Source organism: Bradyrhizobium sp. HKCCYLRH3061, from assembly GCF_051168015.1.
Lineage (GTDB): Bacteria > Pseudomonadota > Alphaproteobacteria > Rhizobiales > Xanthobacteraceae > Bradyrhizobium.
The window spans coordinates 674,112-728,502 of sequence record NZ_JBNPUE010000001.1 but is presented as its reverse complement, the minus strand read 5'-3'; the positions used below and the strand labels follow the sequence as shown (position 1 = coordinate 728,502).

Here is a 54,391-nt window from a genome sequence, read left to right as displayed (position 1 = left end):
GCGAGCTCCTCGACCTTGGCGATCGGTGCGGCCTGGTCGAGCTTGTAGTGCGAGGCCTTGGCGACGTCGGCGGGCACGAGCTCCGGCACGCGCTTGATGTCGACGGCGGCGCCGGCTTCGCGGGCGCCTTCGGCGACGGCGTTGGCCATCGCTTCGATGTGGCCGTAGGCGGAATAGTAGAGAACGAGAACCTTGGTCATGGAAGTCTCCGTGGGAATGCGAGTGATCGGGGAGGGCGTCCCGGCCGGAGAGCCGACCGGGATCGCGAAACAGACTTAAGCGGCGTCGACCAGCACCAGTTCGGAATCTTCGAGCGCCGTGATCTTCAGCGTGGCCTCGTCGCGGATGGCGGCGCCGTCACGAGCGTTGACGCGGACGCCGTTCACTTCGACGCTTCCGGCGGCAGGCACGAGATAGATATGCCGGGCCTTGTCGGCATCGTACTCGGCGGTCTCGCCGGCCTTCAGTGTGGTGCCGAGTACGCGTGCCTTGGCGCGGATCGGCAACGCGTCGCCGTCATCTGCGAAGCCGCTCGCGAGCGTCACCAGCTTGCCGGAGCGATCGGACTTCGGGAACGGCTTGGCGCCCCAGGTCGGCTGGCCGCCGTCGGTGGTCGGCTCGATCCAGATCTGGAAGATCCGGGTCGTGGTCGGCTCGAGATTGTACTCGGAGTGGCGGATGCCGCTGCCCGCACTCATCACCTGGACGTCGCCGGCCTCGGTGCGGCCCTTGTTGCCGAGGCTGTCCTGATGGGTGATCGCGCCCTCGCGGACATAGGTGATGATCTCCATGTTGCGATGGGGATGCGCGGGGAAGCCGGTGTTCGGTGCGATCTCGTCATCGTTCCAGACGCGCAGGGCGCCGTGGCCCATGTTGCTGGGGTCGTAGTAGCTCGCGAACGAGAAATGGTGCTTGGCCTTGAGCCAGCCGTGGTCGGCGCCGCCCAGCGCCGCAAAGGGCTTCAGTTCGATCATGGGTCTGCTCCTGTGGTTGCAACGGTCGGCCGGTGCCGCCGTGCCGTTGGGCATTGGAATAAGGCGGCGACCGGAGTATAGAAATAGAAACTATTGAAACCTATTGTTTCCAAAAGAGAGATTTGAAGGAATGGCGCGACTTCCGGATTTCGAGGCGATGGCGATCTTCGCCAAGGTCGTCGAGCTGCGCTCCTTCGCCGGCGCCGCGCAGGAGCTGAGCCTCTCCAAGGCCTCCGTCTCCAAGGCGGTGAGCCGGCTGGAGGAGCGTCTAGGCACGCGGCTGTTCAACCGCACCTCGCGGCGCCTGGCGCTGACGGATGCCGGTCAGCGGCTGTCCGAGCGCGCCGCGCAGCTGCTCGCCGATGGCGAGGCGGCGGAGACCGAGGCGCTCGCGCAGTCGCTGACGCCGCGCGGCCTGGTGCGCTTCGCGGTGCCGATGACGTTCGGCGTAAAGAAGATCGCGCCGCTGCTGCCGGCGTTCCTGGAGCAATATCCGGAGGTCTCGATCGACCTCCACATGAGCGACGCCACCGTCGATCTCATCGGTGAGGGTTTTGATCTCGCGTTGCGGATCGCCCGGCTGCCGGACTCCTCGCTGCTCGCGCGCCGGCTCTGCGCCATGCCGCGCTACACGGTGGCGGCGCCGTCCTATCTGAAGCGCCACGGTCGGCCGACGCACCCGATGCATCTCGCCGAGCACAAATGCTTCGGCTACGCCTATCTCTCCACCGCTGGCGTTTGGCACTACACCAATGCGGCCGGCGAGCAGGCCAGCGTGCGGCCGGCGGGACAGCTGCGCGTCAACAATGGCGAGGCGCTGTTGCCGGCGGTGCTCGCCGGGCTCGGCATCGCAGACCTGCCGGATTTCATCGTGGGCGACGCGATCGCGTCGGGCGAGGTCGAGGTGGTGCTGAAGGGCTGGAGCCAGCCGGAAGGCGCGATGCACCTGGTGATGCCGCCCGGCGGCCCGCGCCCCGCGCGGGTCGAGGTGCTCTCGGAGTTTCTGGTGAAGGAGCTGGCGAAGGCGAAGAAGCGATGAGCGCGCCCGCCGATCTCAGCCGATCAGGACTGCACCTCGCAGACGTCGACCCATGCCGCTTCTGTCAGCTCGGCCATGCGTTCCGGCGTGATCTTCACCGCGCTGTGGGTCGAGCCCGCCGCGGGCACGACGATCTCGAAGGCCTTCAGTGACAGATCGCAATACACCGGCAGCGGCGACTTCAGCCCGAACGGGCAGACGCCGCCGACCTCGTGCCCCGTGATGTCGGCGACCTCGTCGAGACCCAGCATCTTCGGCTTGCCGCCGAACTGAGCCTTGACCTTCTTGTTGTCCATGCGGGCGTTCCCGGCAGCGACGATCAGGATGACGCGTTCACCGACGCGCAACGACAGCGTCTTGGCGATGCGGGCCGGCTCCACGCCATAGGCTTCCGCCGCGAGCGCCACGGTTGCGGAGCTCTGGCTGGAGACGAGGACGTCGATGTCGGGGGCTTTTTCAGCGAAGAAGGCGCGGACGGATTCAAGGCTCATGCGTGTTGACGATCTCAGGCAATTCGGAGAGCGCAGCAATACGATAATCGGGCGCAAAACCCAACTCGTCCATCTGGGTGCGCAGCGCCTTGAACATCGTGAGCGGGGACACGAGATCGGTCTTGATGCAGGCGGCCGCCATGGCTTCGGGAGTGACGCGCTCGATCCAGGCGACGTTGAGGCCGAAGGCCTTGGCGCCGCAGACGTCCCAGGGATTGGAGGACACGAACAGCACCTCGGCGGGTGCAAGTCCAAGTGTCTCCGCGATCAGCGTATACGCTTCGGGACTCGGCTTGAAGATATTGTGGGCATCGACGCTGATGACCGCATCGAGCATAGCATCGAAGCCGCTGGCCTTCACCAGGCCGTCGAGCATCGCGGGGCTGCCGTTGGAGAGGATCGCGAGCCGGCGGTCCTTCATCGCGGCGAGCGCGCCACGTGCATCAGGGTAGGGATCGAGATCGAGATATTTGGCGATGATGCGATCGCGTGTGATCGCATCGGCCTGCAGGCCGAGAACGCGCAGCGTATAGAGCAGCGACTCGCGGGTGACGACCGAAAAATCCTCGTAGCGCTGCATCAGCGAGCGCAGCCAGGTGTATTCGAGCTGCTTGATGCGCCAGATCTGGGTGATGATGTCGCCGTGGCCGGGAAAGGCCTGCTCGGTGACTGCCGCCACTGACTGGATATCGTACAGCGTGCCATAGGCGTCGAAGACGATGGCTTTGAACGGCATGGCGCTCACCTGACCACCTTGAACAGGCGCAATGACTGATGGGTCACCGCGCCTGCGTAGACTAGCACGATCCTTGCGGACCGGACGATGTCAGATCCCCAGCAGCCTGCGCGCGTTGGCCTTCAACACCTTCGGCCGGATCTCGTCGCGGATGTCGAGCTTGGCGAAATCGGCGAGCCAACGGTCAGGGGTGATCACCGGCCAGTCCGAGCCGAACAGCATCTTGTCCTGCAGGATCGAGTTGATGTAGCGGACGAGGATCGGCGGGAAGTATTTCGGCGACCAGCCCGAGAGATCGATATAGACGTTCGGCTTGTGGGTCGCGACCGACAGCGCCTCCTCCTGCCAGGGGAAGGAGGGGTGGGCGAGGATGATCTTGAGGTCGGGGAAGTCGGCCGCGACGTCGTCCATGTACATCGGGTTCGAGTACTTCAGCCGCATCCCCATGCCGCCCGGCATGCCCGAGCCGACGCCGGTCTGGCCGGTGTGGAACAGCGCGATCGCACCGCCGTCGTTGATCGCCTCGTACAGCGGATAGGCGAGGCGGTCGTTGGCGTAGAAGCCCTGCATGGTCGGGTGGAACTTGAAGCCGCGGACGCCATACTCCTCGATCAGCTTGCGCGCCTCGCGGACGCCGAGCTTGCCCTTGTGCGGATCGATGCTGACGAAGGGGATCAGCACATCGAGATGGTCGGAGGCGACCTCGAGCATCTCGTAATTGTTGTAGCGCCGGAAGCCGGTCTCGCGCTCGGCGTCGACCGGGAAGATCACCGCGGCGATGTTCTTGGAACGATAATAGGCGGCCGTCTCCGGCACCGTCGGCGGGTGCTTGTGCGGCGACTTGAAGTAGTCGGCCATCTGGGCCTGGAAATCGTCGTAGCCGTCATCTGCATGCATGCCGCAGGGCTCCTCGGCATGGGTATGGATGTCGATGGCGACGACGTCGTCGATCTTGGGCAGAGCGAGCTTGGGCATGGGCGTTCCCGGGGTTGGTTCTTGGCTTTGAGAAATTGATTATAGGATATAACGAATTTGGCAATCGCCAAGTTGGATCGAGGGGCGCGTGCTGGGCCGGTTCTGTTGAAGCGCGGCGCCGCCATGATTGACATCCGGCGGGCCGGTGGTTAGAAACCGGCCAATCCGGGCGGCTTGGTCGCTTGCGGAACTCCCTTTTTGTTTGCCACTTCCGGCCTGTCCAACACGGCCTTTCAACGTATCAGGATGTCCCATGAAGGTCCGTAACTCGCTGAAGTCGCTGCGTGGCCGCCACCGTGCCAACCGTCTGGTCCGCCGCAAGGGCCGCGTCTACGTGATCAACAAGGTCCAGCGCCGCTTCAAGGCCCGCCAGGGTTGATCGAACGAGGCTGATCCGGCCGCGGTCGCCAGTCCGCTCACAGGCGTTTGACGCGTGTGCTGCTTTGCAGGACGCGCGGACTGCGTCTACACTCGGCGCATGGCAAAGCGAACTTTCCAGGCGGTCCTGCTCGCCGCCGTCGTCATTTCCATACCGCACCTTGCGCAAGCGCAGGGCGAGCCGCGTGCGGCTCCCAAGCCGAAGCCGCCCGAGGCGCCCGCCAAGCTGCCCAAGGTCGGGGCCGACAAGACCAAGGGCCTCGATTTCCTGTTCGGCGCCCTGAAGGCCGCGCCGGACGATATCAGCGCCAAGCACGTCGAGGCGCGGATCTGGGCGATCTGGCTGCAGACCCCCAGCGATACCGTTGCCCTGCTCATGGCGCGGTCCAAGGCGGCGATGGACGCGAAGCAGAACGAAGTCGCACTCAAGCTGCTCGATTCGGTCATCAAGCTGCGGCCCGATTATGTCGAGGCCTGGAACCGTCGCGCGACGATCTATTACCTCCAGAACGATTACGGCCGCTCGCTGGCCGACATCCAGCAGGTCCTGCTCCGTGAGCCGCGGCACTTCGGCGCGCTCGCAGGTCTCGGCATGATCATGCAGGATCTCGGCGAGGAGAAGCGGGCGCTGGATGCGTTCCGCAAGGCGCTCGAGGTCAATCCGCATCTGGACAAGGTGCCGGAGCTGGTCAAGACGCTGACCGAAAAGGTCGAAGGCCGCGACATCTGACGCCGGACCTGCCGTTAACCATGTGCTGAGCGCCGCTCTTGCTGGCGGGACCGCGCAACCCCACGTGCCTCTTGATCGAGATTTGTCGGCAGGAGAGGCGCAATGACGCGTGCGGTGCTGGCGGCGGCGCTGGTGATGACGGCGGCCACGGCCGCGTGGGCCGAAGACATGTTCTGGGTGGTCGGCAACCGCGCAACCAATCGCTGCGAGATCGTGACCAGCAATCCGGTCGTCACCCCCACCATGGGCGATATCTGGTTCGCGTCCGGCCCCTTTAAGTCGCTGGACGACGCAAAGCTCGCGCGCTCCACGATCAACGCCTGCCCGAACAAGGACATCACAGCCGAGGACTGATCGTCGCCCGGTCGGATCGCTCAGTGGAACGCGGTGCTGCGGCGGTCCGGCAGGCCGTACTGGGCGGCCGCGGCATAAAGCTGCGCGATCTCGGCCTCGAGGTGCTCGTTGACCAGCAGCAGCGCCTTCAGCGCGCCACGGAGATCGCCATTGCAGCTCGCGACGATCTCGTCGATAGCCGTCTCGCTCGAACGAACACTCATCGGTAACCCCCTCCCAAAACACCAAACTAAACTCAGGGCCGGTCATCGTGCTCAAACCACGCAATGACCCGACCGGAAGTAATTCACGGCCATCAGCCGATTGCGAGGAAAAGTCCCGACCATGGTTATAAAATGGCCGACGACGCGGTGATGACAGGATTCCCGGGCGAAACGACGAGACAACGCGGCCGGATCTGCAACTCCCGCGGATCTGCACCGTAACTGTCACTGTGACAGGCAGAAAACTATCAATGATTTCAATGTTCTTGGTGGGCACTTTGGCGCTCCTGGCGGTGCTCACGCGCGCCGGTGTGGCGGTGCTCGAGCGCCGTTACCCGGCGCAAGGGCAGGCCATCAATGTCGAGGGTGCGACGATCAATCTTGTGGATATCGGGCCCCGCGACAGCGAAAAGCCGCCACTGTTGCTGCTCCACGGCGCCAGCTCGAACCTCGAGGCGATGCGCAGGCCGCTCGGCGACCTGCTCGCCCGGCGCCACCGGGTGCTGCTGGTCGACCGTCCCGGCCACGGCTGGAGCCCGCGTATCAGGCCCGAGGATTCCACGCCCGCCGCTCAGGCCCGCATGCTGGATGAGGCGCTGGCGCGGCTCGGGGTCGGCCAGGTCGTCCTGGTGGTGCATTCCTGGAGTGGCGCGCTCGGCCTGCGCATGGCGCTCGATTTCCCCGACCGGGTCGCGGGCCTCGTGATGCTGGCGCCGGTCGCGTATCCCTGGCGGGGCGGGGTCGGGCGCTACAACGAGGCCGTCACCACGCCGGTGGTCGGGCCATTGCTGGCGCATACGATCACGTTGCCGCTCGGTCTGGCGCTGATGGCGCCCGGCGCCCGCGGCGTGTTCGCGCCGCAGGCCATGCCGGACGATTTCGTCGACCGGACCGCGACGCCGCTGCTGCTGCGCCCGCGCGAGTTCATCGCCAATGCGCGCGATCTCGTCACCCTGAAGCAGGCCGTGATCGAGCAGGCGCCGCGCTATGGCGAGATCAAGGTCCCGGTCACGATCGTGGCGGGCGAGGCCGACCGGACGGTCTATACCGACATCCATGCCCGCCCGCTCGCCCAGGTCGTGCCGCACAGCCGGCTGATCGTGCTGCCCGAGCTCGGGCACATGGTCCAGAACGCGGTGCCGGAACTGGTGGCCGGCGAGGTCGACCGCATCGTCGCGGCCGTCGCCACGGCCGATGCCGTGGCGCCGTGATGCAAAAAAGCCCCGGCGGTCGGCCGGGGCTTTGCAGGCGAGCTGATGGGTCGGCCGGCGGCCGCTTACTGCTTCTGCTTGCCGTCCTTGTCGAACGACGACACATAGGCCCAGAGGTTGTTGATCTCGGTCTCGTTCTTGATGCCGGCGAAGGTCATCTTGGTGCCGGGAATCTTGGCCTTCGGATCCTTGATGTATTCCTTGAAGACCGCCTCGTTCCAGGTAATGCCCGAATTCTTGTTGGCTTCCGAATAGTTGTAGTCCGGCGCGCTGCCCGACTTGCGGCCGTCGAGGCCGTTCAGCTCCGGGCCGACCTTGTTCTTCGCGCCCTCGCCGATCGAATGGCAGGGCAGGCACTTGTTGAAGGACGTCTTGCCGGCGGCCGCATCCTGCGCCAGCGCGGCAGACGCCAGCGACGACGAGGCGAGGATGACGAGCGCGCTCAAAGTCATTTTCTTCATGGATCAGGCTCTGTGGGTTACGAGACGAGTTTGCGCGCAGGTTGTGGCATGGCCTCAGGCGAGGCACAAGCGGGGATGCGCTGAGGCAAATCAGCATAATGGCTGAGCTTGTTGCTCTGCCGCAAACGTCGATGCGGATCCGCTGCCTATCCAAACGGTTTCCGTTGTGATTGATAGGCCGGGGCAAAATCGAGGCCGGAGGAACGCGATGGCGATCATGATGCCGGAGGCAGATCAAGCGGTGCTGGCGCGCCGTGGCGAGATCGTTGCTGCACTGCGTGCAATCGTGCCGGGCGAAGGCGTCATCGACAGCGCCTCCGAGATGCTGCCCTACGAGTCCGACGGGCTGATGGCCTACCGCCAGCCGCCGATGGTCGTGGTGTTGCCGGAGACCACCGCGCAGGTGTCGCAGGTGCTGAAATATTGCCATGACCAAGGCATCAAGGTGGTCCCGCGCGGCTCCGGAACGTCGCTGTCCGGCGGTGCGCTGCCGCTGGCCGACGGCGTGCTGCTCGGCCTCGGCAAGTTCAAGCGCATCCGCGAGATCGATTTCGACAACCGCGTCGTCGTCACCGAGCCCGGGGTCACCAACCTCGCCATCAGCCAGGCGGTGGCGCATGCCGGCTTCTACTACGCGCCCGATCCGTCGTCGCAGATCGCCTGCTCGATCGGCGGCAATGTCGCGGAGAATTCCGGCGGCGTGCACTGCCTGAAATACGGCATGACCACCAACAACGTGCTCGGCTGCGAGATCGTGCTGATGACCGGCGAGGTGCTGCGTATCGGCGGCAAATGCGCCGAGAACGCGGGCTACGACCTGATGGGCCTGATCACCGGCTCGGAAGGCCTGCTCGGCGTCGTCACCGAGGTGACGGTGCGCATCCTGCAGAAGCCGGAGACGGCGCGCGCGCTGATGGTCGGGTTCGCCGAGGTCGAGGCCGCCGGCGAATGCGTCGCCCGCATCATCGGCGCCGGCATCATTCCCGGCGGCATGGAGATGATGGACAAGCCTGCGATCCACGCCGCCGAGGCCTTCGTCCACGCCGGCTATCCGCTGGATGTCGAGGCGCTGCTGATCATCGAGCTCGACGGCCCCGGCGTCGAGGTCGACGAGCTGATCGGCCGCGTCGAGGCGATCGCCAACGGCTGCGGCTCGACCACCTGCCGCATCTCGACCTCCGAGGCCGAGCGCAATCTGTTCTGGGCCGGCCGCAAGGCGGCTTTCCCCGCCGTCGGCCGCATCTCGCCGGACTACCTCTGCATGGACGGCACCATCCCGCGCGGCGCGCTGCCCAAGGCCCTGGCGCGCATCCGCGAGCTGTCGGAAAAATACCAGCTCGGCTGCGCCAACGTCTTCCACGCCGGCGACGGAAACCTGCATCCGCTGATCCTGTACGACGCCAACAAGCCCGGCGAGATGGAGCGCGCCGAGGCCTTCGGCGCCGACATCCTGCGCTGCTGTGTCGAGCTCGGCGGTGTCCTGACCGGCGAGCACGGCGTGGGAATCGAGAAACGCGACCTGATGCCGGAGATGTTTTCCGAGATCGACCTCAACCAGCAGCAGCGCGTGAAGTGCGCGTTCGACAGCCAGGGCCTGCTCAACCCGGGAAAAGTGTTTCCGACCCTGCATCGCTGCGCCGAGCTGGGACGGATGCATGTGCATGGCGGCAAGCTGGCGTTTCCGGACTTGCCGCGGTTTTGAGGCGGGCGCTGTCGAGCGGAGCTGCGTCATCTGATGCCCGTTCGCACTCGCGGCTTGCGAACGCTGGAGACCCTCATGGTGAGGAGGCGCGCGAGCGCCGTCTCGAACCATGAGGCCACCGTACGGGCCTCGCCCTTCGAGACGCCCGCCTAGCGGCGGGCTCCTCAGGGTGAGGGGCGCAAGTCGCTCCCTCGACATCAACCGTGCAGATCGAAGCCGGCACTCTCGCCCCCTTCCATAAGCAGGCTGCTCACGGTCCATGTGCATGCCGGTTCGAATCTCAACCCTCATGGTGAGGAGGCGCGCAGCGCCGTCTCGAACCATGAGGCCCCACAGCAGACACGACCTCGCGATCCCGCGGCGTTCTCTGCCCGAGTGATGCGATCGACACGCCCTCCAAACCAATCGAGAGGGCGCAGGGAATGCCGGGTGAAGGCCTCACCCATGGCCCGCCTGCGAAAAAAATGCAGGCGGCAGGTACCACAGGTGCAGCCGAACATCCGGCATTCCCTGCGCGGCGGTCTTAACGCTTATACGTGCTCGCCCCGGGGATCGGCGTTCTTGTCCCCGTCGCTGGCCCGCCCCGCAAGGGGCACGACCCGCTTGGCCTCAGCACCGGGAGGCCAGGCCCACACGACTTCACGTCCGCGTCGACATCGTTCGTCGGCATGACCGAAGCCACGCTGCGACCCGACACGGCCACCGCATCCCCACCCCACGTATCGTGACGACCGCGCGTACGCCCCTCTCGGAGGGATGGGATGGGGGAGTTATACACGATTTCTGTGAAAACGAAATGGGAAACTTTCGGCGCCTGGAGGAGGCCTGCCGCTTCGCACTGAAATAGCTCGCGAAATGGGGTTTTCCGCGCGAGCGATTTTGCTGCGGCCGGCGTTCTTGTGCAGTGAGATCGCGCAAGATCGGCAAAGCTGATTTGCCCGACGACTCAAAAAAGCCCTGCATCTCCGTCGGTTCGAAATTGTGGACGCTCAAGGGATCGACCCTGGACCGCTCCCGTGTGAAGGGTGCGGATCAATGTTCATTTCCGATGCAAATCAATGAGTTATGTAGTGGGGCGCGCCATTCGTGGACGGTTTATGCACGGTGAAAGAAGCGGACATGTGCAGTGCTCTTACCGATCGCTACGAGCACACGATGGCGAGCAAAGAAGCGCGGCCGGCGGATTTGTTGCCGGTGGCCCGAAAGATCAGTCCTCGCTCCTAGTTCGTTGAGCGACCATAGCAGACGCGGAGATTCCATCGTCATGGTCAAGCACGGGCCGTAACGCGCTTGGAAAGACGATATGGATCCCATTGCTTGTAGCCTTAGAGAGATCGACAGAGGGGCACTACATTCATCCCAGGGTGAGGAATGTGCCCTTACCATTCAGGCATTCGTCTCCGAACCGCTTGAATGGATGCTCGGCGTCCGAAGTATCACAGTCGCATATGTGAGGGATCGCAGGCCCGAAGGCCTCCGCTATGGCAATTCGGGCGTTTGCCTTGGCTCGATTGCGTGCGCTCTTTCCTTCCACAGTGATCCTCAAGGCAAAGTCGAGGTGAGCCTCCTGACCGTGCTCAACAGTGTTTGTAACGGTCAAGGTGTAATCAGGACCATTGAGGGGGATGGCGCCATATTTGGCGTTTCTAAAGCCACAGTAATATCGACGAGCCTTCGCGGTCTGGTTCTGGATGGCAGCAATGCCACAACCGATTTGATGCACCTGCTCGGCTTCCGGCACCAATCGTCTCAGTACGCCAGACTCGTGGCCACAGCCATCCTCGCCAGAGTTTTCGAAGCGCCAAAGCAGCTCGTCGAGATGGACCTGATCTTCGGAAAAGAAGCGCGGAAAGATAATGCACCGCGCGATGCTATCATCTTCTTCAAGGGCAACGGTCATTTTTAAGCCGGCGTGTGTCCCAACAATTTAAACTCGTGTATATTGATCGAGTCCCTTGCCGTCAGCAACTGACGATTGTCGCGAACGACGTAGCCGACTTCACCGTCTGTTATCGTAATGGCGCAACGCTTCATGCCCTCTGCCCAGAGCATGATTATAGCTTCGTGGTCTTGAGTCGCGATTTTCGGAGGTGGCAATCGAGCGATCTCGATTTGATTCAGAACCGCAATCGCGGTTTGCACGGCACCGCGCTCGACCGCTTCTTCGTCGTCTGCGTTTGCTAACGCATCCAAGCGCCTCTCGATCTCGTCGTATCGCTTTTTTACACTTGCTAAGGCGCTAGCGGCGGGGCCTTCATCGATCGTGGGCGACGATCGACCATAAATTCGTTTGTAGATCAGAGGCTCGTAGGTCTCGTTCGGGCTCACCTTCTGAAGCATGGAGAGGTGCACGGTGCTGTCTGCCGCGTATCGAACCAGGAGATCAGACGAAAGCGGTTCAGCTTTTTTCCTAGGCAGTGTAACATCGATCGAGTTAGGCTGCGGCGATTGCTGAAATCTAAGCATTGGAACCACTCGTTGTGTTTTCAATTCGCGCGATGGCTCGCGATGAGAGGCATCGAAAGACGCGGGCAACATCACCTCTTTGAAATGACTGATTTGGCGCGGTGTTGACGTCGATCTTGTGAACTATGCGCTGATCAGTTTTCACCGCAAAGGGAGTTGCTCCGCTAGAATCGAATCGAACGAGCTGCACGTTAGCTACCGACCAGGTTGATATCTGGTTCACCAGAAGCGGCGGGTCGCCATCCTCCGTCACCTGGATATTATACTGGATCGTTGGGTCAATCGAGTTGATCGGAAATCTTGCACCCGTTTTCGCTTCGATCATCTCCGTTGCAGACCCTTCGAACGGGAGAAGCTGGTTCAGTACAAAAGCGCCCCGCAACAGCGGGCAAGACTCTGGCAACAGCTCAGCCTTTTGAGCGAGTTCAGCTAAGATCTCTTCCGGGCTTTCAAGAAAGGGATGATCCTCCCCCGGAGCGTCAGGCACCGTATTGACCGTTACATCAATCCGACCAATCTGGCTGGCGATAGTGATTTGTTTTTGGGCGGCGGTGCCTGCCGCGACGGTTTGCTTTCCAGGAATATTTGGAATCCGCCGAAATTCATCCGGACCAGGCGCACCGTAAAACAACTCCCAAATCTTTCCAGCATCGAGCGGATCCGGCCTGGGAGCCGTGAAGTAAGCCATTTGGATGAAGTCGATGTTTTTCACTGCGATTTTCCGGTTGCCCAATAGTAAATGGCTCGGCCAGGGCATATCAAGAGACGGCGGGCCACAATGGAATTCTATCGTATACAACTGAAGACAACGGAAAGAGAGCGACGCTCAAATGGCGGTTCGGCTAAGGGCCAAAAAATCCTATCACTCCGAGTTCGATCCGCGCAACCGGAACGGGCCATTGGCGACACTTTGCAACTTAATCATTAGATCGCCCAAATTCTTTAGTAATGTCAACGACTTTCGTTCCCTTCACACGGTAGAGGCCCCAGGTTGATCCCATCTGGCGACGCCCATGGTGCCCTGTGATCTTTCGTTTCTTACCGGCTACGCCACTCGACGCACCTGCCAGCCTTCATAGGCGCCATCCCGGCCTCGCGCTCGGCCTTCTTCAGGATTTTCGCCCGGCGGCCGGTCAACGCGACTGGCGACTTCATCCAATCTGCCTCGAGCCAGTCCTGAATCGTCGGCATGACCGAAGTCACGCTGCGACCTGACACGGCCACCGCGTCCCCACCCACGTATCGTGACGACCGCGCGTACGCCCCTCTCGCTCGGCGAAATTATACACCATTTCTGGAAAAAAGAAAGAAGAAAATTCGGCATTCGGAGGCCTTGAACTACGGTGCGCAATTGCGCACCGTAGTTCAATCACCAACGCGCAGCCGCTTATCATCTTCGCATTCACGATTGTCCCGGAATGACCGTGAAAACGCGTCCGCTTGGCTCTCGCGGAACCTTGACGACGCTGCACGCGCGCCGCCAATCATCTGATAGAATAGCAACATGGTGGCGGCCGCGCGATGTTCGGGGCTGCGATCTGATCATTCGCACAGCGGGGTGAACCCTGACAAAGCCCAGTTACCAGTTACGGTGACAGTGCTGGACTGCACCCCTCAAGTGAGACACGATAATTTCAGTGACAGGCATTCGAGGATGACCTGTGGCAGTACGAGGAAAGATCCGTCAGTTTCCGACGGCTTACAAATTGAAGGCAATCAAGCGTGTTGAGCGGGGCGAAGGCGTTCTGCCCGTCGCCCGTGATCTCGGCATTGCGCGGAAGCTTCTGCACGAGTGGATCAAGGCCTGGAAGGCGGAGGGGCCGGAGGGGTTGAACCGCAAGCGCGGCCCCAAGCCTGGCCCCCGCAAGCTGAAGCCTGTGGCGACCTATGACGACAAGCGCTCGGCGCTAACGCAGGCGAAGGCGCGGATCGCCGAGCTGGAACGGCTGGTCGGCCGGCAACAGATGGACCTCGATTTTTTTCGGCAAGCCTTGCGCGCTCTGGAGCGGCCGGCCGCGCAAGGCAAACCCGCCCCCGCATCATCGAAGTCATCCAAAGCATGACAGCGGAGACTGCCGAATCGCACGCTCACGTGCAACACCTCTGCGCGCTCGCAGGCCTTCCTCGCGCGACGTACTATCGCTATCTCAACAGGCGCAGCCGCGAAGAGGCCGAGTGTGAGCTGCGTGACCAGCTCCAGCGCATTTGCCTCAAGCATCCTTTCTACGGCTATCGACGGGTAACGGCCATGCTTCGCCGTCGGGGGATGGTCGTCAATGCCAAGAAAGTCCTGCGATTCATGCGTCAGGACAATCTCCTCGCCCAGCGCAAGACGCCGTTCCTGAAGCCGCCGACAGAACGGCCGACGAGCGTGATCGTCGTGCCGAATCTGATCCGCGGCCTGGCGCCGTCCGCACCCGATCAGATCTGGGTCGCGGACATCACTTATGTCCACCTCGCCAGGACATTCGCCTATCTCGCCGTCATTCTCGACGGCTTCTCACGCAAGGCGGTCGGCTGGGCCTTTGAAAACACGCTCGACGCCTCGCTTGCCGTAGCCGCGCTAGACAACGCGCTCAAAGCCCGCAATCCGAAGCCCGGCAGTCTGATCCACCACTCCGACCGCGGCGTGCAATACGCCTCGATCGCCTATCGCCAGCGCCTTGCCGATCGCGAGATCAAGATCAGCATGAGCAGCCCCGGCAATCCCTACGACAACGCCAAGGCCGAAAGCTTCATGAAGACAATGAAAGCCGAGGAGATCAACGGCAAGACATTCGCCGACCTCAACGACGCTCGGCGGCGGATCAACAGCTTCATCGCCGAGATCTACAACAAAGAGCGGCTACACTCGGCGCTCGGCTATCGATCTCCCCTTGAGTTCGAAGCCGCCTTCACGCAAAACAACACGCGATGAACTTCACCCTCTGTCACTGAAATTATCGTGTCTCACTTGAGGGGTGCAGTCCAGGACTGTCACCGTAATGCCGAATGGTGCTGGTTGATCAACCGGCGATTGGCTGAATTGGCCGGGATGATGCAGCGCGTGAAACGGCGCGGCAAGGGGAGTAGACATTGCATAAATTAGTAGGTGTGGTCGTCATTGTCTTGGTGGCCTGCATTTCAGTCGCATCATTCTCCCTGAACATTGCATTGGCGAAGAGACGCGTGTCGGTCTGGAGGCGGGGCTCCACCAACATGTTCATTCGTTCCAATGGCATGGGCGGCATTCAGAGGAGAGCAAAAGAGATATGGATGAGCCGGCTTGGCTACGAGTGGTCGCAAGCGGTCATCATAGCAAAGCATCAGCAACTTGCAGGACTGATCGGGTTTGTTGGTTGCGGTCTCCTGTTTGGAGTTGCCGCTGCGGTCCTTCAATATCTTGACTCCAACTAGGGCCGTAGGGCGGATGAGCCGAAGGCGCAATCCGCCGCGTGGCCCGAACGGTCGGCGGGTTACGCTTCGCTAAACTAACCCGCCCTACGAACAAACGGACATAAGTCCCGACGATATTGCGACCCTCGGGCTGGAACGCAGGCCGCCGTTACTTGACCAGATGTAACCGGGCTCGGGATTACAGTGAGTGCATTTGACTAGAGCCCCTTTGGATTGACAACCCATCTACCGCGACGCGCCGCCGGAGGTCGGGACGTTGATCGCGCAGGGCCGATAGAGCGCTTGGAGCTCCTTGCCGCGAAGGAAGATCGGCTGTGCGGTCAGGCCGCCGTGGCGCGTGATCCATCGTTTGATCGGGGCCGGGTAGAGGTCAAACAACATCTGCGTTGCTTCCGGGTTCGGGACAGGACGGAGGAAGAGGCCCAGATTGTCAGTTTCCCTGAAGGTGAACACGGCTCTCGGGGTGATGCAGATTCTGTCGCGCGGAAGGGTCCCCAGCACGATCGTGCAGGCGCCCCCGCAGATCCCGTCGATGATGACGTGCTCGCCGGAGTCGCGCAGGAGTTTGTATTTGTCGACATAAGTCCCGATGCGTCCGCCCGGGTCGTCGGCAATGCGCACCGCCGCCCGGCCGGTTGCCATGCCGGCCAGGACGAGCGCGGCGACCAGTATCCCCATCACAAGCTTCATCTGCAGCCCGTCCAGTCGCATCAAATCCGATCATCTTGCGTGATCGGCAACGTCGCACCGTTCATCGTCGTCGCTGTTTTGTCCAGAGAGGCCGTGCGGCATGGACGGTGTCGTCCCGGCTCGTGCCCGGGAGGGACGCAAGACAAGCCCGTTATTCCGGGTTCAAGGCCTGAGGCCCTATCCCGGAATGCCGGGGATCGTGACGCAGCGGGTAGGGCGGATTAGCCGAAGGCGTAATCCGCCGCGCGTATCGAAAGGTCGGCGGGTTACGCGTCGCCGACTCCCACGACGGACTTTTTCTGCGGTCGATCTTGGTCCTTGTCCGGGTGTACCCTTTAAGATACAACATCCCATCATGGTCGAAATCCGGCAAACGGCCGAGTTCAACGCGTGGCTGCTCGGCCTGCGCGATCTGAAGGCGAAAGCCCGGATCGCCGCGCGGATCGAGCGGGCCGCGAATGGCAATCTCGGCGACAGCAAGCCGGTCGGCGAGGGGGTCTCCGAGATGCGGATCGATTACGGCCCGGGCTACCGGATCTACTATCTTCAGCGTGGAGACGTCCTGGTCATCCTGCTCTGCGGTGGCGACAAGAGCACGCAACGGTCGGACATCCGGCGTGCCCAGGTACTGGCGAAGAGAGAGGCATAGCGGATGGCAACGACACGCTTTGATGCGGCGGAATATCTGGCGGAGCCGGAGGCGCAGGCCGAGTTTCTGGCGGCGGCGCTCGAGGATGGCACCGCGGATGAGATCCGCGCCGCGATCAACACCATCGCCCGGGCACGCGGCATGTCGGACCTCGCGAAGGCGACCGGCATCCGTCGCGAGCAGCTTTATCGGGCGCTGGGCGAGGACGGGAATCCGGAGTTCGCCACCATCCTGACGGTGCTTCGCGCGCTCGGGGTGAAGCTGACGTCGGCGCCGTTCAAGGGGACGTCAAAGGTTGCCCCCAAGCGGAAGGTGGCGAAGAAGTCCGGGCGGCGCGCTGCGTAGCAGCCCGCAGCGGGTAGGGCGGATTAGCCGAAGGCGTAATCCGCCGAGTGGCGCGAAAGGTCGGCGGGTTACGCTGCGCTAACCCGCCCTACGGACTACAAGTGAACCACCCGTGCGGCTGCCCCTCACCCCGACCCTCTCCCCGTGAAGGACGGGGAGAGGGAGCACACTGCTCGTGGGGGGATGGCTCGTGTTACGACGGCAGCGGTCCTGGCGAGTCCGCGCTCCAAGACCTCGAACGTTCCGCCCGGCGTTTCCGTCGTTCCCTCTCATCTCCTTGTCCGCGCACGATCTTTTCGCCACACCGGGCTGCCCTTTTCGCCCATCATGCTCTAGAACGAGTCCAACGCTGATGGCCGCGCGTTGCGCTCGACCATCGTCATCATCAACCAGCAAGGCCAGCAGTGGTGGACGCCCTCAAAGTACGCAACGCAGCCGATGTGGAGGAGGTGGTTCGCGCCGCCATCGCCAGCGAGCAGCCGCTCGACGTGATCGGGCACGGCTCCAAGCGCCAGATCGGCCAGATCACGACCACCAACGCCGTGCTCGACCTGTCGGCGCTGAGCGCGGTCGTGTCCTACGAGCCGAACGAGCTGATCATCACGGCGCAGGCGGGGGCGCCGCTCGGCGATCTCCTGTCGCTGATCGATTCGAAGAGCCAGCAATTCGCGTTCGAGCCGATGGATACGGGGCCGCTGCTCGGCACCGCCGGCCGCGGCACGCTCGGCGGGATGATCGCGGCCGGGCTGGCCGGGCCGCGGCGGGTCCGGGCCGGCGGGGTGCGCGACCATCTGCTCGGGGCGCATGCCGTCTCCGGCTTCGGCGAGAGCTTCAAGACCGGCGGCAAGGTGGTGAAGAACGTCACCGGCTACGACCTCTGCAAGCTGCTGGCGGGCTCCTGGGGCACGCTTGCTGTGATGACCGAGGCGACCCTGAAGGTGATGCCGCGGCCGGAGGCCGAGCGCACGCTGGTGCTGCGCGGGCTCGATGACCTCAAGGCCAACCGCGCCATGACGGCGGCGCTCGGCTCGCCGTTCGACGTCTCCGGAGCCGCGCATCTGCCGGCCTCGACGCTGCGGCCGGAGGTCACGGGCTTGAGCCCGCTCGGCTCGCCGCGCGAGGCGGTCACGGTGATCCGGCTGGAGGGCATCACGGCCTCCGCGGCGCATCGGGCGGCGTCGCTCGCCCGCCAGCTCGCCACCTTCGGTCCGGCTGAGATCATTGCGGACGACGCCTCGGCCGATGTCTGGAGTGCCATCCGCGACGTGCTGCCGTTCGCCGCCCATGGGCCGCTCGGCGCCTGGACGGTGTGGCGGATCGTCTGTCCGCCGGTGTCGGGCGGCGCGATCGGGCAGGCCCTGACGCGCCAGACCGGCGGCGAGGTGATCTATGACTGGGGCGGGGGCCTGATCTGGGCCGCGCTGCCGCCGCAGCCCGATGCGTCGGCGGGGCTGGTGCGCAAGCATGTCGAGGCCGCCGGCGGCCACGCGACCCTGCTGCGCGCGTGGGACGAGATGCGGCTCGCGGTCGACGTGTTCCACCCGCAGCCGCCGGGTGTCGCCGCGCTGGAGGAGCGGGTGCGCGTCTCCTTCGATCCCAAGACCATTCTCAACCGCGGCCGTCTGCGTCGGAGCGTTGCTGCATGAAGACCGAGTTCACTTTGGCGCAGCTCGCCGATCCCGACATCGCGGTCGCCGACAAGATCCTGCGCGCCTGCGTGCATTGCGGCTTCTGCACCGCGACCTGTCCGACCTACGTGCTGCTCGGCGACGAGCTCGACAGCCCGCGCGGGCGGATCTACCTGATCAAGCAGATGCTGGAGAAGGACCAGGCGCCGACATCAGACGTGGTCAAGCATATCGACCGCTGCCTGTCGTGCCTGTCCTGCATGACGACCTGCCCGTCGGGCGTGCACTACATGCATCTGGTCGATCAGGCGCGGGTGCGAATCGAGCAGCGCTACGAGCGCCCGCTGACCGACCGGTGGCTCCGCGCCGTGCTCGCTTATGTGCTGCCGCGGCCGCGCGAGTTCCGGCTGGCGATGACCCTGGCGCGGCTCGGCCGGCCGTTCAAGGCGCTGCTGCCGGCATCCTCCGCCTCGCGCGCACCTGCGCCCAGCCTGCTGCGGCGCGTCAGGGCGATGCTCGATCTGGCGCCCGCCGCCGCGCTGCCGCCGCCGGGGCCGGCTGATGGCAGCGTGTTTGCCGCGCAGGGCGCGCGGCGCGGCCGCGTCGCGCTGCTGCAGGGCTGCGCACAGGCGGCGCTGGCGCCGCGCATCAACCAGGCTGCGATCAACGTCCTGACCCGGCACGGCATCGAGGTCGTCTTGGTCAAGGACGAGCAATGCTGCGGTGCGCTGACCCATCACATGGGGCAGGATTCCGACGCGCTGGCGCGGGCGCGCGGCAATGTCGACGCCTGGACCGCGGAGGCGAAGCGTGGCGGTCTCGACGCCATCCTGGTGACGACCTCGGGCTGCGGCACCGTCATCAAGGACTACGGACACATGCTGCGCGAAGACCCGCGATATGCAGCGCCCGCGGCCGCCGTGTCGGCGATCGCGAAGGACATCACCGAGTATCTCGCCGGTCTCGATCTGGCCCCTGCAACTCAGCATGACGACGTCGTCGTGGCCTATCACTCGGCCTGCTCGCTGCAACATGGGCAGAAAATCACGAGCATTCCGAAAGAATTGCTTTCCAAGTCCGGATTCGTGGTGAAAGATATACCGGAGAGTCATTTGTGTTGCGGTTCGGCGGGGACCTACAACATTCTCCAGCCTGACATCGCGATGAAGCTGCGCGATCGCAAGGTCGCCAACATCGCGACCGTCAAGCCGAATGTGATCGCGGCAGGCAATATCGGCTGCATGATGCAGATTGCCAGCGGCGCCTCCGTCCCCGTCGTGCACACCGTTGAGCTTCTCGACTGGGCGACGGGCGGTCCGCGACCAGGAATGATTTGACGGATGGGCGCGCGCTGATGGCCGGCCCGTCCCGCCGGACGAGCTGATCGAACGGCGGCAACTGGAGGGTTTCTGATGGCGAAGGACAAGAAGGCGAAGAAGGACAAAAAAGAAAAGAAGAAGCTGATGGCGCAGGCCAAGGCAGCGAAGAAGGCGACGAAGAAGTCCGCCAAGAAGGCTGCAAAGAAGTCTGCACCGAAGTCCGCGAAGAAGGCCGCCAAGAAGGCAGCCAAGGCGCCGGCCAAGAAGGCGAAGAAGACCGTGAAGGCCGCAGCGAAGAAGGCCGCCAAGGCTCCTGCGAAGAAGGCCCCTGCGAAGAAGGCTGCTGCCAAGAAGGCGGCTGCAAAGGCGCCCGCCGCGCCGAAGAAGAAGGCCGCCAAGAAGCGGGCTCCCAAGATGGCTCCGCTGGTCGAAACCCCCGAAATGCACGAGACCGAATCGGCCGCCGAGACCAGCTGGGCGATGCCGAGCGCGGCGCCCGAGGAGCACGAGGACGGCGAGGGCCCGGCGTCCGGCAACTGATCTTTCCGGACCGGATCGTTTTCACCACCGGACGAATTCACATCGGAAGGCCGCGGCGGCAGCGCTTGCGGCCTTTTCGTTTTTTGCCGGCTCGTTCGTTGCCGGCATCTGTTGTCTGCGTCCGCTGCCCTTGTTGTCGATGGATATGGTCGTCGGGAGCCGTCGCCCCGCAGATCTACGGCCGGGCGAATCCGACCTCGGTGCGCCCTGTGGTTTTGCTTGCGGCCCCACGATTCCAGCGCGCCCGTGCAACCGAATGTGCGTCCTAGCGTGCTTTGGGACACGGAAATTTGTTGTTCAAATGCAACAGCTGCCGACTACCTGCCGTAGAATTGTCAAATCGCCCAAAAAGGCGGCAGATGCCACGCTTTTTTGCTTCACCTGCGGCGAGACCCTGTCACAAATTGCGTCCGGATGACGCAGCCGGTCTTGTTTGTGCCCTGGGGGGCCAATGTGGGGCAGGCTCGTTCGGAAGAATTTAGGGTGATGGGGATCGTCATGAAAAAGTGGGCTTTGTTGGCAACGGCGCTGGCAATGGTTTCGGGATCGGCTTCGGCGGCGGACATGGCGGTCAAGGCCTATAAGGCTCCGCCTCCGGTCGCGTTCGAGCCGTGGGACATCGCGTTCGGCGCGGCGATCATGAACGACTACGTGTTCCGCGGCGTCACCCAGTCGAACCACAAGGCGTCGGTCGCCGCCTATTTCGAGCCGCGCTACAACGTCAACAAGGACCTGCAGCTCTACGTCGGCGTCGCCGGCGAGAGCATCTCGTTCGCGAACCGCGCTGCTGCCGAGATCGACATCTACGGCGGTATCCGCCCGACCTTCGGCGCGTTCGCCTTCGACATCGGCGTCTGGGGCTATCTGTATCCGGGCGGCACCTGCTACTACGGCGGCGGCGCCGTAACGGATTTCGCGGGTCAGGCGCTGAGCGCCGAGTGTCAGGCCAACACGCTGACCAACCTGAATGTGATGAAGAAGGACGTCTCGTTCTTCGAAGTCTACGGCAAGATGAACTACACCGTGAACGACATGTGGACGTTCGGCGTCACCGAGTTCTACTCGCCGAACTTCCTGAACACCGGCGCCTGGGGCAACTACGCCTCGGTCACCGGCAAGTTCACCGCCCCGAGCACGACCTTCGGCTCCAGCGGCGTCGGCATGTACGTGTCGGGTGAGTTCGGCCGTCAGTGGTTCGGCACGTCGGACTCCTTCTACGGCGTTCCCGCCTTCCCGAACGGCATCAAGTATGCCGACTACAACACCTGGAACATCGGCGTCGGCTTCACCTACAAGGTGTTCACGCTGGACCTGCGCTACTCCGACACCGACATGTCGAAGGGTGATTGCAACGCCTTCACCAGCGACTTCACCGCCAGCGGCACCACCAACGTCACGCCGATCAACCCGGCTGGCCTGGGCTCGAAGTGGTGCGGTGCGACCGGCATCGCCAAGCTCTCGGTCGACCTGACGGCGATGAGCAATCTGAAGTAATCACCCGCCAAGGCGGATCGGACTGATCACGAAGGGCGGCAGAGCAATCTGCCGCCCTTCTGCTTTTTGGTGACGGGGGCCGGCTGTCGCTCGGACGTCTTGCCGCCTTTCCTGGTCGCCTTGCGTGGGCACCGCGGCGCGCGCGCCTCAGCTGCCTCCACCCGCGGTCGCGTCGGCCGCCTGTCCGGCTTGCCGCAGCGAGAACCGGTCGCCGTCGCGAATCAGCTCGACCTTGCGGTCGTGGAAATCGTGCAGGGTCGAGCGGTGGCCGATCGAGACGACGGTGGTCTGCGGCAGCCGCTCGGCGATGACCCGATAGAGCCGGGCTTCGCTCGGCTCGTCCAATGAGGCCGTGGCCTCGTCGAGGAACAGATATTGCGGCGCATGCAGCAGCGCGCGGGCGATGCCGAGCCGCTGCTGCTCGCCGAGCGACAGCATCCGGTTCCAGTGCTGGTCCTCGTCCAGCCGGTCCGCCAGTTGCGGCAGGCCGACGGCCACCAGCGTCTCCTTGACCTGCTCGGCACTGAACGCATCGGCGGCCGCGGGATAGACGATCGCCGCCTTGAGCGCGCCGATCGGGAAGTAGGGCCGCTGCGGCAGCATCATCAGCTTGGCATGCGCGGGCACGCTGATCGCGCCGCTGCCGAACGGCCAGATCCCGGCGATGGCGCGGAACAGCGTCGACTTGCCGGCGCCGGACGGCCCGGTGAGCAGCGTGCGTTCGCTGCTCTCGAGGCTGAAGCCGTCGGCCGCGATCAGCGGCAGGCCGTTCGGCAGCTTCAGCAGCAACTGGGCGAGCTCGATGCTGTCGCCGGCATGGCTGGCGACATCGATCGTCTGCGGCTCGGCCGAGAGCTTGGCGGCGCTCTCGATGGACATGTCGAAGCCGTCGAGGCGGGCGACGGTCGAGCGCCAGTCGGCGAGCGTCCGATAGGTCGTCACGAAGAACGACAGCGCACCCTGCACCGTCGAGAAGGCGGACGCCGTCTGCATGATGCCGCCCATCTGGATCGACTTGGCGAAGTAGGCAGGCGCAACCAGCACATAGGGAAAGATCACGGCCGCCTGCGAATAGCCGGCCGTGAAGGCCGTCAGCCGCTTGGTCCGGCTCATGATCTGGTACCAGTTCTGGACGACCCGGCCGAAGCGGGTGCCGAGCTGACCTTGCTCGGCGCCTTCGCCGCGCAGCAGCGCGATCTGCTCGGAGCTTTCGCGCACCCGCACCAGGTTGAAGCGGAAGTCGGCCTCGTAGCGCTGCTGCTCGAAGTTGAGATTGACGAGCGGCGATCCGATCCAATGCGTCAGGAGGGTCCCGAAGATCGCATAGATCAGCGCGATCCAGACCAGGTAGCCGGGGATCGCGATGTTGGTGCCGAACAGCTGCAGCGGGGCATCGGTCGACAGCCCCCAGAGCACCACCATGAACGATGCGAGCGAGACGACCGAGCTGAGCAGGCCGATGGTGATGTTCAGTGTCTTGTCGACGAACAGCTGCACGTCGTCGGCAATGCGCTGGTCCGGGTTGTCGGCGATGTCGCCCTTGAGCTGCATGCGATAGTGCGTGGCGTTGTCCAGCCAGCGGCGCAGGTAGACGTCGGTCATCCACCGCCGCCAGCGGATCTGCAGCCATTGATTGAGATAGAGCTGGTAGACGGCCAGGATGATGAAGATGGTCGCCAGTACGGCGAACACGCCGATTTCCCAGATGAAGCTGTTCCAATCATACTGCTGCAGCGCGTTGAAGAACCTGTTCTGCCACTGGTTCACCAGCACCTGGATCGCAACCAGCGACAGCTCGATCGCAATGACGGCGGCGAGAAGGATGCGGCCGGCGACCTTGTCCTCGGAGCGGAAGTAGGGAATGGCGATCCGCCAGACGGTGGCGACGGTCGAGCGCAGATTGTTCACAGACGGGCTGCTCCTGAGAAAAGGTCTTAACAGGCTGACGAAAAACGAGAAAATCGCTGGTGCCGCCGCCTGCCTAGACTAAAGTCGTAATCTGGCGGGTGGCCGCCGGCTTGTCGGTCGCGTGTGACAAACCGTAGCATGGGGCAGGGGAGAGGGACTGCGACCGCCGCCAGATTTCGCGAGAATTTGAGCAGAGTTGGGCGTTGCCGGTTTTGTGATCGCCTTTTCCGACCTTTGCCAGGCTTGGGGGCCTGGCGAGCAGACCTGATCCGTCCCGCCGGACGGGGTCCAACGACAAGAACGTGGGGGGAGAAGTCACGATGTGGAATCAAATCTACGACCCGTTGGGGAGCCCGGCGCTGTCGACGCTGGCCGCCGCCGTCCCGGTCGTGACGCTGCTGGTGCTGATCGCCAGTGGCAAGGTCAAGGCACACATCGCGGCGATCATCGCCGTGATCCTGACCAACCTGATCACGATCTTCGTGTTCACGATGCCCGCCAATATGTCGCTGCGCGCGACGTTTCTGGGCGTCATCACCGGGTTCTTTCCGATCGGCTGGATCGTCCTGAACGTCATCTTCCTCTACCAGGTCACGGTCTCCACCGGACGGTTCGAGCTTCTGAAGCGCGCCATCGGCGGCGTCACGGAAGACCGGCGCCTGCAGCTGCTGCTGGTCGCCTTCTCGTTCGGCGCGTTCTTCGAGGGCGCATCCGGCTTCGGAACCCCGGTGGCGATCACCGGTGCCGTGCTGATCGGCCTCGGCTTCTCGCCGCTCGCGGCCTCCGGCCTGTCGCTGATCGCCAACACCGCCCCGGTCGCCTATGGCGCGCTGGGCACGCCGATCCAGGGCCTCGCCTCGGTCACCGGCCTCGACCCCTACATCCTCGGCGCCATGGTCGGCCGGCAGTTGCCGATGTTCTCGCTGATCGTGCCGTTCTGGGTGATCTGGGCGTTCGCGGGCTGGAAGGGCATGAAGGACGTGTGGCCGGCGATCCTGGTCACCGCCGTCTCGTTCGCGGTGCCGCAATTCCTGATCTCGAACTACGTCAATCCGTGGATCGTCGACATCGGGGCCTCGCTGATCTCGATGGGCGCGCTGATCCTGTTCCTGAAGGTCTGGCAGCCGAGGCAGCTGTGGCTGTCGCCGGCGTTGCGCGGGCGTGACGAATCGGCCGCCACGATGACGGCAGCGAAGCCGCTGGACCGTACGCCGCTGACGCAAGCCGAGCTCTGGGGCGCGCTGCTGCCCTGGATCATCGTCTGTGTCGTCATGCTGATCTGGGGCAACGGCGCCTTCAAGGCCTGGGCGAACTCGATCTTCACCTGGAACTATCCGGTGCCCGAGCTCGACAAGCTGATCAACAAGATGCCGCCGGTGGCTGCGAAGCCGACGCCGGAAGGCGCGGTGTTCTCGTTCACCTACTTGACCTTCACCGGCACCGGCATGCTGATCGCCGCGATCATCTCCGGCTTCCTGATGGGTGTCGGACCGGGCAAGCTGATCGCGGAATATGGCCGCACCATCCGTCTCTGCGCGATCTCGTTGATCACGATCTCGGCGATGCTCGCGATCGGCACGCTGACCCGGCTGTCCGGCGTCGATGCCACGCTCGGCCTCGCCTTCGCCGCGACAGGCGTGCTCTATCCGTTCTTCGGCACCTTGCTCGGCTGGTTGGGCGTGGCGCTGACGGGATCGGATACGGCCTCGAACGTGCTGTTCGGAAACCTGCAGAAGATCACCTCCGAGCAGCTCGGCCTGTCCCCTGTCCTGATGGCGGCCGCCAACTCCTCCGGTGGTGTCATGGGCAAGATGATCGATGCGCAGTCGATCGTGGTCGCCTCGACCGCCACCAACTGGTACGGCCACGAGAGCTCGATCCTGCGCTACGTCTTCCTGCATTCGATCGTGCTGGCCTGTCTTGTCGGCCTGTTCGTCACCTTGCAGGCCTATGTCTATCCGTTCACGGCGATGGTGCTGAAGTAGCAACAACGTCTGCGACAAAAGCCCCGCGCCGCAGCTGCGGCGTGGGGCTTGCTATGTTTGGAACACATTTGTGCGGGAGCCGTGCTGGCGGTGGTCACGGCCATCGCCTGGAAGGCGAGCCCTGCGCGTGACTGGTGTGAAGGGGAACGATGCAAGTGTTGAAGCGTGGCTGCGCCGTGGCGACGGTGGCGTTGTCGATGTCGGGGCTGGCGCTCGCCGCCGCCTCGGCGGAGGAATTTCCCTTCGGCATGGAGATGACGCTCGATGCGCTGCCGCAACCCGGCTCGAAGCGGGTGCCGGATCTCGACATCGGCGATAACGGTGACACCGTGCTGGAGCTGTGGTGCAAGGGCGGCAAGGGCCAGTTCTCAGTTGCCGGCAACACCATCGTGTTCATCGCCAGCAGGATCGAGGACCGCAACTGCCCGGCGGCGCGCGCCCAGGCCGACGACGAACTGATCGCGGCGCTGAGCGCGGCGACCAACTGGAAGCGTCAGGGCGACCTGATCATCTTCATCGGGCCGAAGACGCTGCGCTTCCGGCTCAATACGAACTGAGGCAGGGCGGTCGCCTGTGAAGATGAAAAGCTGCTGAGACCAGCAACCCTGCTGGTCAGTTACTCCGTCATGCCCGGGCTCGTCCCGCCTGCGCGGCCGCAGCCGCTTCGGCGCGGCGAAGGCCCGGGCATCCACGTTCGTCCCAGATGCCGATCGGCGTGGATGCCCGGGACAAGCCCGGCCATGACGACCTGGAGAGAGACGTGAGCGCGCAACGGGTTGCCATATGCGCCGTGCCAATTGAAGAAAGGGGGCGCGCACCGGTCGACTGCGCGCCCGCCGCTCTTTATTTCCAGACCGAGTTGTCCGCGTCCCAGCGCTTGGCCTTGAAGACCTTCGCCAGCTCGTCGATGGCGCCGCCATCGTCACGGGTGTCGCCCTCCTCGTCGCCGGATGACTCGTCCGACAGGATCAGCTTGGCGGCGGAGCTCTCGTCGATCGTCGTCGTGGTCGGGCTGCTGATCCACAGCATCAGCGCGTCCGCGCCGCCCGGCTTGTCCGCCGAGACGAGGCCGGTGACCTCGATGACGTCGGTGAGTTCCAGGGCCGGCATCAGTTGGCTCGGCCGCTTCAACGTCAGCTTCAGCTTGCCGCTGACCGGATTCCACGCCGCGCTCGTCGGCTTGGCGTTGTAGGTCCGGGCCAGGACGTCGGAGATCGCGTTTGCGAGCTTGTCCTTGTTGATCTTGTCGCCGTCGCGCCAGTCGGCGGCCGCGAAACGGATGGTGCGGTCCATCTCGACGGTGCCGGCGGTCCAGCCGGCCGTCACCACGCCGTTCATGGCCCGCGCCTTCGCGATCAACGCTCCGGCGCGGTCGGGGTCGACCGTCATGCTGATGGTCTGCTCGCCCGCGCGCAAGGCATCGCAGTTCACGATCAGGCTCGACAGCGAAACTTCGACGTTCTCGCCCTTCAGGCTCTTGAGGAAGTCGGTCATGGCGTCGAGCTTGAGCCGGACCGAGACCGCCTCGGGCGAGACGTCGGTGAAGTCCTTCGGCTGGGCGCTGATGCCGTCGTCGCTCGACTGGCTCTCCTGGAACTCCTTCTCGCTGACGTCGGAGTTGTCGGTCGACGCCACCTCTGTGACGCTCTTGCCGATCGTGATCTGGCCGCGGAACTCGAACGTGTCGCCGGTCGGCTTGCGATTCAGCTTCACCGTGACCGGCTCCTTGGCGCCGTTGCTCTGGGTCGCGCCGGTCAAGGTCTGGCCGTTGACCGTGAGGCTGACCACGAAGCGGTCCTTGCGATCCGAATTCTTTGCGACGGGATAGCAGACGTCGAGCGTGGCGGCGGTGACGGTCTTGCCCTGGCGCGTCTCCTTCAGGATCACGTCGGCATTGCCGTCCATCAGACCGTCGATCGCGGTGAAATACCGCGTCTCGTTGGCGGGGGCCTTGGTCCCGCTCTTGCTCTGGGCCCAACCGAGTTCCGGCGCGGCCGCTACAATCACAGCCAGCGCAAGCAAAATCGCGCGCATCTGAAAATCCTTGTGGGGGCAGAATCGGCCTTAAGCTGTAGCGCCGATTTGCGGTCGCTGCACCCCCGGTGCGGACACTCGGCCAAAAAGAAGGCCGCCCGGAGGCGGCCTTCCTGAATGTGAGATGTCGAAAGCAGGGCTCAGAAGCCCATGCCGCCCATGCCACCCATGCCGCCGCCGGCCGGCATCGCGGGAGCCGCATCCTTCGGCAGCTCGGCGACCATGGCCTCGGTGGTGACCAGGAGGCCGGCGACCGACGAGGCGTCCTGCAGCGCGGTGCGGACCACCTTGGCCGGGTCGATGATGCCCTTGGCAACCATATCGACATAGTCCTCGGTCTGCGCGTCGAAGCCGAAGGTCTCGGACTTCTCGTCCAGGATCTTGCCGACCACGATCGAGCCTTCGACGCCGGCGTTCTCGGAGATCTGGCGAATCGGAGCTTCGAGCGCCTTCAGCACGATGTTGATGCCGGCCTGGACGTCCGAGTTGGCGTTGGTGATGCGGCCGACCGCCTTCTTGGCGCGCAGCAGCGCCACGCCGCCGCCGGGGACGATGCCTTCCTGCACCGCAGCGCGGGTCGCGTTGAGGGCGTCCTCGACGCGGTCCTTCTTCTCCTTGACCTCGATCTCGGTCGCGCCGCCGACGCGGATCACCGCGACGCCGCCCGCGAGCTTGGCGAGACGCTCCTGCAGCTTCTCACGGTCGTAGTCCGAGGTGGTCTCCTCGATCTGCGCCTTGATCTGGCCGACGCGTGCCTCGATATCGGCCTTCTTGCCGGCACCGTTGACGATCGTGGTGTTCTCCTTGTCGATCACGACCTTCTTGGCGCGGCCGAGCATCTTCACCGTGACGTTCTCGAGCTTCATGCCGAGATCTTCCGAGATCAGCTGACCGCCGGTCAGGATCGCGATGTCCTCGAGCATGGCCTTGCGGCGGTCACCGAAGCCCGGCGCCTTGACGGCCGCGACCTTGAGGCCGCCGCGCAGGCGGTTGACGACCAGCGTGGCCAGCGCCTCGCCCTCGACGTCCTCGGCGATGATCAGGAGCGGACGGCCCGACTGCACCACGGCTTCGAGCACCGGCAGCATGGCCTGCAGGCCGGACAGCTTCTTCTCGTGCAGCAGCACGTAGACGTCGTCGAGCTCGGCGGTCATCTTCTCGGCATTGGTGACGAAGTAGGGCGAGAGATAGCCGCGGTCGAACTTCATGCCTTCGACGATGTCCACCTCGGTGTCGAGCGACTTGTTCTCCTCGACCGTGATGACGCCCTCGTTGCCGACCTTCTGCATCGCCTGGGCGATCATCTTGCCGATCGCGGCGTCGCCATTGGCGGAGATGGTGCCGACCTGGGCGACCTCGGAGGACGCAGCGACCGGCTTGGCGCGCTTCTCGATGTCCTTGATCACGGCGGCCACCGCGATGTCGATGCCGCGCTTGAGGTCCATCGGGTTCATGCCGGCGGCAACGGCCTTGGCGCCCTCGCGCACGATGGCCTGGGCCAGCACGGTCGCGGTGGTGGTGCCGTCACCGGCGGTGTCGTTGGTCTTGGAGGCGACCTCGCGCAGCATCTGCGCGCCCATGTTCTCGAACTTGTCCTCCAGCTCGATCTCCTTGGCGACGGTGACGCCGTCCTTGGTGATCCGCGGAGCGCCGAAGCTCTTCTCGATGACGACATTGCGGCCCTTCGGGCCGAGCGTCACCTTGACGGCGTTGGCGAGAATGTCGACGCCGCGCAGCATGCGGTCGCGTGCGTCGCCGGCGAATTTGACGTCCTTGGCTGCCATTTCAAAATTCTCCTGGAGTAGACCTCGACGGCGAGGGGCGTGATCGCCCGTCTGTCGCCGGAACGAGGTTGCAGAGCATTTTCGCCCGGGGCGGCTGATCGCCGCCCCCGACAGGTCGGGATCAGGCGACGACGCCCATGATGTCGGACTCCTTCATGATCAGGAGCTCCTCGCCGTCCAGCTTGACCTCGGTGCCGGACCACTTGCCGAACAGCACGCGGTCGCCGACCTTGACGTCGATCGGGATCAGCTTGCCGCTCTCGTCGCGGCCGCCGGGGCCGACGGCGACGACTTCGCCCTGCGAGGGCTTTTCCTTGGCGCTGTCGGGAATGATGATGCCGCCCTTGGTCTTCTCTTCGGCGTCGATGCGCTTAACCACGACGCGGTCGTGCAGGGGACGAAACTTCGATTTGGCCATGACGGATCCCTTTTGGGGTGCTTGGATAAGTGTTGCTGTCGGAGGAAATCTGAATGCGACCACATTTGACGCCCACTTGGCGCCAACTGGCTCGCAGCCTTAGCAATCGCGCCCTCCGAGTGCTAAAGACCGCTCGGGGAAATATGGCTTGCGGCTGTTCCTGTCAAGCAACGGCCAGCCGTTAAGCCGTTCTTGAGGCTGTTAGGGGGATGTTGTCCGGGGCCAGACATGTTAGTGGAGCGGCGTCGTCATCCGACGTCATTGCTCTGACGAGCGTTTTGCGCTTGGTTGCCGGACGGGGCAGCCACGATTCTGTTCCTAAGGGGATGCCATGACGAGTTCACGGTGCGCGCGGCCGGTTGCCAATCTCGCGATCGCGTCGGCGCTCACGATGCTTCTGGGAGCGTGCACGGGCTTCAGCCTGTCGCCGTCGCCACCCATGCAGACCGAGGCGCCGGTCGAGCCCGAGGTTCCGGCGACGATCCGCCCCGAGGATCTCGTGGGCAAATGGGGCCTCGCCGCCTACAACAATCCGAATGACCGCGCGCGCACCGAGAAGATGGCTCTGGCGCAGTGCAAACAGCCTTACGTCATCGGGGCAGGCACGTCCGGCGGTGTCGTGATGCATCTGGCCGACCAGGCGACTCCCCAGGAACTGCGCCTGAAGGGGTCGGCCAGCGGCAAGAACTACATCGGCCCGGCCGGACCGCCCGGCGGCGAGCAGGACCGCGAGGTCATCTCCTTCGACGGCCGTGTGCTGATCACCCGCTTCGTCGACAAGGATGCGGCGACCCGTTACCAGACGATGGTCTACGTCCGCTGCGGGCCGCGCGCCTGAGATCCGGGCGATCATCCCGCAAAGGTCGAGAGTCGAACGAAAAACGCCGGCGACTGCGCCGGCGTTCTGTACGATGACGTGGCCTGAAGCGGTCGCTGGGACTGGCCGCCGACCTCAGTTGAACATCGCGTCGATGTCGTCCTGCGAGGCGTGGCCGACCTCGCCCGCCGCCTTCGGACCGTTCAGCAGCCTGGCGTCGCCCTCGCGGGTGTCGACGATCGGCGGCACATGCGCCTTGATGGCGTCGACGCCGCCCCAGATGTCCATCATCACCACGATGTGGTGCTCGATGAACTTCATGGTGGTCATGACCTTGTTGATGCGCTGGCCGGTCAGGTCCTGGAAGTTGCAGGCCTCGAAGATCGACACCACGCGCTCCTGGATCTCTTCGCTCAGGATCTTCTGCTGGTCGGCCGAGTCCACCTTGGACAGCGCACTGGCGGCCTGGTCGATCGCCTCCGCGGCTTCGAGGATCTGCTGCGTCGCCTGCTCGGTGCCGCCGACGACCGCGCCGAGCTCGCCGTTGACCTTGGCCATCTCCTCGCCGTTGAAGCTCTTGGCATGGAGGGTCGCGATCTCGCCCTTGGTGCGGTTGATCGCGTCGTGGATCAGGTCGAGCTCGACCTTGAGCTTTTCGCACTGCTCGATCTGGGCACGATACGTCTCGAGCAGCGCGCGCGCTTCGGCGACCTCGCGTGCGGCGGATTCTTCGATGGCGGCGTTGGCCGTGTTGCTACCTCCGCTGCGGATGGCGTTGGCCATCTGGGAGCGGATCGCGCGCAGCTCGTCCATGATTTCCTTGTGGTTGGGGCCGATCTCGCCGCCCACGAAGTCGGGCTCCGGCATATGGCCGACGATTGCTTCTTCGATACGGAAACGCTTGCGAACAGCCATGATAGTATCCCTGACCTCTTGTTCGGATCAGTTCTACGCAGAGCCTATTTAACATCGCGTTCACGCCAGGAACCGCGGTTGAGCAACGCTGGCGTGCATCGTGCGTCAACTATTAACCATGCCTCGCCGGCCTTCACGCAAAATAAACGCTAGCCATCAAAACCGCCGTCGTATGCAGCGATGGTGAATCCCGGCGCCTCCCGCGTTTACCAAAGCGATCGGGTTTTGCTCTTTATTGACGATACGCGGCGGCGTTGCCGCCTCGCGCGACGAACAGTCTCCAGACGAAACAGTACAGAGTACGTCGATGTTCAAATCATTCTCCACGGCGCTGCTGGCCGGCGCATGCGCATTCTATTCAGGTCTGGATCGGGCGGCGGCCCAGGGGTTTCAGCAGCCGACCGTGATTTACAGCGGGCCGCCGCAGCAGTCCGCGCCGGTGCGCACCGCCTATGTCGAACGCTCGCGCATGGGTGGCGGCTTCATCGAATTCCTGTTCGGGGATCCGCAAGGCAGCCGCGGCGCGCCTCCGCCGGGACAGCCGATGTATCAGCAGCAGCCGTCCTATTACGAGCCGCAGCGGCTGGCGCCTGGCATGGTCCCGCAGCAGGGAGTGCCGGATGAGGAGGCCTATGAGCAGACGCAGCGGCCGCTCGATCCGAAATACGAGAAACAGATCGTTGACTATGACGGCAAAGAACGGCCGGGCACGATCGTCATCGATACGCCGAACAAGTTCCTCTATCTGGTCCAGGGCGAGGGCAGGGCGCTGCGCTATGGCATCGGCGTCGGCCGGCCCGGCTTCACCTGGTCGGGCGTGAAGACGATCTCGGCCAAGCGTGAATGGCCGGACTGGACGCCGCCGCCGGAAATGCTCGCGCGCCGGCCCGACCTGCCGCGGCACATGGAGGGCGGACCGCAGAACCCGCTCGGCGCACGCGCGATGTATCTCGGCTCGTCGCTGTATCGGATCCACGGGTCGAACGAGCCATGGACGATCGGCACCAACGTCTCGTCAGGCTGTATCCGGATGCGCAACGAGGACGTCATCGACCTCTATGGCCGCGTGAACGTCGGTGCCCGGGTGATCGTGCTCTGACGACCGCCACCGCACGACATCGGCCATTGAAAAAGGCCGCCCATCCGGGCGGCCTTTGCATTCTCGAATTGGCTGCGACCCGGGAGGATCACGCGTAGTCGCTGCCACCGTCGTCGTCGCCATAGCCGTCATCGGAATCGAAGTCGGCCGCGTCGCTGTCATTGCCGTTGTCGTCGTAGTTCGCCTGGTCGAACAGGCCGGCACGACCGCTGTCGCCGCCCGAGCGGCCGATGTCGTCGAGACCGGCGTCACGCGCCAGCGACCCGCCGGACTGGTCGCCGCTCCACGGGCTGGCACCGCCGCCGCGCTCCTCGATGATCGTGGTGTCGCCGAACGCCTGATGCGACCCGCCGCCCATCATCGAGCGGATGCCGCCGAGCAACAGTGAGCCGCCGACCATGCCGGCCGCGGCCGCCGCGGCCGTGCCGAGGAATGAGCCGCCTCCGCCGCCGAACATGCCGCCGCGCGGCTGGCCGAAGCCGCCCTGATCGTAGGGGCCGGGTTGACCGGGATAGCCGGGCTGGCCCTGGTAGCCCGGGGGCATCGCCTGGCCGCTGTTCCAGACCGGCCGGCTTGGCAACGGCGGCGGCACGTTGGGGACCGAACCGCGGCTGCTCGCGCCGAAGATGCTGTCGCGCATCGAATCGAGGAAGCCGCCCGACGGGGCCTGCTGCGGGGCCTGGGCGTGCTGCAGCTCCTCGATGCGGGCATTGGCGCGCTTCAAGGCTTCGTCCTGCACCAGTACCGTCTGCACCAGCGCGTAGACGGCATTGGGAGCCCGCTGCAGCGCCTGGGCGATGGCGGCGGCGGCCTCCGGATCACGCGGTGCACTCTCCAACTTGGCAAGCCGGTCGAACAGATCGTCGATGAGTTGGCGTTCTTGCGGTGTCATGTCGTTCTCCTGCCGCTTGCCTTGTTCCGGCGAAGCGCGGCCAAGATTTAGGGGGACTTTGTGGCCCGGCCAGCCGGGGCGCGGATTAAATTTCGGTATGCGACACAGCGTCTCTCGGGCTTGCGCGGCGTTTTGGACCTCCACGCTGCCCGCACCGCAGGAGGAACGCTGCCGAGCGGCTTTTTGTTCGTCGCAGGCCCGCAAGATCCGTTCAGGCCAGCGTCATCCGGCGGCGGTCGAGCAGCGCTGGAAAATGCTCGCCGGCGAGATAGGCGTGCTCGTGCTCGCGCTGGACGGTCAAAGGATCGAGCTCGATCAGGACGTCGTCGACGAAGCCGGGATGGCACATCACCAGCCCGTCCTCCGGCAGCTCGTCCAGGAAGCCGTCCATCAGCGTGCCGAAATCCGAGGTCTTGCTGAAGTCATAGGCGCCGGCGAAAGCGGGATTGAAGGCGATCGCGGCCCGCCTGGCATGACGGCGGAATTGCGCGCTCAGGACGTCCAGCAGCAGCGCCTTCGGTGCCGTCAGCCGCTGCATCAGCGGCACGTTCCGGCCGCCCTGACGCACCCAGGCCGCCGGCGCGGCTTCCTTGACGGCGGCGAGGAAGCCCTCGCGCACCTGCGGATAGAGCTGGGCATGCTGATGGCCGTCGACGAAATCCGGGGCGCGGCCGAACAGCTCGCCGAACGCCGCAAGCTGGACCAGCACCTCGGCGCGGATCAGCTCGGGATCGAGCCGGCGGGACATTCCGGCACGCAGCAGCTTGGGAAAGGGCAGGAACATGCCGCCCTCCGACGGGCGGAAGTGCATGGTGAGGGGCCGGAATGGCGCGGTCAGCGTGACGTGCAGGCCGATGGCGCAACGCGGGCGGTCGGACGCGACCCTGGTCAGCTCCGCCACCTCGTCGCGCCCGATCGCGGCGCCCACCGTCATCACCGAGGTGGCGTTCAGCCGGCCGCGCGCGATCAGGTCCCGGATGGCGCTGTTGACCCCGGGGCTGATGCCATAGTCATCGGCGCACAGCCAGATGCGCCGGTGCGGCGTCGCGCTCATTCGGCGGCGTTCCTCTCGGCGCCGTCGCTCCGTGCATCGAGCGCTGCACGCTTCTCGCTGTGCTCGGCGACGAAGTAGATCGGCCGTGCCTTCAGCTCGGACAGGATCTTGCCGATATACTCGCCCATGATGCCGATCATGATCAGTTGCACGCCGCCGATCGTCATCAGGCCGACCATCAGCGAGGGATAGCCCGGCACCGATTTGCCGCTGACGACGGTCTCCCAGAGGATGGAGAGCCCGAACAGGAAGGCCGCAGAGGCCAGCAGGATTCCGAGCAGGCTGGCGAAGCGCAGCGGGGCGACCGAGAACGAGGTCAGCCCTTCAATCGACAGGCCGAGCAGGCTCGTCAGGTTGAAGGTCGTCACGCCGTGGGCGCGCGCCGCGGGCTCGTAGTCGACGCGGATCTGGCGGAAGCCGATCCAGCTCGCGAGGCCTTTGAAGAAGCGGTTGCGTTCGGGGAGCTGCCGCAGCGCGGCCACCGCGCGCGGCGACAGCAGGCGGAAGTCGCCGGCATCCTCCGGAATCTTCTGCCGCGCCCCCCAGTTGATGAGCGCGTAGAAGCCGTGAACTGCGACCCGGCGCAGGAACGGCTCGTTGTCGCGATGCGCCTTGGCGGTATAGACGACGTCGTAGCCGTCCTTGATCCAGTGCGTGACGAGTTGCTCGATCAGGGCCGGCGGATGCTGGCCGTCGCCGTCCATGAACATCACCGCGCCGCGCCGGGCATGATCGAGGCCGGCCATCAGCGCGGCCTCCTTGCCGAAATTGCGCGACAGCGACACGACCTGCACATCGAGCGCATCGGCCTGCAGCGTGCGGGCAATCGCGAGCGTGTTGTCGCGGCTGCCATCGTCGACATAGACGAGCTCACAGGCGAGACCGAAGCGCTGACGTAGGGTGCGTGCGAGATTATTCAGCCGCTCGTGCAGCGCCGTCAGTCCCGCGCCCTCGTTATAGACGGGGATAACGATCGACAGTCCCTGCGACGCGGCGTCGGCCGCGGTCGTGGTCAGGTCGGACACGTCAGTTCCCAGCATTGCTCAGAGTCCTCGTTCTCCTACCAACATATGGTAGTCGCGCTCACCTGTCGCTACGATGAACGGCGATTTATGATCGCAGGAAGGCCTCGAGGCGGGCAAACAGCGGATTCTCGCGGTCGAGCACGTAGTCCAGCGAGGCGACCGAGACGGTCTCGGCGCCATGTGCGCGCAGAAAGCTGCCGAGCGCGTAGATCTGCGCCGGCGGGCAGTGCAGGGTGAGCATGCCGGACGAGGTCGGGCCGCCGAACGGCGCCACCACGCCGAAGCGGTTGTGCGCCTCGCTCAGCATTGCTGCGTCGCACCCTTTGAAGCGGGTGCGGACCTCGCGGTATTTGCTGGCGCGGGCGCGGGCATGGATGTGGTCGAGAATGATCCGGGCGCTCTCGCGCGGACCCTCCGACCAGTCGGCGTCGCGCGAGGCGACGAGATTGGCCTGGCTGCGCAGGATCACGCCGTCGTCCAGCACCTTCAGCCCGTTGGCCACCAGCGTCGAGCCGGTGCTGGTGATGTCGACGATCAGCTCGGCGGTGCCGACCGCGGGCGCGCCCTCGGTGGCGCCGGCGCTCTCGACGATGCGGTAATCGACGATGCCGTGGGCGGCGAAGAAGCTGCGCGTCAGGTTGATGTACTTGGTGGCGACGCGCATGCGGCGATTGTGCTGGGCACGGAAACCGGTGGTGACGTCGTCGAGATCGGCCATGGTGCGGACGTCGATCCAGGCCTGCGGCACCGCGACGACGACGTTGGCGCCGCCGAAGCCGAGCGTGTCGATCAGCAGCACGCGCTTGTCGGCATCGGTGATGCTCTCGCGCACGAGATCCTCGCCGGTGACGCCGAGATGCACGGTCCCGCGCGCCAGTTGCGAGGCGATCTCACTCGCAGAGAGATAGGCGATCTCGACATTGTCGAGACCTGCGATGGTGCCGCGATAGTCGCGCGCGCCGCCGGGCTTGGACAGGTTCAGCCCGGCCCGTCCGAAGAAGGCTTCGGCGTTCTCCTGCAGACGTCCCTTGGAGGGAACGGCGAGGACGAGGGGGCCGCTCATGATGCTCTCCCGCGCGCGGCCTTGCCCGCGGCGCTGCTCTGGGCCAGCCGCTCGATCCAGATCGAGAAGCCGACGGCCGGAATCGACGAGGCGGCGCCGAGCTGGCTCAGCAGGCCGTCATAACGGCCGCCGGCGACCAGCGGCTCGTCGCCATTGCCTGGGTGGTGCAGCTCGAACTCGAAGCCGGTGTAGTAGTCGAGGCCGCGGCCGAACGAGGTGGCGAAGCGCACCTTGGCGATGTCGATGCCGCGCTGGGCCATGAAGCCGGCGCGGGCCTCCAGCGCGTCGATCGCGGCCGAGATGTCGAGCCTGGCATCGGCGGCGAGGGCGCGAAGCTGCTGGACGGCTTCGGTCGGGCTGCCGCTGATGGCGAGGAAGCGCTTGATACGGTCCAGCGCGTCACGCGGCAGCGCGCCGCTCTTCAGGGTGGACTGCTCGAGGAAGCGGTCGGCGATCTCCGCCACCGTGCGGCCGCCGACGGCGGTCGCGCCGGCAATCGACATCAGGTCGGTGACCAAAGCGAGCGCCGCCTTGCGGTCGGAGCCGGCCAGGGCGGCGAGCACGCCCTCATACTCGTTGCGCGGCGCCACCGAGGCGATCGCCAGCCGCTCGAGGTCCTGCGCCAGCGTGCGCTTGCGGTTGAAGTCCTTGATCAGCCGCCGCCGCCAGACCGGATAGAGATCGAGGGCGTCGATGAGGGCCGTGAACAGCGCGACGTCGCCGGTGCGGATCTCCACCGCGGCAAGGCCGGCGGTGGCGGTCGCCTCGATCGCCAGCGCCAGCATCTCGGCATCGGCGGCGGGCCGGTCCTGCCGGCCGAACGATTCGATGCCGGCCTGCAGGAACTCGCTCGGGCGGCCTTCGCGGTAACGAAATACAGGGCCGAGATAGCTGAAGCCAGCCGGTTGCCCGGCGCGGGCCGAGGCGAGGTAGTCCCGGGCGACGGGAATGGTCAGGTCGGGGCGCAGGCAGAGCTCCTCGCCGGCGGCGTCGCCGGTCAGATAGAGGCTCTTGCGGATGTCCTCCCCCGAGAGGTCGAGGAATGGCTCGGCCGGCTGCAGGATCGCCGGCTCGGCCCGCTGATAGCCGGCCTGGGCGAAGGATTGCAGCAGCGTGTCCGCCCACGCGGCGGGTCCGGTCGGAGCGGGTCCGGTCATGGCGATTCGAGTTCCAAAGTGGATTGGGCGCCCGCTGGGAGCGGCGGCTGCCCCTTAGCATGGCCGTTTGACGGTTTCGACTGCGAATGGCCCCGGCGCGCCACAATTGGCCGGAAGACCTTAACCGCGGGCTCCGCTCCAGTCCCCGAGCGTGGCCTGGATCACGGCGAGGGCGGCAACGCCGGCCGTATCCGCGCGCAGGATGCGCGGACCCAGCGCCAGCCTGATCACGTGCGGCTGGCGCAGCAGCAGCGTCCGTTCATCCTCGGCAAAACCGCCCTCCGGTCCGATCAGCAGGTCGATGCCGGCCGCAGCCTCGGTTCCGCGCAGCGCCTGCAGCGGATCGGCCAGCTCGGCCGCCTCATCGCAGAACACCAGCAGCCGCTCAGGCTGCCGCTGCGCGAGGAAGCGCTCCAGCGGCACGGGATCCCTGACTTCGGCGAGGCTGAGGATGCCGCATTGCTCGGCGGCCTCGATCACGTTGGCGCGCATGCGCTCGCCATTCACGCGCGACACCTGGGTGTGCCGGGTGATGACCGGCTCCAGGCGCGCGGCGCCCATCTCGACCGCCTTCTGCACCATGTAGTCCAGCCTGGCGTGCTTGAGCGGTGCGAAGACATAGGCGATGTCCGGGAGGTGATCCTGCGGCCGGCTCTGTTGCAGGATCGTCAGGGCGTCCGCGCGCTTGCGGCCCTCGATCACGGCCCGCCATTCGCCGTCGCGGCCGTTGAAGACCAGCACGTGATCGCCGGCGCCGAGGCGCAGGACGTTGCCAAGATAATTGCCCTGGTTGCGGTCGAGCGCGACCGAGCCGCCCTCCTGCAGGGGGGCGTCGACGAACAGGCGCGGGGCGGTGAAGTCGTATGCGGGCATGGAGCGAAGCGGTGCCGATGATGGACGTTGCTTACCGGACCCCGCGCCGGCCGCAAAGCAGGCGGAGCCGTCACGGGGTGTTGTCTCAGGTACTGGCGATGGCGCCTTTCGGCCGTGCTGTCGACAGATTTTACCGCTTCGATCCCGCGGGTCGTCCCTTGGGACGGACATCCGACGATTCCGTGAGCCTCGATGCGGAGAACGGCCTTGATCTTGAGACATTCGACTTCGGCGCTTGCGATCTGGGCGCTTGCCGCGACCATCGCCGTGATGGTCGCTGCGCCGTCCCGGGCCGACGACAAGGCGGTCGCCGCGCCGCCGCAGCGGGCGGCGCCCGCGGTTCCGGGCGGCGCCGGCGTGGCTGGCTTTCGCCCGCCCGAAACCTGTCTGAAGGAGTTCACTCCGCTGCGGGACGAGACCGCGCGCCGGGCCAAGCTGCTCAAGGCGGCGACCGAGCGGCGCTTTGCGCCCGGCGAGGCCTGTCAGCTGGTGCATGACTACGAGCTCGCCCAGACCAGGATGATCGACTACGCCGTCGCGCATGCCTCGCTCTGCGGCATCCCGGCCAAGATCACCGATCAGTTGAAGGCGAATCACGAAAACACCCTGACCGTGATGCGCAAGGTGTGCACGGCGACGTGATCCCTCGCGGCGGGCAGGGTCGCCGCCCGCCGCCGACTGGCTATTCCGTTCATCGGGCGTGCAGGGCGCAGACCGAACCCGATGCCCGGGCCTGACGTCCGTGGACGGGATTGCATGCCGGTCTGGAACCCGGCTGCGTCCCTCCGCCGCGGATGTGATCAAATCCGCGGTTGTGCTGGACGGACGAGAATCGTAAAAGCCCCGGATCGGATCGTGCTTTCATCCGGAAGTGTTGAGGATTCTTGGTCTTACCGGAGAACCAGCCTTGATCGTCCGCCAGTCTTTCATGCCGCTCGCCATTGCCGCCCTGGTGCTCTCCACAGGGCAGGTCGTCGCGCAGAGCTCGTTTCCCGCGCCGATGCCCGGCCAGGCCCAGACCAGCAACTCGCCGTTTCCGCCCATCAACGGCGCGGCGCCAATGCGGGCTGCGGCTCCGTCGAGCCCGTTTCCGAGCCCCGGCGGCTCCGCGTTTGGTGGCGGCGGCGGTGGCTTTGCGCCTCCGCCGATGGGGGCTGCGCCGCAGGGCGGTCCGCCCGAAAGCTGCATGAAGGAGTTTCTGCCGCTGCGCGAGGAAGCCGAGCGTCGCGGCAAGCTGATCAAGGCGGCGAGCGACCGCAAGGCCTCGCCCGACGAGGCCTGCAAGCTGATCGCGAATTTCGGCAAGGCCGAAGTCAAGATGATCAAATATGTCGAGGCGCATTCGGCGAGCTGCGGCATTCCCCAGCAGATCGCCGACCAGCTGAAGGCCGGTCACAAGAACACCGACGCTCTGGAAAAGAAGGTCTGTGCCGTGGCGGCGCAGATGCAGTCGGGGGCTGGAAGGCCCGCGGCTCCGAGCCTCAGCGACGTGCTGGGCTCGTCGGCCGCGCTGCCTGAAGCCAACGCGACGAAGAAGGGCGGTTCCGCCTTCGACACCATGACCGGCAACGTCCTCACCCGATGAGCACCACCGCCGTCCGCGTTGCTGACGCGACCGGCAACTGGGTCGACACGCTGGCGCCGGTGTGGAGCCGGCCTTACCTGCGGCTCGCCCGCTTCGATCGCCCGATCGGATCGTGGCTGCTGCTGATGCCGTGCTGGTGGTCGGCCGCCCTCGCGGCCGGGATCGGCGGGAATCTGTCCATGCTGCCGGCGTGGATCGCGCTCTATTTCGTCGGCGCGTTCGTCATGCGCGGCGCCGGCTGCACCTGGAACGACATCACCGACCGCGATCTCGACGCCAAGGTGGAGCGCACCCGTTCGCGCCCGATTCCCGCCGGCCAGGTCGGCGTGAAGCAGGCGCTCGCCTTCCTGGTGGTCCAGGCCCTGATCGGCTTGGCGGTGCTGCTGCAATTCAACCGCTTCGCGATCGCGACCGGCATCGCTTCGCTGCTGATCGTCGCGATCTATCCGTTCATGAAGCGCGTCACCTGGTGGCCGCAGGTCGTGCTGGGTCTCGCCTTCTCGTGGGGCGCGCTGATGGGTTTTGCGGTCGCGTTCGGCCGCATCGATGCAACCGCGCTGCTGCTCTACGCCGGGTCGATCGCGTGGGTGATCGCCTATGACACGATCTACGCGCATCAGGACGCCGAGGATGACGCGCTGATCGGCATCAAGTCGACCGCGCGCCTGTTTGCCGAGCGCACGCATCTGGCGCTGGTCATCTTCTACGGTCTGGCCGTCATGCTGATTGGCGCCGCGTTCGCGACGGCCCACGTGCATGTCGCGGCGTGGCTCGGGCTCGCGGGCTTTGCCGCCCATCTCGGCTGGCAGATCCGGCGTCTGGATATCGCCGATCCGGCGCTGTGCCTGCGCATCTTCAAATCGAACCGCGATGCCGGACTGCTGCTGTTCGCCGGACTGCTGGTCGACGCCGTGCTGCGTGCAAGCTGATCAGTTGCGCGCGATGATCTCGCGCTCGCCGCGATGGATCGAGGCGGGATTGAGCTGATAGCCGACACGGCGTCGCATCAGGAAGCGCGGGCGGCGCGAGCGGATCGCGTTGCGGCGGCGGCGGCGCGGCGTGGCCTCGCGGCGCGTGTCCTGCAACTGGGGCAGCGCGAACGTCTCGCTCCACATCGCCCACGCAGCAACGATCTCGGTCTGGTCGTCGCTGACGCAGAGCGGGATGGTCAGGGAAGGGTCGCGGTGGACGAGCACCAGCATCACCTGCGTGGCGTCGATGTCGCGCACGCCGATGCCGAGGAAGTCGCTGACGCGGAGGTTCAGGGCCATGCGCATGCCGCTGACGGCACGACGCAGGACCACGCGCTCCCGGTGCAGTTCGATCTGCCGGATCCCGCCATCGGCACGGGTATCGTGCGCGCTGTACGAGACGGGCAGGGAAAGAGGGTCGAGCCGCAGGACGCGGCCCGACCCAGCGGAATTGCTTCCGCCTGTTGCTGTTTGACGCCTCACGGCTTGGTCTCCCCGCCGGGATTATGCTCCCGGTCGATGCGTGTGACCTTGCCACGCAGATCGCCCGTATCGGCTTAACAAGCCTGGTTAATCAGATCTCACGCATGATCCTCTTACCGTCATGATTGACAAGCGCTTGCCCCGCATGATTGACGAGACCTTGCCGATTTGCCGACAATCCGATGTGCCGTCTGCCGTCCTGCTTGAAGTCGGCGTGAACAGGCCACATTTCGTTTGGATTGAGCCGTCTTCGCCCACCTGACATCGATCGGATCGTGTTCGTGACCTCTTCCCCAGCCTCATCGTCGACCTCCGCCCAATCAGATCTGCTCGACCAGTCCGCCCTGCGAACGCTCGCCGAGCGGCTGGTGGAAGCCGCGAGGAAGGCCGGCGCCGATGCCGCCGACGCCATCGCGGTGCGCGGCATCTCGCTAGGCGTCGAGGTCCGTGACGGCCGTGTCGAGGAATCCGAGCGCTCCGAGGGCGACGATGTCGGCCTGCGCGTGCTGGTCGGCAAGCGCCAGGCCGTGGTGTCGACCAACGATGTCAGCGGCGACGGTGTCGCGCGGCTGGCCGAGCGGGCGGTGGCGATGGCGCGGGTGGCGCCCGACGATCAATATGTCGGCCTCGCCGATCCCGCGCTGCTGGCGCGCGACATTCCCGAACTCGATCTGCTCGATCCGCAGATTCCCTCGACCGCAGAGCTGGAGCGCCGTGCCCAGGAGGCGGAGGCCGCCGCGCTCGGCGTGAAGGGCGTGACGAAGTCCGGTGGTGCGTCCGCCTCGACCGGCATCGGCGGCATGGTGCTGGTCACGAGCGACGGTTTTCACGGCGCCTATCTGCGCTCGAGCCAGAGCATCTCGACGACCGCCATTTCCGGTGAGGGCACCGGAATGGAGCGCGACTACGACTACACGGCGGCTCCGCACGGCGCCGACCTGCTGGCGCCCGCGGCCGTCGGGCGCAGCGCCGGCGAACGCGCGGTGGCGCGCGCCAATCCGCGCAAGGTTGCGACGTGCCAGGTGCCGGTGGTGTTCGATCCCCGCGTGTCCGGCTCGCTGGTCGGACATCTGGTCGGCGCCATCAATGGTGCCTCGATCGCGCGCAAGACCAGCTTCCTCAAGGACAAGCTCGGCGCGCAGCTGTTCGCCAAGGGCATCCGCATCATCGATGATCCGCTGCGCAAGCGGGGCTTGCGGTCGCAGCCGTTCGACGCCGAGGGCGTGAAGGTGAAGCAGACCGCGCTGGTCGACGATGGCGTGCTGACGACGTGGCTCCTCGATTCGGGCACCGCGCGCGAGCTCGGCATGGTGACGACCGGGCATGCCCATCGCGGCGTGTCGTCGTCGCCTTCGCCCGGTCCGTTCAATCTGCATCTCGAAGCCGGCGTCGTGACAGCCAAGGAGCTGATCTCGGACATCAAGCAGGGCTTCTACGTCACCGACCTGATCGGCTCGGGCGTCAACGGCGTCACCGGCGACTACAGCCGTGGCGCGTCCGGCTTCTGGATCGAGAATGGCGAGATCGGCTATGCCGTGAGCGAAGTGACGATCGCCGGGCATCTGTTCGAGATCTTCAAGTCGATGACGCCCGCCAGCGATCTGGAATTCCGCTATGGCGTCAATGCGCCGACGGTGCGCATCGAAGGGTTGACGCTTGGCGGACGGTGAGATCGGGAAACCGGACGACACGAGCCTGGCGGCGGACGCCGGGCTCCTCAAAGAGGTGGTGCGCGAAGCCGGCGAGCTCGCACGTTCGATGTTCGGAACGGAGCTGCGCAAATGGACCAAGGGGGCGTCGTCGCCCGTTTCCGAAGCCGACATGGCGGTCAATGCGCTGCTCGAACGCAGGCTGCGATCCGCAACGCCGGATTACGGCTGGCTGTCCGAGGAGAGCGCGGATGATCGGGCGAGACTTGGTCGATCGCGGGTCTGGATCGTCGATCCGATCGACGGCACGCGGTCCTATCTCGGCGGCCGCAACGACTGGTGCGTGAGCGTTGCGCTGGTCGAGCACGGTGCGCCGATACTCGCCGCCGTGCATGTCCCGGTCAGCGAGGAGTTCTTCTTCGCCGCGCGCGGTAGCGGCACCACGTTGAACGAACAGCCGGTTCGGGCTGCACCTGGACGCGAGCTCGATTTCTCGCGCGTGGCCGGCCCGAAACCGCTGGTTGAGCGGCTGGCTCCGGGCGCGGCGCGGATTGAGCTGCATCCGCGAATCGGCTCGCTGGCGCTGCGCCTGTGCCGTGTCGCGCATGGCGGGCTCGATGCCGCTTTTGCAGGCGGACAAAGCCGCGATTGGGACCTTGCGGCGGCTCATTTGATCGTGCAGGAAGCGGGTGGTAAAATGACCGCGTTGTCCGGCGAGGCGATCCTCTATAATCGTCCGGAAGTGGTGCACGGGGTGCTGGTGGCAGCGGGCCGCGACCGACATGCTGACATCGTCGCTCAGTATCGCAGGTTACCGCCGGACTGACGCCCCTGGATCGCACCCTCCATTTCGCCTGCAAGGCGCTGATTAGGAAACGATACCGATGACAGATAGCGCCTCGCAGCAGCTCCTTCACCTCGTGATCGGCGGCGAGCTCATCAACCTCGACAAGAACGAATTCAAGGATCTCGACAAGGTCGACATCGTCGGTGTCTATCCGAACTACGCGGCGGCCCACGCCGCCTGGCGAGCCAAGGCGCAGATGACGGTCGACAACGCCCATATGCGCTATTTCATCGTTCACCTGCACCGGCTGCTCGATCCCGGTCAGGACGCGAAGTAAGACGCAAAGCTCGTCACTTGAAACATCTGGTTCGCAATACGCTGCGCAGCGGCTGGTTCCAGCGCGCCGTCGGGTTCCTCGCCGCCGAGTACCTGCGTCTGGTGTGGCTGACCAACCGCTTCACCTATGAGCCGCCCGAGGTCTACGATATCGTCGAGCCGCAGATGCCGGCGATCTTCGCGTTCTGGCACGGCCAGCATCTGCTGACCCCCTTCATCAAGAACAAGCCGAGCTATCGCGCCAAGGTGCTGATCTCCCGCCATCGCGACGGCGAGTTCAACGCGATCGCGGCGGAGCGGCTCGGCATCGGAACCATCCGCGGCTCCGGCGATCACGGCTCTTCCTTCCACCGGAAAGGCGGAGTAGGAGCTTTCAAGGAGATGGTGCGGGCGCTCGAAGACAACTATAATGTTGCATCGACCGCCGATGTGCCGAAGCGCGCGCGGATTGCGGGTCTCGGCATCATCATGCTCGCGCGTGAAACAGGACGTCCGATCATGCCGTTCGCAATGGTCACGAGCCGCTTCATCCGCCTGAAGAACTGGGACAGCACCACCATCAATTTGCCATTCGGCCGCGGCGCATTGGTGGGAATCAAGGAAATCAACGTGCCGCGCGATGCCGACGCCGCGATGATGGAAGAGGCGCGTCTCGACCTCGAGGCGACGCTGAACCAATGCATGCGCCGCGCCTATGAGATCGTCGGCCGTCCCGAGGCCTGTCCCCCGCCGGTCGCGTCGGGAGCATCGAGTGCCTAGCCCGCTGCCGATGGCCCTGCGTGTCTACCGCGGGTTGTCCTCGGCGGCATCGCCGCTTGCGCCGGCCCTGATCAGGCAGCGGCTCAAGCATGGCAAGGAGGATCCGGAGCGGACCGACGAGCGTCGCGGCCTGAGCCACGACACCCGCCCGCTGGGTCCGCTGGTCTGGATTCACGGCGCCAGCGTCGGCGAGGTGCTCGCGGCGGCGGCACTGATCGAGCGGCTGCGTGAGCTCAACATCCGCATCCTCATCACGTCCGGCACCGTGACCTCGGCCGCGATCGTGGCCAAGCGTTTCCCACCCGACGTGATCCACCAATACGTGCCCTATGACACGCCGCGCTTCGTCGAGCGGTTTCTCGATCATTGGCGTCCCTCGCTCGGGCTGTTCATCGAGTCCGATCTCTGGCCCAACCTGATCCTGGCCGGTGCCTCGCGGCGGGTGCCGATGGTGGTGATCAACGGCCGCATGTCGCCGCGCTCGTTCCCGCGCTGGCGCCGCATGTCCGGCACCATCTCCGCTTTGCTGGGACGCTTTGATCTCTTCCTGACGCAGTCGCAGGCGGATGCCGACCGGTTCTCCGCGCTCGGCGCGCGCAACGTCATCACCACCGGCAATCTCAAGCTCGACGTGCCGGCGCCGCCCGCCGATCCGGCGAAGCTCGATCGGCTCACGGCGATGACGCGCGGCCGTCCGGTCGTCGTCGCCGCCTCCACGCATCCCGGCGAGGACGAGATCCTGATCGCGGCCCATAAGGCCTTGTCTGCGGCCTATCCGTCGCTGCTCACCGTGATCGTGCCGCGCCATCCGCATCGCGGCCCGGCGGTCGCGGAGCTCGTCGCAAGCGCCGGCCTGCAGGGCGCCTTGCGGTCGCGCGAGGACCAGCCGCTCGCCGGCACCGACATCTACGTCGCCGATACCATGGGTGAGCTCGGCCTGTTCTACCGGCTGGCGCCGGTCGTGTTCATGGGCGGGTCGCTGGTCGAGCATGGCGGCCAGAACCCGATCGAGGCGGTCAAGCTCGGCGCGGCGATCGTGCATGGCCCGCACGTGTTCAATTTCACCGACGTCTACGAGGCGCTGGACAAGGCCGGGGGAGCCCGGCTCGCCCACGATCAGGAGGCGCTGATCCGGCAGCTCCGGCAGCTGCTCGCCGATCCCGCAGCCGGCAACAGCCTGGTTGCGGCAGGCACGCGCGTCGTCGATCAGCTCGGTGGCGCGCTGGAGCGGACGCTGTCGGCGCTCGAGCCGTATCTGTTGCAGGTCAGGCTCGAGATGGGGGCCGCCGGCGATGCGTGAGCCGGCCTTCTGGCATCGGCCGCCCTCCTGGCAATCGCGTCTGCTGTCCCCGCTCTCGACACTCTACGGTGCCATTGCCGCACGCCGCATGGCGCAAGTCGGAGTCGATGCAGGCCTGCCGGTGATCTGCGTCGGCAATTTCCATGTCGGCGGCGCCGGCAAGACGCCGACCGTGCTGGCGCTGACCGACATGCTGCGTGACCTCGGCGAGCGGCCGGTGGTGCTGAGCCGTGGCTATGGCGGCCGGCTGCACGGTCCCGTGGCCGTCGATCCCGCTATCCATCAGGCGGCCGATGTCGGTGACGAGCCGCTGATGATGGCCGCGCGGGTGCCGGTCGTCGTCTCGCGCGACCGCGCCGACGGCATCGGCCTCGTCAAGGCGCAGGGCGCCTCGGTCATCCTGATGGACGATGGCTTCCAGAATCCGTCGATCACCAAGGATCTCGCGCTGATCGTGATCGACGGCGCGCGCGGCCTCGGCAATGCCGAGGTGTTTCCCGCCGGACCGTTGCGCGCGCCGCTGCCGCCGCAACTGGCGCGCACCGACGCGTTGGTCGTGATCGGCGGCGGCCGAGCCAGCGATCTGGTCGCTGCGCGTGTCTCGGCGGCCGGCAAGCCAGTGTTCTCGGCCGCGTTGCAGCCCGATGCAAAGGTCGTGGCGGCGTTGCAGGGCAGGCCGCTGCTGGCGTTTGCCGGGATCGGCGATCCCGCCCGCTTCTTCCGCACCCTTCGCGGCGCGGGTCTCGACGTCAGGCGCGAGCGGGCCTTTCCGGATCACCACCCATTCACGACAGGCGACGTCGCAGCCCTCGCCAACGAAGCGAGGCGTGATGGATTTGCCCTGGTGACCACGGAAAAAGATCTCGTGCGGTTCCGCGGCCATGAGGCCGCGCCCGATGTCATGGCATTCCCGGTCACTTTGCAGTTCGACGATCTCGCCGCGTTGCGCGCGCTGGTTGTGCAACGACTGGCAGCGAAGCGTAAAGGTCAGCCGTTGGCCTTCAATGCGCCCGGATAATGCCGCTGCAGCACGGCGGTCGGCACGGCGTAGGCTTCCTGCAGATCGACACTCCAATACTTCAGCTCGTCCAGCGGAATCCGCACATCGGTGACCGCGCAGCGCACATAGCTTCCCGGTGAGATCACGCGGAAATCGCCATCCAGATACTGCACCTGCGCCTCGCCCTGGCCCGAGGGACCAAACTTGTTGAGCACGTCCGCGATCTCCAATTCCTTGCCGTGAAGTCCCTCCGCGAGCGCCGCACGCACACGACAGGCCGATTTTCGATGATGTCCTAGCATAGATGGGGGACGCTGTCCCCCCGCGCAAACCCACTGATTTGTGATGCTTCTGCACGAAACTCCGTGCTAGCTAGGTTTCAATATCCGCCGCTTGTCCCGCCCGGCTGGTTTAATGCGCTCCCTCGTCGCCATCGTTGTCTCAATGCTTTGCGCCACGGCGTTTTCAGCCTTGGCTGAGCCGTTGCCGGCGCCCGTCGCGGTCGAGATTCCCTCGGGAAGCTATGTGCTGCGCGCCCAGCTCTACCGGCCGAAGGGGGCCGGCCCATTTCCGGTCGTCGTTGCCCTGCACGGCTGCGGTGGGCTTTCCGGCCGCTCCGAGCCCGTGCTGCCGCGTTATCGCGACTGGGCGGAGGAACTGGTCGGGGACGGAAAGGCCGTCCTGCTGCCGGACAGCTACGGCTCGCGCGGGCTGGGCCCGCAATGCCGCGTCAAGGAGCGTCGTATCAGCGGCCGGCGCGAGCGTGTCGCGGACATCGTGATCGCGCAGAAATGGCTGGCCAAGCAAGCCTGGGCGATGCCCGACCGGGTCAGTCTGGTCGGCTGGGCCAGCGGTGCGAGCGCGCTGTTATGGGCGGTACGCCCGCAATTGCCCCAGCATGTCTCGCCCGATTTCCGCTCGGCGGTGGCGTTCTACCCGGATTGCCGTGCCTCGTCCGGTCTCGGCTGGAGCACGCGCGTCCCGACATTGGTGCTGATCGGCGGGCTGGACGACGTCTATTCGCCGCCCGCATGCCGACAGATGATCGATGGTGCGCGCGGCCGCAGCGCGCTGACCCGCATCGTGATCTATCCCGGCGCCTATCACGATTTCGATCGTGTGAACCTGCCGCTGCATCAGGTTGCCGGCTCGGATGCCGGGGCGCCCGAGCGCGGCCATGTCGGCTCCGATCCCGAGGCGCGCGCCGATGCGCAGAAGCTCGTGGCCGAGTGGCTGGCGCGCTGAGAACCGATCAGAACAGGCTGCCTTGATCGGCGGGATCGGGCGTGCGCTTCGCTGCCGAAGGCTTGGCCTCGCGCGCAGGTTTCGGCGATGACGGCGCTGCCGGCGGAAGCGGGCGGTCCGCGCCCGCCGTGGCCGCGACCTTGCCGTCCGCAAATTCGATCGAGAGCGCGGCGCCGGGACCGATGCTCGCGGCATGGTGCAGCGGGTGGCCGGCCTCGTCACGCACCAGCGCAAAGCCACGCGCCAGCACGCTGCGATAGGACAGGGCGGTGAGGAGCTTTTCGTTCTGGCCGACGCGGGCCGACAGGCGCTGAAGCTGGGTCAGCAACGCGCGCCGGGCCCGCTCGGCCAGACGTTCGGTTCGGTCGCGCTCGCGACCGATGGCCTGGCGCTTGGCCTGCGCATAGGCCTGCCGAGAGGCCTTGAAGCGGGCATCGAGCGCCTCGAACCGCTCGCGCCGCCGGTGCAACTGGCCGCGCGACGACAGCGACAGCCGTTCGGACGACGCGATCAGGCGATGGCGCGATTGCGCGATCTGCGCGTGCAGCACGCGCAGAGTGAGCTTGGCGCTCGCCGCCGCGAACTGGCGGAAGTGCACATGCGTGTTGGTCTTCAGCGCGCGCGGCAGGCTGGCGGCCGCCGAATCCAGCCGCTGCCTGGGAATGGCGAGCAGATCTCCGGCGCCGGGCAGAGCGCGCGCGGCGGCGCGCAGCTCGTTGCGGCGGCTCTCCTGGCCACGCTGCCAGCAGACGCTGACACGGCGCGCGAGGCTTGCGACCTCCTGCATCAGCTCGCTGCGCACCGGCACCGCCATTTCCGCGGCTGCTGTCGGAGTCGGCGCACGTTTGTCCGCGGCGAAATCGATCAAGGTCACGTCGGTCTCGTGGCCGACCGCCGAGATCAGCGGGATCATGCTCTCGGCCGCGGCGCGGACCACGATCTCCTCGTTGAACGACCACAGGTCTTCCAGCGAGCCGCCACCGCGCGCGACGATCAGCACGTCGGGCCGCGGGATCGGACCGCCCTCGGGCAAGGCGTTGAAGCCGCGGATCGCGGCGGCGACCTGCTCGGCCGAGCCCTCGCCCTGTACCTTCACGGGCCAGACCAGCACGCGCCGGGGAAAGCGGTCCTCGAGCCGGTGCAGGATGTCGCGGATGACGGCGCCGGTCGGCGAGGTGACGACGCCGATCACCTCGGGAAGCCACGGCAGCAATTGCTTGCGCGCGGGATCGAACAGCCCCTCGGCCCCGAGCTTCCGCTTGCGCTCCTCCATCAGCGCCATCAGCGCGCCGATCCCGGCCGGCTCCAGCGCCTCGATGACGATCTGGTACTTCGACGAGTTGGGATAGGTGGTGAGCTTGCCGGTAGCGATCACCTCGAGCCCTTCCTGGGGCTTGAAGCGCATGCGGCCATGCACGCCCTTCCAGATCACCGCTTCGATCTTGGCGCTCTCGTCCTTGAGCGCGAAATAGCAATGCCCCGAGGAATGCGGCCCGCGAAAGCCGGTGATTTCGCCGCGCACCCGGACATGGCCGAACTGGTCCTCGACCGTGCGCTTCAGCGCCGAGGACAGCTCGGTGACGGTGAATTCGGGCGCGTTGGGCAAGGCTTCCGCAGGCGGCATCGCTGGCTGATTCGGTTCGGGGAGCAGCAGCCAAGGTAGGGGCTTTCCGCGTCCGCCGCCAATCAAGCCGTTGTCTTTTCGATAACTCTGTTATACAGAGTACTCTATAAATTGGGTGAGTGGAGGAGAGCATGCGACGCGGTGCGAAGGTCCCGTTTCGGGCCCTAGGAGGAGCGCTCTGCCTCGTCGGCGTGCTCGCTTTGGTTCTGGCGGCGATGATCGCGGCGCCGCTGGGACGCCCGCCCGAGCTGAAGTCGATCTCGGAGACGGCGGGACGGGTCGACCGCAGCACCATGCCAAGCCTGCAGCGCTTCAGCGCCCGCGATGGCACCGAGCTCGCCTATCGTCATTACCCGGCGCGCGGAACGGCTGTCGGCAAGGTCGCGATCGTGGTCCACGGCTCCTCCGGCTCCAGCGTTGCCGTGCATGCCCTTGCCGATGCGCTGGCGGCGCGCGGCATCGAGACCTTCGCGCCCGACATTCGCGGCCATGGCGGCTCCGGCACCCGCGGCGACATCGGCTATCTCGGACAGCTCGAAGACGATCTGGCCGACCTCGTCGCCGAGCTCAGGAGGTCGATCCCGACCGAGCCGATCGTCCTGCTCGGCCATTCGGCTGGCGGCGGCTTCGCGCTGCGCGCGGCGAGCGCCCCGATCCAGGACCTGTTCACGCGCACCGTGCTGCTGTCGCCCTATCTCGGCTACGATGCGCCGACCAACCGTGAGAATTCGGGCGGCTGGGCCGGTCCCGACATTCCGCGCATCCTGGCGCTCGGCGCGCTCAGGCGCATCGGTATGCCGTGTTGCGAGGCACTGCCCGTGCTGGCCTTTGCTGTCAGGCCGAACTCGGAGAAATTCCTGGCGCCGACCTACAGCTACCGGCTGTTCCGCAATTTCGCGACCCGCGGCTACAAGGCCGATCTCGCCGCGGCGAAGCACCCGGTGACCGTTATCGCCGGCGCCGATGACGAGCTGATGCTCGCCGACAAATATGCAGATGCGGTGCACGCCGTCGCGCGCGGCGTTGACGTGAAGCTGATCGCGGGCGTCAATCACATGGAGATCGTGTCGGCGCCGCAGGCGGTGAGCGCGATCGCCGAAGACGTGGCTAAGCGCTAGAGGTTCAAACCGCATGATCGACAGCCTGGAAGCCGCGCGGGCGCTCGGCGACATCGAGGATGTGATGAAGCGCGTGCGGCAGTCGCAGATCTATCGGCTGTCGAGCCTGCTGATGATCCTCTGGGGCGTTCTCGTCTTCGCCGGCAATCTCGTGACCTATCTCACGCCGGTCCACGCGGCCAAGGCTTGGCTGACGGTCTATGTCCTCGGCCTCGCCGGATCGGTGGTGTTGGGCGCGGCGGAAAAAGCGCGCTCCGGCGTGCGCAGCTTCGATGTCAGGGCGGTGCTCGCCTTCGTCATGTTCTTCGCCTTCGGTTTCTTCGTCGAGGCGATCGGCCATTTCGGACCGCGCGAGATGGGCGCGTTCTGGCCGGTCTATTTCATGCTGTTCTATGGCCTGGCCGGATTGTGGTTCGGCGCGGCCTTCACGGTGTTCGGCCTGTGCGTCACCGCGTTGACCCTGGTCGGCTATCTCTTCATCGGCGCGGCTTTCCCGTTGTGGATGGCGTTCGTCAATGGCGGCGGCCTGGTTCTCGGCGGCCTGTGGATGCGGCGGAGCTGACGGCTTGGCGGAACTCGACGAGATCATCCACCAGCCGCTGCGGCTGAGGATCATGGCGGCGCTGAATGCCCTGCCGGCCGGGGCCGGGCTGGAATTCGTCCGGCTGAAGAAGCTGACCGGCGCCACCGACGGTAATCTCGGCGCCCACATCGACACGCTGGCGCGCGCCGGCTACGTCGCCGTGGACAAGGCCTTCGTCGGCAGGAAGCCGCAGACCACGGTCACGGCGGCCGCGGCCGGCCGTGCGGCCTTCGCCCGCTACGTCGCGAACCTGCAGGGCATCATTGCCGGCGCTGCCGCGAAGCCGCCTGAGCCATGATTTGACTCCGTTGCGAGGGCCGGGCAATTGGGGCGTCCAAATTGGCCCATCCCTCTGCGACGGCATCGACAATGAACATTCTGCTCCTTGGTTCCGGCGGCCGCGAGCACGCGCTCGCCTGGAAGATCGCCGGCTCGCCGCTGCTCACCAAGCTGTGGTGCGCGCCGGGCAATGCCGGAATCGCCAAGGAGGCCGAATGTGTCGCGCTCGACGTCGCCGATCATGCGGCGGTGATCGCCTTCTGCCGGGCAAACAAGGTGGACCTGGTGGTGGTCGGCCCCGAGACGCCGCTCGCCGCCGGCATCGTCGATGATCTCGAGGATGCCGGCATCAAGGCGTTCGGCCCGTCCAGGCTCGCCGCCAAGCTCGAGGGCTCCAAGGGATACACCAAGGATCTCTGCGCCGAATACGACATCCCGACCGGCGCCTATTCCCGCTTCGACAATGCCCCCGAGGCACTGGCCTATGTCCGCGAGCACGGCGCTCCGATCGTCGTCAAGGCGGACGGGCTGGCGGCCGGCAAGGGCGTCGTCGTCGCCAAGACGGTTGTCGAGGCCGAGGACGCCATCAAGATGATGTTCGAGGGCGGCTTTGGCGTTGCCGGCACCGAGGTCGTCATCGAGGAGTTTCTCGAAGGTCGGGAGGTGTCGTTCTTCGCGTTGTGCGACGGTGAGACCGCGATTCCGCTCGCCTCCGCCCAGGACCACAAGCGGGTGTTCGATCACGACCAGGGACCGAACACCGGCGGCATGGGCGCGTATTCGCCGACGCCGTTCGTGACGCAGGAGATTCATGACAAGATCATGAATCAGATCATTCAGCCGACCATTGCCGGGATGAATGCCCGTGGCACGCCGTTCAAGGGCATTCTCTATGCCGGCCTGATGCTGACGGCCCAGGGGCCGAAGCTGTTCGAATACAACGTCCGCTTCGGCGACCCGGAATGTCAGGTGCTGATGCTGCGGATGATGTCGGATCTCGTGCCCGGCATGCTGGCCGCCTGCGACGGGCAGTTGAAGAATTTCGACCTGCGCTGGTTTCCGGACGCCGCCGTCACCGTGGTCATGGCTGCGAAGGGCTATCCCGGCGACTACGCCAAGGGCGGTGTCATCGAGGGACTCGACGATGCCGCGAGAATCGAGGGCGTGGAGATCTTCCACGCCGGCACGGTGGCGAAGGACGGCGCCATTCTCGCCAATGGTGGGCGCGTCCTCAATGTCTGCGCGTCGGGCAAGACCGTCGCCGAGGCTCAGGCGCGGGCCTATCAGGCCGTCGACCGCATCAAATGGGCCGACGGCTTCTGCCGGCGCGACATTGCCTGGCAGGCGGTGGCGCAGGAAAGCGGTCAGGGCTGAGCGTCGTGATCGCCGCAGTCGGCCCCGCAAGGCTATTTTTCCCGTGCGAATTGTGGCAGTTCCATAGACTCATGCCTTGATGGGATGAATCAGTTCCGCCGTGGAACGGAGGGGCCATGGAATGCGCGCGGTGCGGCAGGCAGAATCAGCCAGGGAGAGCCTCGTGCGACCGTTGCGGCGAGCCGCTCAGCCTCAGATGTGAGGCGTGCAACCAGACCAACAGTCCGTCGAATCGCTTCTGCGGCCAATGCGGCGCGCCGTTGCCCGGCCGGCTGGCTCCGCCCGACCAGGCGGCGCAGCGCGTCCTGAGGACCCTGAGCAGCAAGGGTGGAGAACGCAAGCGTCTCACCATCCTGTTCGCCGACATCCGCGATTCCACCCAGCTGATCGACAGCCTCGGCGATCCCGAGCTCGCGATGCAGCGGCTCGATCCGGTGCTCAACCTCATGAAGGAGGCGGTCCACCGCTATGACGGCGTCGTCAACAAGACGCA

General features: G+C 65.5%; 59 protein-coding genes (2 of these 59 only partly in view). 34 read left to right on the top strand and 25 right to left on the bottom strand.

Going from position 1 to position 54,391, the window contains the following annotated elements; translation table 11 throughout:
• Both wrbA and ACQR2C_RS03500 read right to left on the bottom strand, forming a co-directional pair.
• A protein-coding gene (gene wrbA / locus ACQR2C_RS03505; protein WP_315801880.1) for an NAD(P)H:quinone oxidoreductase crosses the window boundary here: on the bottom strand, nt 1-200 show its 5' end (the start). It extends 400 nt beyond the left edge of the window; the window shows 200 of its 600 coding nt (coding positions 1-200); it begins with the start codon at nt 198-200; the stop codon falls past the left edge of the window.
• Between the two features lie 75 nt (nt 201-275).
• Complete coding sequence (locus ACQR2C_RS03500) at nt 276-974, bottom strand: pirin family protein (RefSeq protein ID WP_315801881.1); 699 nt, start codon at nt 972-974, stop codon at nt 276-278.
• 130 nt (nt 975-1,104) lie between these two features.
• Between ACQR2C_RS03500 and ACQR2C_RS03495 the strand changes: the two genes are divergently transcribed.
• Nucleotides 1,105-2,013, top strand: a complete 909-nt coding sequence (locus tag ACQR2C_RS03495; protein WP_434880434.1) for a LysR family transcriptional regulator — start codon at nt 1,105-1,107, stop codon at nt 2,011-2,013.
• 23 nt (nt 2,014-2,036) lie between these two features.
• Here the strand turns inward: ACQR2C_RS03495 and ACQR2C_RS03490 are convergent, their stop codons facing one another.
• The 3 genes from ACQR2C_RS03490 to ACQR2C_RS03480 form a co-directional block, all read right to left on the bottom strand.
• Nucleotides 2,037-2,504 (bottom strand): YbaK/EbsC family protein, encoded by a 468-nt coding sequence (locus tag ACQR2C_RS03490; RefSeq protein ID WP_434880433.1) that lies wholly within the window; start codon nt 2,502-2,504, stop codon nt 2,037-2,039.
• Entirely contained in the window at nt 2,494-3,240 is a 747-nt protein-coding gene (locus ACQR2C_RS03485) for a haloacid dehalogenase type II (protein WP_434880432.1), read from the bottom strand. The genes ACQR2C_RS03490 and ACQR2C_RS03485 overlap by 11 nt, the downstream gene beginning before the upstream one ends.
• 90 nt (nt 3,241-3,330) lie before the next feature.
• The gene (locus tag ACQR2C_RS03480) at nt 3,331-4,215 is read right to left on the bottom strand and encodes an amidohydrolase family protein (protein WP_315801885.1); all 885 of its coding nucleotides are present in this window, start codon (nt 4,213-4,215) and stop codon (nt 3,331-3,333) included.
• A 253-nt stretch (nt 4,216-4,468) separates the two neighbouring features.
• Between ACQR2C_RS03480 and ykgO the strand changes: the two genes are divergently transcribed.
• From ykgO to ACQR2C_RS03465, 3 genes are all read left to right on the top strand, one after another.
• The gene (gene ykgO, locus ACQR2C_RS03475; RefSeq protein ID WP_006611362.1) at nt 4,469-4,594 is read left to right on the top strand and encodes a type B 50S ribosomal protein L36; all 126 of its coding nucleotides are present in this window, start codon (nt 4,469-4,471) and stop codon (nt 4,592-4,594) included.
• A 99-nt stretch (nt 4,595-4,693) separates the two neighbouring features.
• Entirely contained in the window at nt 4,694-5,323 is a 630-nt protein-coding gene (locus ACQR2C_RS03470) for a tetratricopeptide repeat protein (RefSeq protein WP_315801886.1), read from the top strand.
• 102 nt (nt 5,324-5,425) lie between these two features.
• On the top strand, nt 5,426-5,677 hold the full coding sequence (locus tag ACQR2C_RS03465) for a hypothetical protein (protein WP_316179514.1): 252 nt from the start codon (nt 5,426-5,428) through the stop codon (nt 5,675-5,677).
• A 20-nt stretch (nt 5,678-5,697) separates the two neighbouring features.
• On the opposite strand, the gene ACQR2C_RS03460 is transcribed toward ACQR2C_RS03465, so the two are convergent.
• On the bottom strand, nt 5,698-5,880 hold the full coding sequence (locus tag ACQR2C_RS03460) for a hypothetical protein (protein ID WP_015669379.1): 183 nt from the start codon (nt 5,878-5,880) through the stop codon (nt 5,698-5,700).
• 251 nt (nt 5,881-6,131) lie between these two features.
• Here ACQR2C_RS03460 and ACQR2C_RS03455 point away from each other — a divergent pair, with 251 nt between their 5' ends.
• Nucleotides 6,132-7,091, top strand: coding sequence for an alpha/beta fold hydrolase (locus tag ACQR2C_RS03455; protein WP_434845648.1), 960 nt, complete (start codon nt 6,132-6,134; stop codon nt 7,089-7,091).
• Nucleotides 7,092-7,156: 65 nt separating this feature from the next.
• On the opposite strand, the gene cycA is transcribed toward ACQR2C_RS03455, so the two are convergent.
• Nucleotides 7,157-7,552 (bottom strand): cytochrome c-550 CycA, encoded by a 396-nt coding sequence (cycA, locus tag ACQR2C_RS03450; protein ID WP_315801889.1) that lies wholly within the window; start codon nt 7,550-7,552, stop codon nt 7,157-7,159.
• Nucleotides 7,553-7,760: 208 nt separating this feature from the next.
• Here cycA and ACQR2C_RS03445 point away from each other — a divergent pair, with 208 nt between their 5' ends.
• Nucleotides 7,761-9,254 (top strand): FAD-linked oxidase C-terminal domain-containing protein, encoded by a 1,494-nt coding sequence (locus ACQR2C_RS03445; RefSeq protein ID WP_434880431.1) that lies wholly within the window; start codon nt 7,761-7,763, stop codon nt 9,252-9,254.
• Nucleotides 9,255-10,608: 1,354 nt separating this feature from the next.
• Here ACQR2C_RS03445 and ACQR2C_RS03440 read toward each other — a convergent pair.
• Genes ACQR2C_RS03440 through ACQR2C_RS03430 form a run of 3 tightly spaced genes read right to left on the bottom strand, consistent with a single transcriptional unit; the run spans nt 10,609 to nt 12,432 of the window.
• Nucleotides 10,609-11,154, bottom strand: a complete 546-nt coding sequence (locus ACQR2C_RS03440; RefSeq protein ID WP_434880430.1) for a hypothetical protein — start codon at nt 11,152-11,154, stop codon at nt 10,609-10,611.
• A gap of 2 nt (nt 11,155-11,156) precedes the next feature.
• Nucleotides 11,157-11,720 (bottom strand): hypothetical protein, encoded by a 564-nt coding sequence (locus ACQR2C_RS03435; protein WP_315777944.1) that lies wholly within the window; start codon nt 11,718-11,720, stop codon nt 11,157-11,159.
• Nucleotides 11,713-12,432, bottom strand: a complete 720-nt coding sequence (locus ACQR2C_RS03430; protein WP_434880429.1) for a hypothetical protein — start codon at nt 12,430-12,432, stop codon at nt 11,713-11,715. Before ACQR2C_RS03430 ends, ACQR2C_RS03435 begins: the two co-directional genes overlap by 8 nt.
• A 949-nt stretch (nt 12,433-13,381) precedes the next feature.
• Between ACQR2C_RS03430 and ACQR2C_RS03425 the strand changes: the two genes are divergently transcribed.
• From ACQR2C_RS03425 to ACQR2C_RS03415, 3 genes are all read left to right on the top strand, one after another.
• Nucleotides 13,382-13,783 carry a transposase gene (locus ACQR2C_RS03425; protein WP_315802558.1) on the top strand — a complete coding sequence of 134 codons (402 nt, stop codon included), beginning with the start codon at nt 13,382-13,384 and terminating at the stop codon, nt 13,781-13,783.
• Nucleotides 13,780-14,637, top strand: coding sequence for an IS3 family transposase (locus ACQR2C_RS03420; RefSeq protein WP_434880428.1), 858 nt, complete (start codon nt 13,780-13,782; stop codon nt 14,635-14,637). Before ACQR2C_RS03425 ends, ACQR2C_RS03420 begins: the two co-directional genes overlap by 4 nt.
• 158 nt (nt 14,638-14,795) lie before the next feature.
• The gene (locus ACQR2C_RS03415; RefSeq protein WP_434880427.1) at nt 14,796-15,116 is read left to right on the top strand and encodes a hypothetical protein; all 321 of its coding nucleotides are present in this window, start codon (nt 14,796-14,798) and stop codon (nt 15,114-15,116) included.
• Nucleotides 15,117-15,341: 225 nt separating this feature from the next.
• Here the strand turns inward: ACQR2C_RS03415 and ACQR2C_RS03410 are convergent, their stop codons facing one another.
• Entirely contained in the window at nt 15,342-15,827 is a 486-nt protein-coding gene (locus ACQR2C_RS03410) for a hypothetical protein (protein ID WP_315801893.1), read from the bottom strand.
• A 334-nt stretch (nt 15,828-16,161) separates the two neighbouring features.
• On the opposite strand from ACQR2C_RS03410, the gene ACQR2C_RS03405 reads away from it, so the two are divergent.
• The 6 genes from ACQR2C_RS03405 to ACQR2C_RS03380 all read left to right on the top strand — a co-directional run bounded on the left by ACQR2C_RS03405 (nt 16,162) and on the right by ACQR2C_RS03380 (nt 21,781).
• Nucleotides 16,162-16,455 carry a type II toxin-antitoxin system RelE/ParE family toxin gene (locus ACQR2C_RS03405; RefSeq protein WP_434880426.1) on the top strand — a complete coding sequence of 98 codons (294 nt, stop codon included), beginning with the start codon at nt 16,162-16,164 and terminating at the stop codon, nt 16,453-16,455.
• Between the two features lie 3 nt (nt 16,456-16,458).
• A complete protein-coding gene (locus ACQR2C_RS03400; RefSeq protein ID WP_434880425.1) occupies nt 16,459-16,800 on the top strand; it encodes an addiction module antidote protein in 342 nt (113 codons plus the stop codon).
• A gap of 407 nt (nt 16,801-17,207) precedes the next feature.
• Entirely contained in the window at nt 17,208-18,446 is a 1,239-nt protein-coding gene (locus ACQR2C_RS03395; protein ID WP_434880424.1) for an FAD-binding protein, read from the top strand.
• Complete coding sequence (gene glcF / locus ACQR2C_RS03390; RefSeq protein WP_434880423.1) at nt 18,443-19,765, top strand: glycolate oxidase subunit GlcF; 1,323 nt, start codon at nt 18,443-18,445, stop codon at nt 19,763-19,765. The genes ACQR2C_RS03395 and glcF overlap by 4 nt, the downstream gene beginning before the upstream one ends.
• Before the next feature lie 75 nt (nt 19,766-19,840).
• A complete protein-coding gene (locus tag ACQR2C_RS03385) occupies nt 19,841-20,287 on the top strand; it encodes a hypothetical protein (protein WP_434880422.1) in 447 nt (148 codons plus the stop codon).
• Between the two features lie 498 nt (nt 20,288-20,785).
• On the top strand, nt 20,786-21,781 hold the full coding sequence (locus tag ACQR2C_RS03380) for a TorF family putative porin (RefSeq protein ID WP_316179491.1): 996 nt from the start codon (nt 20,786-20,788) through the stop codon (nt 21,779-21,781).
• Between the two features lie 147 nt (nt 21,782-21,928).
• On the opposite strand, the gene ACQR2C_RS03375 is transcribed toward ACQR2C_RS03380, so the two are convergent.
• Nucleotides 21,929-23,689 (bottom strand): ABC transporter ATP-binding protein/permease, encoded by a 1,761-nt coding sequence (locus ACQR2C_RS03375; protein WP_316179489.1) that lies wholly within the window; start codon nt 23,687-23,689, stop codon nt 21,929-21,931.
• A 320-nt stretch (nt 23,690-24,009) separates the two neighbouring features.
• On the opposite strand from ACQR2C_RS03375, the gene ACQR2C_RS03370 reads away from it, so the two are divergent.
• Nucleotides 24,010-25,674: an L-lactate permease gene (locus tag ACQR2C_RS03370; RefSeq protein ID WP_315801899.1), complete on the top strand. Its 1,665-nt coding sequence runs from the start codon at nt 24,010-24,012 to the stop codon at nt 25,672-25,674.
• A 149-nt stretch (nt 25,675-25,823) separates the two neighbouring features.
• A complete protein-coding gene (locus tag ACQR2C_RS03365) occupies nt 25,824-26,231 on the top strand; it encodes an META domain-containing protein (protein ID WP_316179487.1) in 408 nt (135 codons plus the stop codon).
• A 286-nt stretch (nt 26,232-26,517) separates the two neighbouring features.
• Here ACQR2C_RS03365 and ACQR2C_RS03360 read toward each other — a convergent pair whose 3' ends face one another.
• The 3 genes from ACQR2C_RS03360 to groES form a co-directional block, all read right to left on the bottom strand.
• The gene (locus ACQR2C_RS03360; protein ID WP_434880421.1) at nt 26,518-27,708 is read right to left on the bottom strand and encodes a hypothetical protein; all 1,191 of its coding nucleotides are present in this window, start codon (nt 27,706-27,708) and stop codon (nt 26,518-26,520) included.
• 140 nt (nt 27,709-27,848) lie between these two features.
• Nucleotides 27,849-29,492: a chaperonin GroEL gene (groL, locus tag ACQR2C_RS03355; RefSeq protein WP_315801902.1), complete on the bottom strand. Its 1,644-nt coding sequence runs from the start codon at nt 29,490-29,492 to the stop codon at nt 27,849-27,851.
• Nucleotides 29,493-29,613: 121 nt separating this feature from the next.
• Nucleotides 29,614-29,910, bottom strand: a complete 297-nt coding sequence (gene groES, locus ACQR2C_RS03350; RefSeq protein ID WP_008961387.1) for a co-chaperone GroES — start codon at nt 29,908-29,910, stop codon at nt 29,614-29,616.
• A 331-nt stretch (nt 29,911-30,241) separates the two neighbouring features.
• Between groES and ACQR2C_RS03345 the strand changes: the two genes are divergently transcribed.
• Nucleotides 30,242-30,748 (top strand): hypothetical protein, encoded by a 507-nt coding sequence (locus ACQR2C_RS03345; protein ID WP_315801903.1) that lies wholly within the window; start codon nt 30,242-30,244, stop codon nt 30,746-30,748.
• A 114-nt stretch (nt 30,749-30,862) separates the two neighbouring features.
• On the opposite strand, the gene ACQR2C_RS03340 is transcribed toward ACQR2C_RS03345, so the two are convergent.
• The gene (locus tag ACQR2C_RS03340; protein ID WP_315801904.1) at nt 30,863-31,642 is read right to left on the bottom strand and encodes a protein phosphatase CheZ; all 780 of its coding nucleotides are present in this window, start codon (nt 31,640-31,642) and stop codon (nt 30,863-30,865) included.
• Nucleotides 31,643-31,949: 307 nt separating this feature from the next.
• Between ACQR2C_RS03340 and ACQR2C_RS03335 the strand changes: the two genes are divergently transcribed.
• Nucleotides 31,950-32,741 (top strand): L,D-transpeptidase family protein, encoded by a 792-nt coding sequence (locus ACQR2C_RS03335; RefSeq protein ID WP_434880420.1) that lies wholly within the window; start codon nt 31,950-31,952, stop codon nt 32,739-32,741.
• A gap of 88 nt (nt 32,742-32,829) precedes the next feature.
• Here ACQR2C_RS03335 and ACQR2C_RS03330 read toward each other — a convergent pair whose 3' ends face one another.
• The 6 genes from ACQR2C_RS03330 to ACQR2C_RS03305 all read right to left on the bottom strand — a co-directional run bounded on the left by ACQR2C_RS03330 (nt 32,830) and on the right by ACQR2C_RS03305 (nt 38,805).
• Nucleotides 32,830-33,633, bottom strand: coding sequence for a DUF2076 domain-containing protein (locus ACQR2C_RS03330; protein ID WP_434880419.1), 804 nt, complete (start codon nt 33,631-33,633; stop codon nt 32,830-32,832).
• Between the two features lie 211 nt (nt 33,634-33,844).
• A complete protein-coding gene (locus tag ACQR2C_RS03325) occupies nt 33,845-34,687 on the bottom strand; it encodes a ChbG/HpnK family deacetylase (RefSeq protein ID WP_434873272.1) in 843 nt (280 codons plus the stop codon).
• A complete protein-coding gene (locus ACQR2C_RS03320; protein ID WP_315801908.1) occupies nt 34,684-35,727 on the bottom strand; it encodes a glycosyltransferase family 2 protein in 1,044 nt (347 codons plus the stop codon). Before ACQR2C_RS03320 ends, ACQR2C_RS03325 begins: the two co-directional genes overlap by 4 nt.
• 70 nt (nt 35,728-35,797) lie before the next feature.
• Nucleotides 35,798-36,775 (bottom strand): ATP phosphoribosyltransferase, encoded by a 978-nt coding sequence (gene hisG / locus ACQR2C_RS03315; RefSeq protein WP_434839427.1) that lies wholly within the window; start codon nt 36,773-36,775, stop codon nt 35,798-35,800.
• Nucleotides 36,772-37,932, bottom strand: coding sequence for an ATP phosphoribosyltransferase regulatory subunit (locus tag ACQR2C_RS03310; RefSeq protein WP_434880418.1), 1,161 nt, complete (start codon nt 37,930-37,932; stop codon nt 36,772-36,774). The genes hisG and ACQR2C_RS03310 overlap by 4 nt, the downstream gene beginning before the upstream one ends.
• Nucleotides 37,933-38,052: 120 nt before the next feature.
• A complete protein-coding gene (locus ACQR2C_RS03305) occupies nt 38,053-38,805 on the bottom strand; it encodes a 16S rRNA (uracil(1498)-N(3))-methyltransferase (RefSeq protein WP_434880417.1) in 753 nt (250 codons plus the stop codon).
• A gap of 207 nt (nt 38,806-39,012) precedes the next feature.
• On the opposite strand from ACQR2C_RS03305, the gene ACQR2C_RS03300 reads away from it, so the two are divergent.
• From ACQR2C_RS03300 to ubiA, 3 genes are all read left to right on the top strand, one after another.
• The gene (locus ACQR2C_RS03300) at nt 39,013-39,447 is read left to right on the top strand and encodes a hypothetical protein (RefSeq protein ID WP_434880416.1); all 435 of its coding nucleotides are present in this window, start codon (nt 39,013-39,015) and stop codon (nt 39,445-39,447) included.
• Nucleotides 39,448-39,715: 268 nt separating this feature from the next.
• Nucleotides 39,716-40,390, top strand: a complete 675-nt coding sequence (locus ACQR2C_RS03295; protein ID WP_409997909.1) for a hypothetical protein — start codon at nt 39,716-39,718, stop codon at nt 40,388-40,390.
• Nucleotides 40,387-41,319, top strand: a complete 933-nt coding sequence (gene ubiA / locus ACQR2C_RS03290; RefSeq protein ID WP_315801913.1) for a 4-hydroxybenzoate octaprenyltransferase — start codon at nt 40,387-40,389, stop codon at nt 41,317-41,319. The genes ACQR2C_RS03295 and ubiA overlap by 4 nt, the downstream gene beginning before the upstream one ends.
• On the opposite strand, the gene ACQR2C_RS03285 is transcribed toward ubiA, so the two are convergent.
• Nucleotides 41,320-41,844 carry a DUF6101 family protein gene (locus ACQR2C_RS03285; protein ID WP_315801914.1) on the bottom strand — a complete coding sequence of 175 codons (525 nt, stop codon included), beginning with the start codon at nt 41,842-41,844 and terminating at the stop codon, nt 41,320-41,322.
• 281 nt (nt 41,845-42,125) lie between these two features.
• Here ACQR2C_RS03285 and ACQR2C_RS03280 point away from each other — a divergent pair, with 281 nt between their 5' ends.
• From ACQR2C_RS03280 to lpxK, 6 genes are read left to right on the top strand one after another with little or no spacing between them, the layout of a single operon-like run.
• Nucleotides 42,126-43,514 carry a TldD/PmbA family protein gene (locus ACQR2C_RS03280; protein ID WP_409997907.1) on the top strand — a complete coding sequence of 463 codons (1,389 nt, stop codon included), beginning with the start codon at nt 42,126-42,128 and terminating at the stop codon, nt 43,512-43,514.
• Nucleotides 43,515-43,572: 58 nt separating this feature from the next.
• On the top strand, nt 43,573-44,319 hold the full coding sequence (locus tag ACQR2C_RS03275; protein ID WP_434880475.1) for a 3'(2'),5'-bisphosphate nucleotidase CysQ: 747 nt from the start codon (nt 43,573-43,575) through the stop codon (nt 44,317-44,319).
• A gap of 58 nt (nt 44,320-44,377) precedes the next feature.
• Nucleotides 44,378-44,617 carry a DUF4170 domain-containing protein gene (locus tag ACQR2C_RS03270; protein WP_009031572.1) on the top strand — a complete coding sequence of 80 codons (240 nt, stop codon included), beginning with the start codon at nt 44,378-44,380 and terminating at the stop codon, nt 44,615-44,617.
• 17 nt (nt 44,618-44,634) lie between these two features.
• Nucleotides 44,635-45,375, top strand: a complete 741-nt coding sequence (locus ACQR2C_RS03265) for a lysophospholipid acyltransferase family protein (protein WP_315801916.1) — start codon at nt 44,635-44,637, stop codon at nt 45,373-45,375.
• A complete protein-coding gene (locus ACQR2C_RS03260; RefSeq protein WP_315801917.1) occupies nt 45,368-46,675 on the top strand; it encodes a 3-deoxy-D-manno-octulosonic acid transferase in 1,308 nt (435 codons plus the stop codon). Before ACQR2C_RS03265 ends, ACQR2C_RS03260 begins: the two co-directional genes overlap by 8 nt.
• Nucleotides 46,668-47,693, top strand: coding sequence for a tetraacyldisaccharide 4'-kinase (gene lpxK, locus ACQR2C_RS03255; RefSeq protein ID WP_315801918.1), 1,026 nt, complete (start codon nt 46,668-46,670; stop codon nt 47,691-47,693). The genes ACQR2C_RS03260 and lpxK overlap by 8 nt, the downstream gene beginning before the upstream one ends.
• Here lpxK and ACQR2C_RS03250 read toward each other — a convergent pair.
• Nucleotides 47,663-47,890 carry a DUF2093 domain-containing protein gene (locus ACQR2C_RS03250; RefSeq protein WP_315801919.1) on the bottom strand — a complete coding sequence of 76 codons (228 nt, stop codon included), beginning with the start codon at nt 47,888-47,890 and terminating at the stop codon, nt 47,663-47,665. The two genes, lpxK and ACQR2C_RS03250, sit on opposite strands and share 31 nt — an antisense overlap.
• Nucleotides 47,891-48,089: 199 nt before the next feature.
• On the opposite strand from ACQR2C_RS03250, the gene ACQR2C_RS03245 reads away from it, so the two are divergent.
• Nucleotides 48,090-48,920: a dienelactone hydrolase family protein gene (locus ACQR2C_RS03245; protein ID WP_315801920.1), complete on the top strand. Its 831-nt coding sequence runs from the start codon at nt 48,090-48,092 to the stop codon at nt 48,918-48,920.
• A gap of 7 nt (nt 48,921-48,927) precedes the next feature.
• Here ACQR2C_RS03245 and xseA read toward each other — a convergent pair whose 3' ends face one another.
• Entirely contained in the window at nt 48,928-50,544 is a 1,617-nt protein-coding gene (xseA, locus tag ACQR2C_RS03240; protein WP_316179463.1) for an exodeoxyribonuclease VII large subunit, read from the bottom strand.
• Nucleotides 50,545-50,675: 131 nt separating this feature from the next.
• Between xseA and ACQR2C_RS03235 the strand changes: the two genes are divergently transcribed.
• The 5 genes from ACQR2C_RS03235 to ACQR2C_RS03215 form a co-directional block, all read left to right on the top strand.
• Nucleotides 50,676-51,662, top strand: a complete 987-nt coding sequence (locus tag ACQR2C_RS03235) for an alpha/beta hydrolase (protein ID WP_434873269.1) — start codon at nt 50,676-50,678, stop codon at nt 51,660-51,662.
• Nucleotides 51,663-51,675: 13 nt separating this feature from the next.
• Complete coding sequence (locus ACQR2C_RS03230; protein WP_434880415.1) at nt 51,676-52,224, top strand: hypothetical protein; 549 nt, start codon at nt 51,676-51,678, stop codon at nt 52,222-52,224.
• 4 nt (nt 52,225-52,228) lie between these two features.
• On the top strand, nt 52,229-52,543 hold the full coding sequence (locus ACQR2C_RS03225) for a transcriptional regulator (RefSeq protein WP_434880414.1): 315 nt from the start codon (nt 52,229-52,231) through the stop codon (nt 52,541-52,543).
• A 71-nt stretch (nt 52,544-52,614) separates the two neighbouring features.
• On the top strand, nt 52,615-53,898 hold the full coding sequence (purD, locus tag ACQR2C_RS03220; RefSeq protein ID WP_434880413.1) for a phosphoribosylamine--glycine ligase: 1,284 nt from the start codon (nt 52,615-52,617) through the stop codon (nt 53,896-53,898).
• 116 nt (nt 53,899-54,014) lie between these two features.
• Nucleotides 54,015-54,391 carry the start of an adenylate/guanylate cyclase domain-containing protein gene (locus ACQR2C_RS03215; protein ID WP_434880412.1) on the top strand. It continues 2,845 nt past the right edge of the window, so 377 of the gene's 3,222 nt are visible here — the first part of the coding sequence; the start codon lies at nt 54,015-54,017; the stop codon falls past the right edge of the window.

Bases quoted from the DNA above. Each gene is read 5' to 3' on its own strand.
- ACQR2C_RS03470 (WP_315801886.1), top strand. From the start codon at position 4,694: ATGGCAAAGCGAACTTTCCAGGCGGTCCTGCTCGCCGCCGTCGTCATT.
- ACQR2C_RS03325 (WP_434873272.1), bottom strand. From the start codon at position 34,687: ATGAGCGCGACGCCGCACCGGCGCATCTGGCTGTGCGCCGATGACTAT.
- ACQR2C_RS03420 (WP_434880428.1), top strand. From the start codon at position 13,780: ATGACAGCGGAGACTGCCGAATCGCACGCTCACGTGCAACACCTCTGC.
- groL (WP_315801902.1), bottom strand. From the start codon at position 29,492: ATGGCAGCCAAGGACGTCAAATTCGCCGGCGACGCACGCGACCGCATG.
- ACQR2C_RS03360 (WP_434880421.1), bottom strand. From the start codon at position 27,708: ATGCGCGCGATTTTGCTTGCGCTGGCTGTGATTGTAGCGGCCGCGCCG.
- ACQR2C_RS03485 (WP_434880432.1), bottom strand. From the start codon at position 3,240: ATGCCGTTCAAAGCCATCGTCTTCGACGCCTATGGCACGCTGTACGAT.
- ACQR2C_RS03385 (WP_434880422.1), top strand. From the start codon at position 19,841: ATGGCGAAGGACAAGAAGGCGAAGAAGGACAAAAAAGAAAAGAAGAAG.
- ACQR2C_RS03495 (WP_434880434.1), top strand. From the start codon at position 1,105: ATGGCGCGACTTCCGGATTTCGAGGCGATGGCGATCTTCGCCAAGGTC.
- ACQR2C_RS03245 (WP_315801920.1), top strand. From the start codon at position 48,090: ATGCGCTCCCTCGTCGCCATCGTTGTCTCAATGCTTTGCGCCACGGCG.
- xseA (WP_316179463.1), bottom strand. From the start codon at position 50,544: ATGCCGCCTGCGGAAGCCTTGCCCAACGCGCCCGAATTCACCGTCACC.
- ACQR2C_RS03445 (WP_434880431.1), top strand. From the start codon at position 7,761: ATGGCGATCATGATGCCGGAGGCAGATCAAGCGGTGCTGGCGCGCCGT.
- ACQR2C_RS03460 (WP_015669379.1), bottom strand. From the start codon at position 5,880: ATGAGTGTTCGTTCGAGCGAGACGGCTATCGACGAGATCGTCGCGAGC.
- ACQR2C_RS03435 (WP_315777944.1), bottom strand. From the start codon at position 11,720: ATGCTTAGATTTCAGCAATCGCCGCAGCCTAACTCGATCGATGTTACA.
- ubiA (WP_315801913.1), top strand. From the start codon at position 40,387: ATGAGCACCACCGCCGTCCGCGTTGCTGACGCGACCGGCAACTGGGTC.
- ACQR2C_RS03310 (WP_434880418.1), bottom strand. From the start codon at position 37,932: ATGACCGGACCCGCTCCGACCGGACCCGCCGCGTGGGCGGACACGCTG.
- purD (WP_434880413.1), top strand. From the start codon at position 52,615: ATGAACATTCTGCTCCTTGGTTCCGGCGGCCGCGAGCACGCGCTCGCC.
- ACQR2C_RS03335 (WP_434880420.1), top strand. From the start codon at position 31,950: ATGTTCAAATCATTCTCCACGGCGCTGCTGGCCGGCGCATGCGCATTC.
- glcF (WP_434880423.1), top strand. From the start codon at position 18,443: ATGAAGACCGAGTTCACTTTGGCGCAGCTCGCCGATCCCGACATCGCG.
- hisG (WP_434839427.1), bottom strand. From the start codon at position 36,775: ATGAGCGGCCCCCTCGTCCTCGCCGTTCCCTCCAAGGGACGTCTGCAG.
- ACQR2C_RS03490 (WP_434880433.1), bottom strand. From the start codon at position 2,504: ATGAGCCTTGAATCCGTCCGCGCCTTCTTCGCTGAAAAAGCCCCCGAC.
- ACQR2C_RS03455 (WP_434845648.1), top strand. From the start codon at position 6,132: ATGATTTCAATGTTCTTGGTGGGCACTTTGGCGCTCCTGGCGGTGCTC.
- ykgO (WP_006611362.1), top strand. From the start codon at position 4,469: ATGAAGGTCCGTAACTCGCTGAAGTCGCTGCGTGGCCGCCACCGTGCC.
- ACQR2C_RS03270 (WP_009031572.1), top strand. From the start codon at position 44,378: ATGACAGATAGCGCCTCGCAGCAGCTCCTTCACCTCGTGATCGGCGGC.
- ACQR2C_RS03405 (WP_434880426.1), top strand. From the start codon at position 16,162: ATGGTCGAAATCCGGCAAACGGCCGAGTTCAACGCGTGGCTGCTCGGC.
- ACQR2C_RS03500 (WP_315801881.1), bottom strand. From the start codon at position 974: ATGATCGAACTGAAGCCCTTTGCGGCGCTGGGCGGCGCCGACCACGGC.
- ACQR2C_RS03380 (WP_316179491.1), top strand. From the start codon at position 20,786: ATGAAAAAGTGGGCTTTGTTGGCAACGGCGCTGGCAATGGTTTCGGGA.
- ACQR2C_RS03365 (WP_316179487.1), top strand. From the start codon at position 25,824: ATGCAAGTGTTGAAGCGTGGCTGCGCCGTGGCGACGGTGGCGTTGTCG.
- ACQR2C_RS03320 (WP_315801908.1), bottom strand. From the start codon at position 35,727: ATGCTGGGAACTGACGTGTCCGACCTGACCACGACCGCGGCCGACGCC.
- ACQR2C_RS03235 (WP_434873269.1), top strand. From the start codon at position 50,676: ATGCGACGCGGTGCGAAGGTCCCGTTTCGGGCCCTAGGAGGAGCGCTC.
- ACQR2C_RS03340 (WP_315801904.1), bottom strand. From the start codon at position 31,642: ATGGCTGTTCGCAAGCGTTTCCGTATCGAAGAAGCAATCGTCGGCCAT.
- lpxK (WP_315801918.1), top strand. From the start codon at position 46,668: ATGCGTGAGCCGGCCTTCTGGCATCGGCCGCCCTCCTGGCAATCGCGT.
- ACQR2C_RS03480 (WP_315801885.1), bottom strand. From the start codon at position 4,215: ATGCCCAAGCTCGCTCTGCCCAAGATCGACGACGTCGTCGCCATCGAC.
- ACQR2C_RS03400 (WP_434880425.1), top strand. From the start codon at position 16,459: ATGGCAACGACACGCTTTGATGCGGCGGAATATCTGGCGGAGCCGGAG.
- ACQR2C_RS03330 (WP_434880419.1), bottom strand. From the start codon at position 33,633: ATGACACCGCAAGAACGCCAACTCATCGACGATCTGTTCGACCGGCTT.
- ACQR2C_RS03345 (WP_315801903.1), top strand. From the start codon at position 30,242: ATGACGAGTTCACGGTGCGCGCGGCCGGTTGCCAATCTCGCGATCGCG.
- ACQR2C_RS03440 (WP_434880430.1), bottom strand. From the start codon at position 11,154: ATGACCGTTGCCCTTGAAGAAGATGATAGCATCGCGCGGTGCATTATC.
- ACQR2C_RS03305 (WP_434880417.1), bottom strand. From the start codon at position 38,805: ATGCCCGCATACGACTTCACCGCCCCGCGCCTGTTCGTCGACGCCCCC.
- ACQR2C_RS03230 (WP_434880415.1), top strand. From the start codon at position 51,676: ATGATCGACAGCCTGGAAGCCGCGCGGGCGCTCGGCGACATCGAGGAT.
- ACQR2C_RS03370 (WP_315801899.1), top strand. From the start codon at position 24,010: ATGTGGAATCAAATCTACGACCCGTTGGGGAGCCCGGCGCTGTCGACG.
- ACQR2C_RS03410 (WP_315801893.1), bottom strand. From the start codon at position 15,827: ATGCGACTGGACGGGCTGCAGATGAAGCTTGTGATGGGGATACTGGTC.
- groES (WP_008961387.1), bottom strand. From the start codon at position 29,910: ATGGCCAAATCGAAGTTTCGTCCCCTGCACGACCGCGTCGTGGTTAAG.
- ACQR2C_RS03465 (WP_316179514.1), top strand. From the start codon at position 5,426: ATGACGCGTGCGGTGCTGGCGGCGGCGCTGGTGATGACGGCGGCCACG.
- cycA (WP_315801889.1), bottom strand. From the start codon at position 7,552: ATGAAGAAAATGACTTTGAGCGCGCTCGTCATCCTCGCCTCGTCGTCG.